The organism is Streptomyces sp. NPDC051677 (assembly GCF_044453465.1).
Taxonomy (GTDB): Bacteria; Actinomycetota; Actinomycetes; order Streptomycetales; family Streptomycetaceae; genus Streptomyces.
The window spans coordinates 1-40,413 of sequence record NZ_JBITCT010000068.1; the positions used below are offsets into that span (position 1 = coordinate 1).

Sequence of the window (40,413 nt, forward strand, 5' to 3'; positions counted from 1 at the left end):
CGGTGCTGGCGCCGCTGGCCTGGGTGGAGGCCAGGGCGTGGGGCTGGACGGCGCCGTTGCCGTTGTAGTCGTAGGTGTAGCCGGTGGTGGTGTCGCTGCCGCCGGTGGTGGAGTGCTCGACCTGGTGCTGGCGTTGTCCGAGGGCGTCGAAGTCCCAGCTGGTCCAGTAGGCGGTACCGCCGGCGAGCAGGTCGCCGACCTGGGCGTGGGAACTCGCGGTGGGGACGGCGCCGCAGTCGTCGGTGGCGGTCCATGCCTGGGTGAGCCGGTCGAGTTCGTCGTACTGGTAGCACTGGGTCTCGGGGGCCGTTGTGGCGCCCAGGCGGGTGGTGACCTGCTTGGTGGTGTTGCCTGCGAGGTCGTGGGTGTAGTTCTGGTCGTCGATCTTCGTCGGTGTGGTGGAGCGAGTCACCAACTGGTCGGTGAGTGCTCCGGTGTGCGGGTCGAAGGTGTTGGTGAGGTAGGCCAGGTTCGTGCTCATGCCCAGGGTCTCCTGGAGCACCTGGCCGAAGGCGTTGTAGGTGGTGTCCTGGGCGTAGCTGTAGGAGGGGGTGGACAGACCGGCGGGTACGTCCAGGGCTGTGGCGTAGGTGTGAGTGGTGATCTCGTTGGGCAGGCCGCCGCCGAGGGGGTAGTTGTCCGTGAAAAGGAGGCCCGTGTTGGCGCTGTAGGTATGGCGGAAGGTGTAGGTCTTGCCCAGCGTGCCGTGGACGGCCGGGATGGTGATGGACTGGCCGAGCGATTCACCGAAGGCGTTGAAGCCGAGTTGCTGAGTGGTGTACGTGTTCCCGGCGTTGTACGAGGTAGCGGTGGTGGTCTGGCCGATCGGGTTGGTGACGCCCGAGACCGCGTTGTCGTTGTCGAAGGTCCAGGCGGCCATCTGGTTGCCGCTGGCACCCGGGGCTTGCGCAGCGAGCGTTGAGGCGTACTTGCCGGTCTGGCGGTTGAGTACGTCATAGGTGGCGGAGACGTTCTTGCCGCGGGAGTCGGTGGTCTGGGTGAGGTTGCCGACCGCGTCGTAGACCATGCTGGTGGTGCCGGCGTCCGGGTCGGTCTTGGACGTCGCGCGGCCGAGCAGGTCGTAGACGGTGGTCCAGGTGCTGCCCTTGGACGTGACCGTGTTCTGCTTGCCGTGCCCGTCGTAGCCGTAGGTGATCGCGTTGAACGTGCCGCCGGTGACGGAGAACAGACCGGTGAAAGTGTTGACGGGGGTAGTCAGCGTCGGGCGGGCGCTGTAGGAATCGACCTCGCTTGTACGGCCCAAGGGGTCGGTGCGGGTGGTCTTGACCGTGCCGCCGGTCGGCGGGATGACTGTGGTGGCGTCCCCGCTGTAGACGGTGATGGTCTCCTGCTTGAGCACCGAGTACTGCTCGGAGTCGTCTATGAGCACGCGGCCCAGGCCGTCGAGGGTGTAGAGGTCCTGGTTGGGGATCTTGGAGTCCTGCACCGAGGCCGGCACCAGGCTGGGGAGACTGTCGGGGTCCCAGTAGGGGTTGTTCTTCTTCGACACCCAGCCGTGCGAGTCATAGAACGACTCGGTGATCAACCGGCCGCCCTGAGGCGTGAGTGTCTGGCTCTGCCTCGGTCGGCCCAGCGAGTCGATGAGGGAGTAGGAGGGGACGTAGCCCTGGGCGTTGTTCAACGTCTGGGTGGTAGTGCCGGACTGGCTGGTCTGGGAGACCGTGTAGGCGTAGCTGGCGTCGGCGGCGGCGGTAGTGGGCCGGCTGTGCTGCCACACCTCGGTGGTGCGCCCCAGCGCGTCGTAGTGGACGGTGTCGACCAGCCCGTTGGCGTCGGTCGTGGTCAGGGTGAGCCCGCGGGTCGGGTCCATGATGGTGCTGGCGGTCTGGTTCTTGGCGTTGGTGACGGTCGTGCCGGTGGTCAAACCGATGCTGTCCACGGTGTAACCCATGGTGGCCTTGTTGCCGTTGGCGTCGTAACCGTCCTTGGGACGCCCGTAGTCGTCGTACGTGGCGCGGGTCTGGGTCTGCCAGGCGAACGCGCCGCCGCTGTAACCCGAGGCCTGCCGGGTCATGGTGACCTCGCCCTTGGTGGGCGCGGCGGCCTGCGGGAAGGCGGTGGCGAAAGTCGTGTCGTCGTAGAACGTCCGGGTCGCGGAGACCACCTGGTCCGGGCGAGAGACGCTGGTGGGCGCGGTGAGGGTGTTGAAGGCGTTTGGCACGGTGGCCGGAGTGTTCTGGCTGAACCCGGCGCAGGCGACCGAGTCGGTCTCCTGCGAAGCCGCCAGCCCGACGACGTTGGCGCTCGTGTTGGCCTTGGCGTAGGTGATGGCGGTGCACTGGTCGTACGCGGCAGCGGTCGGCACCGTGTGGGTGTAGCTGTAGGTCAGCAGCCCGAAGTTGTCGTCCGCGGGGGTGGCATCGTAGGTGTTGTCGGTCTGCGTGACGCGCCACGTGGTGTTGCCCCCGTCGGTGAGGGCCTGGCGGGACCAGGTCTCGGCGACCTTGGTGGTGCGGGCGGTCAGGGCCGGCAGGCCGGTGCGGGCGCGGGTTGCTGTGGGGGCGGAGATCCAGTACGAGGTCACGGTGGAGTGGTCCACGCTGCCGCCGACCCCGGTGTAGGCGGTGGTCTCCAGTGCATTGCCCGCCAGCTGGTCGCTGTCGGCGTGCACGCCGCCCTGGGAGTCGGTCACGTTCACCGAGCGGCGGCTGGACGAGGACAGCCAGTCGTCGTCCATGCCGCGGTAGTAGGAAGTGACCGTCTTGGTTTGGGGGCCCGTGGAGGGATCGCCGGTGCGGGCTTCCACGCTGGCGTAGCCGCGGAACTGGCCCCAGGTGCGGTACTTGGCCTTGACGACCTCGTTGTCGTCGTGGTGCCAGGCGGCGCCGCCGGTGTAGAGGTAGTTCGTCCGTTTGTCCACCGCGCCGCCGGTGCTGTCGATCTCGAGGACCTGGGTGACCGCGTACTTCTGGAACCAGTCAGTGACCGGGTTCAGGTAGTCCTTGGGTGTCCAGGACACCGGGTAGCAGGACTTGGTGTTGGTCTTGGGGTCCGCCGAGGACACGTAGGTGGCGGTGCAGGCGTCCGGCAGGTCGTAGCTGACGGAGGTCAGCCCGCCCATCTCGTTGGTGATGCCGGAGATGCGGTAGCGGTACAGGCCCGGGAAGTTGGATGTGTCGACCCGGTTCTTCAGGTCCACTCCCGTGAACTTCACATCTGGCAGCGTGATCGGGGAGGCGGAACCGCCGGCGGTGGTGTCGTCTCCTTCGCGGGTGATGGACGAAAGCCACAGGGTGGGAGAGGTGCCGTCCCCGGTCGCCGGCTCGCTCTGGTGCAGGGTGTAGGTGTCGATCGCCTGGTACTTGGCGGCCGCCACGCTGTACTGCTGCGCCTTGATCGAGGCCAGGCGGACGGTGGAGAAGAACGACGGCGACTGCGCCGTGCAAGTCGCCCCCGAGGCGCACACCAGGTCGTAGGGCACGTCCGGGTACTGGCCGGCGGCGGTGCTCGCCGACAGCGGGTCGCACGAAGCCAGGGTGCAGCGCGAGGCTGTGGTGTAGACGACCTGGTCGGGGACAGTGCCGTACGCGCCGCCGTCGCGGAAGCCATAGTCGGTCCGGGTCGGGTGCGAATCGCGGACGTAGGAGACGTTGCGGGCACCGTTTTCCTCGCCGTAGTAGTTGGTGTCCTGCGCGTAGTAGTACGCCATGGCGTTGGCGTGCACGTCCACGACGTAGTCCAGATGCCACTTGTACGCCATGGTGCACACCGAGGCGCTGAACCCGGACGAGTCGTAGCAGGGGTCGCCGGAGTGCGCGGAGTACACCGGGACGCTGTCCACCGACTTGGTCGTGGCCTTGCCGGAGGCCCAGCCGGGCAGCTGATTGCGGCCGAACTGGTACTGGGTGCCGTCCCGTTCGGTGACGATCCAGTAGTCGGTGTTGTAGGTGCCCGACCCGTTGTTCGAGTTGGTGACGTGTTTGACGGTCGCGCCGTTGTCGTCGGCCGGCTTCCATGTCCCGTCGCTGTCGTTCTTCACCAACGAGGTGGACGCGCCGTAAAGCGACAGGGTCAGGATCGGCCCGTCGTAGCACCTGTCCCCGCTGGACACCGGCGAGGCGCTGCCTTCCGGATCATCCGAACAGGAGGTGAAACTCTGCTCGATGTAGGAATCGGGTGTGGCCCAGCCGTCGCCCGCCCACGAAGCCTGAGCCTGGGTGGATGAGGTCTGCCCGTCCACCGAGCCCGAGTCGTAAGACAGGCCCACCGGCGGCTTCAGCGACCCCGACGAGGCGGCCGGCGCGATGGGGTAGCTGTAGGTGAAGGAGCCGGACGAGCTGCCGCCCGTCCACGAACCGGACGGAGCCAAAGCGGTCGCATCGTACTGCCGGCCGCTCCGCCCTCCGTGGTGCTGCTGCTGGTGGTCGCGGCCAGCACCATCGTCTCGGCGCCGCCGGTGGTCGCGACAATGGGCGGTGTCGTCGTTCCTCGGCCTCACCTACAAGGCCACCCGCGAGACGGCCGCGGACGTCGCGGCTCTGAAGAAGAAGGTCGACGCGCTCGCGGTCGGCGGCGTCGACCTGGACGCCCTCGCCGACAAGGTCGCCGACAAGTTGGCCGCGCGCCTCGCCGAATGACCGCCATCGACTACGACCTCGAGTTCCTGGAGGACGGCCGCACCATCGAGCTGATCTCCATCGGGATGGTGTGCGACGACGGCCGCGAGTACTACGCCGTCAACTCCGATGCCGACTGGGACCGCGTCCGAAAGCACCCCTGGCTCATGCAGAACGTGTGGCCCCACCTTCCGCTGCGCGGACACAAGAGCGGACTCGTCACCGTAGGCGGCGGCACCGAGGTGAGGCTGACGGAGCCCGGAGTCATCGACACCAGCAACACCCAGGTCAAACCGCGCTGGGTCATCGCCAACGAAGTCCGCGACTTCCTCCAGGCCACGCCAGATGCCGAGTTGTGGGCGAACTACGGGGCCTACGACCACGTCGGTCTCGCTCAGCTCTGGGGGCCGATGGTGCGCCTTCCCGAGGGCGTCCCGATGTTCACCAACGACATCCAGCAGGAAGTCCGGCGGCAGGGCGTCGACACCGTCGTGAAGACCGCCGGCACCTACGCCAGAGACCTCGCCGAGCGCACCGTCGCCACCTTCGTCGTCGCCGCGTCCGACGTCGGCATCGCGGCCGGCCCCGCCGACATGTTCCACGCCTCCTTCTGGCAGACCATGGGCGTCGCCGGGATCACGGCGGCCGGCACGCTGCTGAAGGGCATGCTGGCCCGCGCGTTCGGCACGAAGAACAGCGCGTCCCTCGCCAAGGGCGTGTGATGCCGCGCCGGGCGGCCCGGCGGCTCGCCGAGCGGCTGGGCCGCCGCGGCGCGATCCTCACCCTCAAGGGCGTCATCGCCACCCTGTACGGCTACGGCCAACTCGTCGAGCCACCGCGCGACCGACGCGGCCTGTGCCTGCTGCTGAAGCTGATGCCGCTCGACGCCTGGGCCGGACTGTGGATTACGGCCGGCCTCACCGCGCTGGTGTGCGCGTGGCTCCCGCCCCGTAAGGACTGGCCCGGGTTCCTCGCCGTCTGGGCGATCACCGCCCCCTGGTCCATGGCCTACCTGGTGGCGTGGTGGCCGCTCGGCGAATACCCCCGCGGGTGGGTCGCGGCCCTGATCTTCGGCGCGTTCGGAGCCGTGTGCCTGGTGGCGATCGGCTGGGACGAGCCCCCGCGAAGAACGGAGACTGCCCGTGGGGCCTGAGATGCTGACCGCGCTGTCCGCGCTCGCCGTCGCCACGGTGACGGCCGGGGGCGCCGTCGCCACCGCCATCGTCGGCCGGCGGCAGCCGCGCGGGCAGCGGCGCCGCGACGACTTCACCACCGTCACGGCCCGGCTCGACAAGGACATCGAACGCCTTGAGAAACGCGTCGCCGAGCAGGAAGAGGCGTCCGGGCGGGACCGGGCGCGTATCGGCGCGCAGGACTTCGCGCTGCGCTACCTCGCCAGCTGGTGCCGGACCCTGGTCGGCTACATGCGCCAGCAGCAGTTGGAGCCGCCACCGCCACCCCAGCCCGTACCGGACGAGGTCCGGCCGTTCCTGCACGACCTCAACACCTGACAGCGGCCCCGCTCTCCTTCGGGAGGGCGGGGCCGCTTTCGTGCGTCCAGGGTCAGTGCAGCGCCTCAATCGCCTTGAGGATCAGGGCGCGCGCCTCCGGCCCGTACACCGCGAGCTCGGTCATCCGCGCGAACGCCCTCAGGTACAGGTCCAGTTCGCCCGGGGCCGTGACCGTCACCTTCGCGGCAAGCAGCTCCACATGGATGCGAGCGTCGTCGAAGACCGTGAACTGCTCAAGCGGCCACATCACCTGATCCCGGGCCGACGCCGCAGGAATGATGCCCAGCGACATGGACGGCAGCCCCATGCAGGCGATGAGATGCCCGAGCTGGCCGGCCATCACCTCCCCGTCCCCAACCCGGTGGTGCAGGACGTCCTCCTCGACGAGCGTCGCGAACCGGTGATCCCCCTCCTGGATGACCCGCGCGCGGCGCATACGAACCTCGACGGCCTCGCTCACATCGTCGGGGGTGCCACGGAAACCCGCGATCGTGCTCATGAGCGCGCCCGCATAGCCGGGCGTCTGCAGGTAGCCGGGGATCACGTGGGAGGCGTACACCCGGAACAGGCGCGTGCGGTCGTACAGCTTGGCGGACGTCTCAGCCAGCTGCTTCATGCCCGTGCGCTGGAGCCGCTTCCACTGGACGTACATGGAGTCGGCCTGCCGGTTGGCGGCGATGAGGTCGTCGGCCTGCCCGTCGCAGCCGCAGGCTGCACACCAGGTGCGGATGTCCGCGTCGGACGGTGCGGTGACCGCGTTCTCGATCCGCGAGGACTTGGCCACCGACCAGCCGCAGCGTCCGGCGAGCTGCTTGCCGGTGATGCCTGCGTCCAGGCGCAGCTCCCGCAGACGGGCCGCGAGAGCTGCGCGCGCTTCCTGCACGCTGGACGTGGGGAACGTGGACATGGTCGGTTACTTGACCTCGTACTGGTCGTGGGGGACGGCTCGTTCCCAGACACGCTCGAACGCTGCCGCGTGCTGCTCGACCGTGGCGGGATCGTCGCAGAGTTCCTTGCTGTTCCACTCGCCGTCACCAGAGAAGTGGTGGACGCGCATCAACCGCCCGTCGAAGATCCACAGGTCGGTGCCCGGCAGCAGCAAGTCCCAGGCTTGATGGCGGGGAAGCCAGCGCACCTGTTCGCCGGCCTCGACGTTGGCGCGGGTCTGATAGTGCTCCCAGGCGATGTAGTCGGTGACCGGCTCGGACACGATCCGGGCCCGGCGCACGACGACGCTGCGCGCGACAGCGTCCGCGATGGTCTGGTGGAACGGACGCCACCAGGAGGCCCGGTCATCCCAGTCGACGCGCTCGCCGTCCGCCCAGGCCTCGAACCTGGGATTGGTGAAGTAGGCGTCCCGCATCTCCAGATGGACAGCCGACTTGGTCGTATCGGCGAGGAGTTCAGCGAACTCCGGGATCGAGCTCATCGCATGCCTTCCTGATGATCGGAACCATCCGAGCCGGGATCCTGATGACGGTTTCGCCGGGCGGGATCGGCGCCCTGGCCGGAGACAGACGGTCACACGTCCCGGTCGTCTCCTCGTCTGCCTGGTAGCTCTGGATCAGCAGGTCTGCCGTGTCGGTGTCCACCCATACGGTGGGGCACCCGTCTTCGTCTGTCTCGGGGTCGATCCCGACGAAGTGAATGTTCATGGTGGCCAGCCTCCCGCGCTAGTCGGTTGCAGCGATTTACACACTGTCGTGGTCCATGGGCCAGGTGGTCAAGAGCGCGTGTCGGCCATGGCCAGGGCGATGCAACTGCCGTGTAATTCGGTGCAACTTCGTAGCCGAGCAGGCGCGGCGGTTCCTAGCGTCGGGAGTCACGAGAAATCCCGGCGACCGTGCGACCGGTCCCGGGGTTGGCCGACTGGTTGGAGTCGACGCAGTGAAGGCTACGCAGACCGAGAAGCGCCCCGCCATCCCCCCCAAAGCCGGTATCGCGTGGTGCGCCTGGCACGAGGCCTACAGCAACACCGCCCGCCCGGTACGGGATACGAGCGGCGCCCGGCTGTTCGCCTGCTACTCCTGCCGCGAGGCATACGACCTCACGCCCGTCACCGACCAGCCATGAGCCTGCACCCCGACTTCGTCCGCCCGCTCGAAATGCTGCCCGTGCCCAAGGCGGCCGGCCTGCCCGTCGAGCGGGTCGAGGGGAAGCGCTGCGTGTGGTGCGGCGGCCCGACCTCGGTGGAGCTGGGCCCGCGCCTCAGCGTCATCGGCGGAACTCTCAAGCGGTGGGAGCCGTCCGCCTGCCGGCCCTGCGCCCGGCGCGAGGCCGGCCGGGTCTACGACATCCACATCCGGGCGTGCGCCCGCTGCTCGCACTACGACTACTGCCCCGACGCCCGCGCCCTGTACACGCTCGCCCTGCACCGGCAGAAGACCGGCTGAACTCCCGCCGCCCTGCATCCCAGGGATAGGCGGGCCCGTGCCCCGACCGGGGCATACGTCCACTACAGGAGGAAGACGTGACCATCGTGTTAGAGCATCCCGTGGGCACCACCGACCCCATCACTCTGGTCGGCCCGCAGGTGGCCGACCGGTTGATCCGCCGTATCACCACCGACCACCCGGAGATCGGCGCCTCGACAGCGCGTCGCATCGTCGGCCAGGCTGCCGCGTTCATCGCGGCATCCGGCCAGCAGCCCGGCAGTGAACTCGCTCCGAGTGAGCTGGTCGACTACGGCTGGCACGCGTTCATCCTGCACACCGTCGACTACGCCGACTTCTGCCGGCGAGTCGTCGGCCGGTTCGTCCACCACGTCCCGACCGACGAAGACGAGCAGATCCCGGGCGGCGCGGCATCCGCGCGCGAACGGAGCGTGGCCGCGATCGTGGCGGCCGGATACACGGTCGACGCCGAACTCTGGCAATCGACCGCCGACTGCAACCAGTGCCACGCCGGATGCCACGACAGCCCCAGGACCGGCTGACAATCGGCGTCCCCTGTAAGACACTCCAGCCGTCCGGCGTCATAGCCGGGCGGCTGGCCCTTTGAGCGGAGCAGGCAGTGACCGACACGACAATCGCCTGGGACACGTACTCACGGCAACGGCCCGAGCGCCGGCCGACGAACGCCCGCGGCGAGACGACCTGGTTCAACTGGACCCAGTACGCCGACCACGGCCCTGGAGCCGAGCTCCTCGGCCTGCCCGGCGGCGGTCGAGTCCTGGATCTTGGATGCGGGAAGGGCGGCAATGCCGCACACCTCGCGGCCCTGGGCATGGACGCCGTCGGCGTGGACGTCTCACCCGTACAGCTGAGCGCCGCCGAGGAACGATGGGGCGACACTCCGGGCCTTGAGCTGCGCCATGTGGACGCGCTCGCATATCTGCGGGAGGGCGGCGCGTACTTCGACGCCGTGTACTCGGTGTACGGCGTGGTGTGGTTCACCGACCCGGCCGCCGTGCTGCCGCTGGTGCGGGCCCGACTGCGCCCCGGTGGCACGCTCACCTTCTCGCAGCGCCCTCCCGTCGAGGGCTGCTACGGCTGCCAGGCGTCCTACATCCCGCGCGGCGAGGATGCGGACCCGCTCGTCGTGAAGCGCTGGGACTACGAGCCGGACGTATGGGATCGGCTGCTCCGGGGGCACGGCTTCGTCAACGTGCGCGCCCGGGTCCTGGCGGCGCCGCCCGGCCCCCGCACCGTGGGCACGCTCATCGTCCAGGCGCGCGTCTGACCGCGTTCCTTGCGGCCCCGGTCGGCGTACCCCGTCGCCGGCCGGGGCCGCGTCTGCTATCTATCCGCAACCCAGAGGCTGGCACCTTCGGCTACGTCGTCGACGCAAGTCCACTCGTCCATGCGGATCGGCCTCTCGACAACGAACCAGCACTCCGGGCGTCCGTTCCACTGATTAACCGTGCTTGGCGCCATCAGGGAGAAGTGCTCCTCCGGCGGCAGGTAGCGGCCAGCCCAGGGCAGCCAGGGGTGGGCATCGGAGTCCGGCACATCGACGGCGATGCGAACGACTCGGTCACGAAGCCTCCACGGAAGCGCCCCGCGATCCGGATCATTCGTCAGATGCACCGTGCACGGCGAACTGCCTCTGTGCCAGCGCGGCTGTATTTCGCCAGACGCAAGCACACCGGGCCAGTCGGCGGCTTCAGTGAAGTGATAGAGCAGCACTCCGTAACGGTCCCACGACACGCGCCACTCGGGCGGCTTCAGGGCGGGTTCAGGTTCTTTGCCGCCGGACGACGTCCTCGGCCACGCGCCGGTGGTTCCTGCTGTTTCTCAGGCCGCCTCAACTCGGCAGGGTCGAGCGGGACGTCGTCGAAGATCTCAATGTTCCAGGTCTCCTGCAGCCGGCCCTCGCGGGTGTCGGGGTCTGGGACCGTACGCATGATGTTGCTGAGGCGAACTCCGAGTCCCAGATGTGTCGCGGAACCGACAAAGTCGAGGATCTCCTTGAGTTCACCGATGCCGTGCATGCTCTTGATCAACCGAGGGTTTACCACGTACCCGTCGACGTCTTCTGGCATCTGCCCTCCCTGGCGAGCGGTGTCATCGAGCGTCCCAGAACGCAGCCTTCGCGGACAGACGCCAGAGGCATGATCGTCTTCACTCGGCCGAGCATCGGCCGAGCTAACGATCACCAGAGACGACGAAAGCCCCTCCGGCTGGAGGGGCTCGATGCTCCGCCACAGGTGAGAACGTTCCTGCACCAGAGCGCGAAGGTGGGGCGGGTGGGACTCGAACCCACGGCCGACGGATTATGAGTCCTTTGAGGATCTTGGCGGCCCTTGCTCGTCCACGCTCATTCATGACGTTTTTGCAGGTCAAAGGGGGCAGGTCGTGTCGACACCCCTTCGCCTTTGTCAGTCTGTTCCTGTCCTTGTGTCCCGACTGCGTCCCGACACCGCCCTGATTGGGCGACGCCACCGGCCTGGCGGGCACGTAGCGCCAGCTCGGCGAGGTGACTCGAACCCTGCCGCAGCGGATTTCCTTTCCAACGCGCAGCGACTCAAGGGCAGGTGGATCGCCCCCCAAGTACGCGGGGCCGACATTTCCTCCGTCGCCTCAACGGTGACACCGTACGGACTATGCCTTCGTTCGGGCCGCAGATGACGCCCGGGGAGCTATCCCCGCGGGCGCGGGGCCGACTCTGTCACCGTTCCGGTCGTGAGCGGCACGCCCGAGCTATCCCCGCGCGCATGGGCCAACGTCCGGTAGCCCGACGCCTCCGTGATCACGTGGGAGCTATCCCTGCGGGCGCAGAGCCAACCTGAACTTCGTGGAGTCGTGGATTACGCCGAGGGAGCTATCCCCGTGTACGCGGGGCCGACCCTTCAGCGGGCTCATGAATTTGCTGACCTCGGAGCTATCCCCGATTGCGCGGGGCCAACTCGGCACGGAAGGTCATCAGGCCCTTCTCGTAGGAGCTATCCCCGCGTGCGTGGGGCCGACTCGGACCAGGCGATGGCCTCAGGGAAGATTTCGGAGCCATCCCCACATGCGCGGGGCCGATTACGAGACCGTACCGGTCTTGCGCTGGATGACGGGGCTATACCCGCGAGCGCGGGGCCGACATCGCCAAGCCGCTGACGCCTCTCTACATCCAGGAGTTATTCCCGCGTAAGCGGAGCCGACGCCGTGCGGATGGAAGGCCACTCTTACCCATTGGAGCTCCTCGCGTGCGCGGAGCCGAGATCATATAACCGCTGCTCGGCATCGTCGTGCCGGAGCTATCCCCGCGTGCGCGAGGTCGATGACGGGAGCATCCGCGAGCACAACTTGATGACGGAGCCATCCACGCGTGCGCGGGGCTGACTTCAACGACGCCGCGAATATGTCGCACGGCGTGGAGCTATCCCCGCGAGCACGGGGCCGGTAGTGCCCGCGCCATCGGATCGGTGTGCACGTAGGAGCTATCCCTGCATGCGCGGGGCCGACGTGGTGATCCATATCGAGGCGCTGTTCTTCCCGGGGCTATCCCCGCATGTATGGGGCCGACGGCGCGTACCCATCAAGGGTGATGGCGAAGTAGGAACTATCCCCGCGTATGCGGGGCCGACGACGTCCGCGTTGTAGACGAACCCGCCGAACCGCGGGCCATCCCCACGTACGCGGGGCCGACCCATTGTTGCGGAACAAGTAGCCCTGAGTGATGGAGCTATCCCCGCACCCGCGGGGCCGACATCAGGCCCAAGCAGTCCCACGACGGGTTGCCGGAGCTATCCCCGTACACGAGGGGCCGACGACACCGACATCGTCGCCGACGCCCTGAAGGAGGAGCTATTCCCGCATGCGCGGAGCCGACCACCCTGTGGCGAGCTCGGCGGCCTGGGTGCCAGGCATATCCCCGCGTACGCGAAGCCGGCAGCGAACTGCTCGGCATCCCCATGAGGTCTCGGGACTATCCCCGCGTGCGCGAGGCCGACGGCAGCCCGACCGGCGACACGTTTACGCTGACGGAGCTATCCCCGCGAGCGCGGGGCCGACCTCACGGCTTACAGCGAGATCCCGAACGAGCTGGAGCTATCCCGCGTGCGCGCGGGGGCCGACATCAAGCCGGTCAACGTGCCATTCGGTGCCCGCGAGCTACCCCCGCGTGCGCGGGGTCGGCTCCTGAAAGCTATTCGAGGCCCTGTCGCCGCTCGAGCTATCCCCGCGTTCACGGGGCCGACAAGAGCGCGCGGCAGCCGTCGTTGTGCGGCGGCAGGCTATTCCCCTTGCGTGGGGCCGACAGCTTGCACTCCAAGCCGTACGTCAGCCGGCCGGACCTATCCCCGCGTGCGCCGAGCTGACATTGTCCTCCGTTGCCTCAACGATGACACCGTACGGTCTATTTCCACGTGCGGGGGCGGCGACTGGGCACTCCCCGCACGGGATCGAGCCCGAGTGGGCGCTGTCCCCGCGGACGCGGGGCCAACTTCTACTGGTGGCAGAACAACCTGCCGTTCCAGGAGCTATCCCCGCGTACGCGAGGCCGATCCGGTCGGGCACACGACCGACGACGGCGTGACGGAGCTATCCCGCGTGCGCGGGGCCGACAACCCGGGCCTGGAGTACGTCCAGGAGACCATCGAGCTATCCCCGCGTGCGCAGGGCCAACTCGTTGAAGGTGTCCAGAAGATCGTCCGCCTTGGAGCTATCCCCGCATGCGCGGGGCTGACTCTTTGCGCGCCCAGTGGCCTGGGTTGTCCGGGGAGCTATCCCCGCGTGCGCGGGGCCGACGTGTCCGCCATATCTGGGGTGTCGATTTCCTGGGAGCAATTCCCGCATGCGCGCGGACGACCTGCTGTGTCCATCGGAGACGAGGTGGACGTGCGTGCTATCCCCGATTGCGCGGGGCCAACAGCAGGGCGGCGAACGGGTTCACCGTGCCGTAGGAGCTATCCCCGCATACGCGGGGCCAACTGGATCACCGTCGACTTCGGGTACACCAACCCCGAGCTATCCCCGGGTACGCGGGGCCAACTCCCGCGTGCGGAGCACCGGGGCCGCGTGCTCGGAGCTATCCCCGGGCGCACGGGGCCAACTTGGCGCTGGGCATGGTGTGGATCAGGTAGACGGAGCTATCCCCGCGTGCGCGGGGCCGGCTACGAGACCGTACCGGCCTTGCGCTGCATAGCGGGGCTATCCCCGCCTGCGTGGGGCCGATTGGGTCGGCGAACGCGGTCCGGACCCCGGTCCGGGAGCTATCCTCGCGTCGCGACACATACGCAGGGCCGACCCGGCCACACCGTCGCCTCGCACGCAAGGAGCCATCCCCACGTGCGCGGCCGACCAAACAGCCGACGTCATGCCGGCGCAGCTGACGGAGTTATCCCCGCATGGACGGGGCCAACGGCCTGGCGTACATGCAGCCGGGGATCGGAACGGAGCTATCCCCGCGTGCACGGGGCCGACCAGCCAGACGCCCAACAGTTGTTCAGGGCGTAGGAGCTATCCCCGCGTGCACAGGGCCGACACATTCGAGCGCCTGCGCGCGGCGGCCCTGCCGGAGCTATCCCGGCGTGCGCGGGGCCAACGCTCCCGGCTGGCTCATGACCCACACGCCCGGGGAGCCATCCCCGCGTACTCGGGGCCGACCGCCACGGATAGGTGGGGTGCGCAGAGACGATGGAGCTATCCCTGCATGCGCGGGGCCAACAGTCACAGGAAGAGGGTCTTCCGGAAAGGGGTGGAGCTATCCCCGCGTGCGCGGAGCCGACATGAGCTTGCGGTCGTCGCCGATCAGGACCTGGGAGCTATCCCCGCGTGCATGGGGCCGATGTCCCCGCGGCCGCCGCGATCGACAGGATCAGGGAGCTATCCCCGCCTGCACGGGGCCGACACGACCCAGAAAAGGTTCCACGAGGTGCCGTCGGAGCTATCCCCGCGTGCGCGGGGCCGACAAGACCTGCGTCGTCTCGATGAAGACGACGTCGGAGCTATCCCCGCGTGCGCGGGGCCGACTCTTCCTGAGCTGTCTCGTTCATGGCGATCATGTGCGATCTCATGCACTTGCGTCGAGCCGCGGTGTGCCTGCCTGAACTTCGGATTGTTCCTGGGTGGGCCTGGTCAGGATAAGGCCGCAGGAGTAGGCGCGGGCGCGGCCGAGGCCGGTGGTGATGGTCTTGATGAATGTGGCCGGGTCAGTGACGGTGAGGGTGCCGCGAATTTCGGCGCGGCTGATCTTCAGTCCCTTGTGGTGGTCGGTGCTGACCGGCGGCAGCATCCGGATGGCGAGGGTGGTTGGCTCTGCGTCGGCGCCTATGCGGGGGATGCCGCTTTGCGCAGTAGCAGGTGTGCCAACGGGTTGGAGGCGGTCCTCGAACCACGTGCGCACGTGTGCGGGTAGGACGTGCGGGAGCCGCTTGATGACAGGTTTGCCCTTCTGCTTGAGGTCCGCCCGCGTCTTGGTCGGGGAGACCACGGTGCGGAACGTGAATCGGTCCCCGATGTTGATGGTCTCGTCGACAGTACGGAGGTCGATCGGGGCGCAGAGGGCCGCGCGTGGGATGGCGGTCCAGTCGGGGCGTACGCGTGACTGAACGATGATCAGCAGGGTTTGTGTCGCCAAGTTGGCGGACCAGGTGGACAAAACGCCGACTTGGGCGCGAGGGGCGTCGGCGCCGTCCGGCACCCAGCCTTTGAAGCCGCCCATCACGATGCGGTGCATGTGGTGGGCGTCCATGAGGGCGGGAGCGGCATAGGTGTGGTTGAGGTCGAGTTGGATGATGCTTTGGCAAGTGATCAGTCGGGAGGTGCTCACGGGATGATGTCCCATCCGATGTTCGGCTCGGGGCTGATGCGGGTGCGGGTCTCCCACCGTGCCGTGTGGGCGCGGTGTTCGGGGTGGTAAGTGACGGGCTGGTCTGTTCTCTGTGCGGCGCCGGGGGTGCCGGGGGCGGCTTCGATCCAGGCCCATGGCTGCGGACTGGTGGCGTTGGGCAGGAGCGCGGTCGTAGTGAGGATCGTCTCGGCGGTTCCTGGATGGACTCCTCCGGAGATGGTGCCGCTCGGGGGGCAGGATTTGCGGCCGAGCCAGAGGAGGCGTTTGGGGTGCTCCACGGCATGGCTGATGCGGTGCAGGAGGTCTTGGTCCGGGTGTTCGACAGCGGCGACGAATGCGGCGTCCGCCAGGTACCAGCGGGTCGTCATCATTGCGTCGCGTGTGGTGTTGCCTGCCAGGAGAGCTCCGGTCTTCGGGTCCGGGGCGATTTCTTTCGGGGCGCCGTACCACTTGGTGACGGAGCGGGCGGCAAGGTGTCCGAACACGGGACCAGTGCTGGATTCGAGAGCGGCAGCGGCCTTTTCGGCCCGACGGTGGTCGGTGATCAAGTCGCGGGGGCGTAGCGGGTAAGTACCGCTCCCGACAATGTGGAAGTCTCGGACAGCGGTACCGGGGCGGTCGGCCCGTACGGCGAAGCGCAGGTCGGTGAGCGCGCCGAGGTCGTCTGCTCGGTCCAGGCCGAGAGCGGCCGCGATGAGTCCGGTCACCCCGGACTTCGTCGGCCGGTTGAGGGTGTCGCGACGATCGAACCGGGCCAGGGCTCCCCACGACTGGAGGGGACCGGCCAGGCGGAGCAGAAGCACGGAGGTCACCGGCTGGTCAGCTCCTCGATGCTGTTCGCTTCTGCTCCGGGAAGGGTGCCGGCGGCCGTACGGGAGTCGATGAGTTCCTGTACGTCGAGGTCGTAGGTGAGTACCTGGGCGGGTGAGATGTCTGTGCGCTTCCGCAGAACTAGGGCGTGCTGGTTGAGGAGGCGGTCGGCGGCTGCGAGGGATGCCACGCCATCGGTCTCTTCGGCGATCGGTTTTTCGAAAATCCCGGCGTAGTTGAAGGGCCGGGCCCCGGTGAAGGCCATGACGATTTTGGGCAGGATGCCGGTCGCAGCCGTGGTGTTCTTCTTGGCCTGGGGGATGGCGTTGGTGAACGCCTCGACGAATTCGAGTTCGGCGGCTTCGGCGGCGGCCTGTACCTGGTCGGGCTTCATGCCGGAGGCGAGCAGGTTGGTCCGCAGCTTGTAGCGGTCGAGGACCCCGTGGCGGTAAAAGGTGCCGGAGATGAGCGACTGGTAGCCGGTCATTCCTGCGCCGGAGTCGTCGGCGGCGTCGATGTAGTCCAGGGCGTGGGCCTTGCGATGGAGCTTGGCGTCGTCGGCGGCGGCGTAGAAGTCGTCGATGTGTTCGGCGGCATGGACGGTGAAAGCGTGCGCGGTCTGGATGGCGCCGTCCACGTTGGGCGAGTCGGCGATCTCGGCGAGGAACCGGCCATAGAGGGCGATGTCGATGGCGTCGCGGGGAGCGAGCGCCGACAGGATCGCTTCGCGGATCTTGCGGGGTACGGGCGGGAGCTGCTCCTCGCTGTTGGGCTGGTTGTCGTCGGCAGCCGTGGCGGGAGCGTCAGTGCCGTTCTTCTTCGCCTTTCTGGCGGCTGCGGCCGCGGCTTTCTTCGCAGCCTCGGCGTTGGCACCCGCTTCCTTGGCCCTGAGGTAGTCGCTGGTCCAAGTGGTCACTTCGGCGCGGTGTTCGTGGGCCCAGTCGGCGATGACTTGTCCGGCGTCCTCGGGCGCAAACAGCAGCACCTGGGTCAGGTCGCGAGTGGTGGGCTTGGCACCGAACTTCAGGCCTACGCCCTCGAGTAGGGCCTTAGCGGTGGCCAGCGCATCGGCCCAGTCCCATCCGAATTGGTCGGTGAGCGCCTTGGCGGTGAGTTTGGCCCATTCGCGCGTGCGGATGCCCATGGTGTATCCGGCGAGTGGTCCTTGGCCGGCGTTGGCGCGCTCGCGGCTGTGGGTGCGTTCGGCACGTCGCCGTGCCTGTGCGGTGATCATCGTACGGGGGTCGCCGCCGAAGACGAACTGCTTGGGCATACCGTTCTCGTCGCGTACGGGAAGTGCTGCGGTGAATGTCTCCAGCAGGTGCAGGGAGAGGTACTGATCACCTGTGAGAAGCTCTGCGGCCGGGGTGGTGAGGGCGGTCACGTGGTTGTCCTCTTCGTGTAGGTGGGGGTGTAGAAGGAGGCACCCCAGCTATCGGCGACGGACCTGTCTCGGCTCTTCAACCGGTCTCGGCTGTTCCAACGAGCCAGGTCCTCGGGGAGCTGGGCCCAGGACGGCGGGGAGGTGTCGCAGGCGCGGGCCCGTTCGATGGCGTGCTGCAGGTGCCGCCAGGGGATCTCGCGGGATGCGGTGATCCGGTCCAGCAGCCGCTTGGCCCCGGGGTCGGCGGGGCCGCGGCCGACACCGCTGCCGATCTTCCGCATGGCTGTACCCATGTCGCCGTATCCGTAATGCGGGCGGAGTGCTCCGGCGTGGTAGCGGGCGAAGAGGAACGCGGTGAATAGATACATCTGCTGTTGTTCATCGGACGGGGCGAACGCCGCGGCGAGGTGGTGGGCCTCGGTGCGGCGGGGCGGGTTTGGTCTGCGCAGGGCTGCGAGAGCACAGAGATTGTGCTTGCGGACCAGGCCGCACAGCCAATCCGAGAGCTGGCTGCCGGGTGGCTTTGTGTCGGCGGCCGGGAGAAAATCAGGCATCTGCGGGTTCCTTCAGCTGGACAGGCGCTTTGCTGTGGCCGAGAAGGGCGCGAAGCCGGGCGCGCGCGGTGACGCGGGCCTGCAGTCCGGTACCTCCTGGGGGCAGGCTGGTCAGGCGCCCATCGAGGGACGTGATGGCCAGGGCACGGGTATCGCGGCCGAAGGTGGCCAGGGCCTCGGTAGCGGCGCCGGTGTCGGCCACCTGGTCCAGCAGGTGGTGGAACAGGTCGCCAGCCCCGGCCCACATCTCAGGTTCACCGTTGAAGCGGGCGAGTTGGGCAGCCTTGTCGTCCGGCTTGGGATTGGGATAGGCGATCTCGCGTGTGGCCTCAGCCACCAGATAGAGGGAGCGCGCGGTGTACTCGCAGATCGACGAGCCCTGCTCGGCGGCGTGACTCAGCTGGGTCTCCCGGCCGGGCACGTACGGGAACTCGTCAGACAACCATGTAGTGAGCTTTCCCTGGGTGGCGAGCAGGCCGATGGCCCACAGGTGGACCCGACGGCCGTGCAGCATCGCGACCCGGCCGTAGAGATCGATGCCCTTGTCGCGCTCGGCGACGGCCGCGTACAGAGCATGAGACTCGCGCCATAGCTCCCTCGTGGGAGACGGCTTGAGCAGGGTCCTCTTCCCGCCCGGGGTTTCGAAAGTGACGGCATCCTGCAAGTACATGGCGGGCAACTCGGCAAGGGTTTCACCGGCGCCGATGAGGACCCGGTCGACGCCGACGCTGCCGTCGGGAAGGACGGTCGGGCGCAGTACGATCGAGCGGCCGAGCACGGTGTGGAGATCGGCAGGGCCCTGCGGGGTGCGGGCTTGCTGTGGCCCCGGGCGTGTGAAGTCTCGTCGCCGGGACCTTTCCTGATTCCACGTCAGATTAAGCGGCCCGGGCTCATGCGCCCACGGAGCGGTGTTGACGCGCAGCAGATCACCGAGGGTGGCACCTGGCCAGGCCGGGCGGGCGACGACCTTCAGGCGGGTGGCAAGCCGGTTGGTCCCGAGGTTGGTGAAGGTCCCCGGCAGTCCCATGTCCTTGGCCTTGATCCTGCCGCGCATCCCGATCCCGTACGCGTGCTGGGTGAGCATCGCACGCCACGCGGCATCCGCCGGTACGGGTTCCGGATGGTGGAGATGGTGGAGGTTGAAGAACTGGTTGTAGTCCCCGACCCGTTCCAGGAAGAGCTGTGCGGGCCCGACACCGTAGTCGTCGAGGTGAGGGCGGAGGGCGGGGTTCTGACCGAGGGGCCGCTCGGGGTCGAAGAGGTCCCAGCATCCGGAGTGACTTGCGATCCAGTCGGCCACTCTGTTCAGCGGTGTGCGGTCTGTAACCCACGACAGCCACTCGTCGGAGGTCTCGGGATGCTGATCCGCCGCGTGGATCAGGCCGATCAGCCAGTCGATCAGCGCGGCTGTTTCACCCGGGGTGTCACCGCAGACAGCGGTCAGTTCATCGGCCCGGCGGAACACATCGACCAGGTTCACCTTGACTCGCTGCAGGTCAGGTCCGGTTGTCAGTACCGGGATGCATGCTTGGGCTCGCGGTTCCCACCGCATCGTGCTTCCACCTCCTTCCAGGTGGAGTTGGCTTCAAAAAGAACGTGCTCTGTTGGCAGCACCGTTGCGGATGGGGACAGTAGCACCATCTGGAGGGGAATATGACGACTAGTCATAATTGGTCAACGCGACGACACTTCTTCATCTGGGCCAAGACGGACCGGTACAGAATCAGTCGTCGCGGGGGCGGCCCGGCGTGGAATCCTCTGCTCGCTCACGCTCTCGACACAGCCGCCTGCGTCGCTCAGCTGTGGGACCGGTATCTCCCCCTCACGGCCTGGGCCCGGCTCGCCGACGCATTCGGCGGCGGCCGTGAGGACACGGCCCGCCGAGTGGTGATGTTCCTCGCCGCCCTGCACGACCTCGGGAAGGGCTCCGGGTGCTTCCTTCATATGCTCGGCGCCAGCCGCTGGGACGGCCCCTATCTGCGGCAGGCCCGTACTGAATGGGAGCGTCAGGCCCGCGCCGCCGGTCTTCCCCTCGGCAAGGATCTCGACGCCCAACCCGGCGCGCGACACGAACACATCACCGCCGTACATCTGCCACGGCTCCTCGGCTGCATCTGCGAGGACTGCGGCGGTACCGGCTCGCCATCAGCCGGACTCCACACCACCGCTGCCCTCCTCGGCGGCCACCACGGAGACATCCCCAGCCCCGACACCATCGGCCGCGCGGCCATGGCTGCCGACATCACAGACTGGCTACCGATCTACTCAGAACTCATCCAGGACACGGCCAACCTGATCGGAGTCGATCTCACCACCCTCCCCCAGTTGGTGATGCCCGAACGCCCCAGCGCACTGGTGCTGTTCGCCGGACTGGTGATCCTCGCCGACTGGATCGCCTCCGACGAATCCCACTTCACCTACCGCACCCTCACCACCAGCCCGCCCCAGTGGTGGCACGCCTCCGGCATGCAGGCCCGCGCCGCGGTCACGCGACTACGGCTGGACGCCTGGCAGCCCGAGCCCACCGCCGACTGGACCGACCTGTTCCCCGACACCACACCGCGCCCCTTCCAGTCCGCCGCCATGGCCGCCCTGCCCGCCACCGGTCCCGCGCTCGTCATCGTCGAATCCGACACCGGATCGGGAAAGACCCGCCTCGCCCTGTGGTGCGCCCACCACCTCGCCGTCACCTGCGGATACCAGGGCCTGTACATGGCCATGCCAACCCGGGCCGCCGCCAACCAAACGGCCCGCGAGATCGCCGCCTTCATGGACCGGTCCCTCGGCGAGCAGAACACGGCCAACCTCGCCGTCGTCCACAGCACGGCGGAAGCCACCGACTTCGTCCACCAGCTCCTCGACGCCGGCCGCACCCGGACGCAGGCTGGACTCGACGGGCTCGAAGACTTCATCTCCACTCCCTCGCCCGACGACCCCCTACAGCGCCGGGCCGTCCTCAGCCCCTGGTACCTGCGCCGCTGCCTGGGCCTGATCGCCCCCTTCGCCATCGGCACCGTCGACCAAGTGGCCCTCGCCGCCCAGCCCAGCCATCACTGGATGCTGCGCATGTTCGGCCTCGCCGCCAAGACACTCATCATCGACGAGGCCCACGCATACGAGCTCTTCCAGCAAGGACTCCTCGAAGCCGCCATCGCATGGCTCGCCGACGCCGGCGCCTCCGTCGTCGTCCTCTCCGCAACCCTGCCCACCGCCGTACGCACCGCCCTCATCCAGGCGTGGTGCGACGGCCACCGGGCCCCCGTGACGCACACGGACCAGACCGGCCCCATCACCGTCGTAGACCAACACGGCACCATCACCCGCACCGGCCAAACCAACAACGCCAGCCGAAGCAGCCAAAGCGACCGGACCGCCCCTACGGAGCTGCATACATTCATCGATTTCCAGCCCGATCCCGGCAGCGCCGCCCTCGCCGCACAACTGATGGACGAGGTTACAAAGGGCGGAGTCAGCCTCGTCATCCGCAACCGCGTGACCACAGCCGTCGACTTGTACAGAGCCGCCACTCACAGCGCCCAGAGGCACGGATGGTCACCGAGAGAGATCATGCTCCTGCACGGCCAGAACCTGCCCCGCTACCGACTCCCCGGTGAAGACCTTCTGATCAAGCGCCTCGGCCTGGGCAAAGACCGCACTCACCGCAACCCCGAGCGGCCACACCGTCTTCTGGTCATCGCCACGCAAGTTGCAGAGCAGTCCCTCGACATCGACTTCGACCGGATCTACACCGACCTCGCGCCGATCGACGTCCTGATCCAGCGTCGCGGCCGCGTCCACCGGCACCAAGTCAACGACTCCTCACGGCCCGAAGTGTTCCGCAAGCCCCTCATGACCATTCTCACCCAGCCTGGCGCCGACGAACTGCCCATGTTCGAACCTCCGAACCTGGGCGAAGCACGGTCTCAGGGCAACCCTGACGGCCACGTGTATCCCCCCTACCTCTTGGCCGCCACCTGGTACACCCTCATCCGACGCGCCCGCGAAGACGGCACCGTGCATGTCATCACGCCTGCAGACACCACCTCATTGATCGAAGACGTCTACGGTCCAAAACCCACCGTCGTCGGGGCACTCGGCGAGCTTCTCGACCGCACGTCACGCCGCCTGCAAAGCGACCACGGCAACGAGGAGGGCCAGTCCCGCAGCCGTGCGTTCCGTCCCTTCACCCGCCGCGGCAGGTCAATTCCCGCGACCGACCTCGCATCCGGCAAGAGCCACGGCTCCGGCGACAGCAACGGCATCGCCGGCATCCGCGCCATCTCCCGCCTCAGTGAGCCTGCGATCGACGCCATCCTCCTGTACAAGCAGCCAGACGGCATCCTCAGTTACGACCCATCCGGGCAGCGACGCGCTGACCTCGCCCGCTATGGCGCCCACTCCCCGGCCCGCCACCGACAGCAGAAAGACCTCCTCCTCAACACCGCGTCCCTGCCGGCACGCTGGTTCACCGGATTGAATGCCCTCCCTCTGCCCGAAACCTGGCCGATCGTCCCCCGCGCGGCCCTGCGAAACCGCTACGTCGGCCTGTTGAACCCCAGCACCGGGACTTGCATCAGTGGCCCCACCGGTATCACTTGTGACCCCGTCACCGGCTTGACCAGGTGGACTGGGCAACAAATTCAGCCAGCCGACCACAACAGCTAAGGTGCTGCCTAGCCCCATTCGGGCATAGGTCAAGAGCGCGTCCATTCTGACCTTTGGCCCCCGCGCAGGCGGGGATAACTCCGGCAACCCCAGCTGGGACTGCACCGGGTTCATGCCAGCCCCGCGTGCGCGGGGATAGCCCCCAGCTCTGACCGCACATCCGGAAGACGGTTGCGTCGGCCCCGCGCTGCCGGGGATGGCTCCACCCAGCCCTTCCGGAAGCACTCGACGCGGTGGTCGACCCCACACATATGGGGATAGCTCCCGGTCCCGGGTCGACAGGATACCGAAGGGCTCGTCGGCCCGCACGCGGGGATTGCTCCGCCGCCCCCTCATCAGCATCCTCCTCGAGTCGGCCCTGCGATAGCTCGGGCGTGCCGCTCACGACCGGGACGGTGACAGAGTCGGCCCCGCGCATGCGGGAACAGCTCCACGGGCTTGATCGCTATGATCCACAGCCACATGTCGGCTCCGTGCACGCGGGGATAGCTCCTTCTCGACGTACAGGTTGCTGTCGTAGAAGAAGTTGCCCTGCCCATGCGGGGATAGCTCCCATTCCCAGCGAACACGATCAAGGTCTACGAGTCGGCCCCCGCGCAGGCTGGGCTTGCCCCGCCCCCGCGCCGTAGAACAAACACCTCGCACGGAACGGGGTGAACGTCCACAGCCGTCTCCGCGCACTCTGAGTGACCCTTCGTGCCGTTTCCCGTACAGGCCGTTTCTCGCTGCTCCACGGTTGGCAGCTACACCGTGACCCCAGGGGCGCCCAGCACCCTGATCATCGTCCGTCACTCGGCCACCCAGCTACAGGCAGTCCGTAGTCTGAGCATCCCAACGGGGTACGTCGGCAACCCTCGGCTTAGATGCCCCGCCGAAGCCGCGAGGCCCTTGGGGCAACTCCCTGGTGTGATCTGGGGCCGTTTTCAGTACGGGCCGTTTCTCCCTCACGCCGACCAGCCGCGTCAGCAAGGGCACGATCCAGGCGAGCCTTGCCCCCACTACACCGCGCCTCCCCCTGCTACGCCCCTGAGCAGAATGGATGGGCCAGTGCCGGAGCGACCCCTTCCGGTTTCCTCGCGTCCAACCAGCGTCCCAAATTAAGTGCCCCACCAGCCTCAGGAGCCATATACGGCAAGGTTCAACCGCTACGAACTGGAACATCCGTGCAGGTCAGGGGGCATTCGCGCTATCGACACCGGGAACGAGGCCGAACTCGCGCGCAGCGGATTCAGTCCGTTCAGGTAAAGTTGACGATCCGACAGGACAAAATGAACGTTTCCGCAGGTCAAAGCCCTGCACAAGTGGGGCGGGTGGGACTCGAACCCACGGCCGACGGATTATGAGTCCATTGGGGACCTTGGCGGCCCTTGTCGATCAACGCTCATCTTTGACGTTTTCCCTGGTCAGCCCAGGTGAGCCATGTCGACGCCCCGCCGTCGTTGTCGGTCTGTTCCTATCCTTGCGTCCCGAACGCGTCCCGAACGAGCCCGGGATAGGCGAGGCAAAGGAGCTGCGGACTTGATCCCGCCAGCTCAAGACGGCGCTTCGAGCCCGCCCGCAGCGGATTCCTCTTCCAACGCCCAGGTGGCATCACCGTCGAATAGCTTGAGGTCACGGGTGCATTGGCGGGGACCGTTACACAGCGGTTCCTGAACAGCCGAAGCCATGGAGGTCCTCTGCTCAACCAACCAGCCCGCAGGCATCGGGAGCCGTCCACGAATTCGTGCAGCAGCGAGGGCAGTCCAGAGACCGCGATACACCCGGCCCATCGGTGCACTCCCGCGTCGGCGGGGACCACGCCCCATCGGGTTTCGACGTTGGCGTGGAGGGCGGTTCGCCCCCGCGTCGGCGGGGACCACTGCTGCCGCTTTTCGAACAGGTAGTCGAATGCCGGTTCACCCCCACGTCGGCGGGGACCACTTCCCCGCCAGCCACCCGAACCAGATGCGGAGCGGTTCACCCCCGCGTCGGCGGGGACCACCGGGCCCCGAGCATCGCGCGGATCTCGTCGACCGGTTCACCCCCGCGTCCGCGGGGACCACTTCGGGCAGCCCGTGTGCAGGCCGGACAGAAGCGGTTCACCCCCGCGTCGGCGGGGAGCACGCGAGGACGGTGGAGATGTACGCGGCCGGCTGCGGTTCACCCCCGCGTCGGCGGGGACCACGTCCTGCCCACCGGCGCAGGCAAGACCGTCGTCGGGTCACCCCCGCATCGGCGGGGACCACTCGGGCTCCCACCCGTCGTGCTCCCGCGACAGCGGTTCACCCCCGCGTCGGCGGGGACCACTCCTCCGCGGCGGCCAACTGCTGTGCGGTCCAGGCGCGGACGGCTGGTTCACCCCCGCGTCGGCGGGGACCACCGGGCCCCGAGCATCGCGCGGATCTCGTCGACCGGTTCACCCCCGCGTCCGCGGGGACCACTTCGGGCAGCCCGTGTGCAGGCCGGACAGAAGCGGTGCACCCCCGCGTCGGCGGGGACCACCAGAGGTACGGCCGGTGGGCGTTGTCCGTTGTCGGTTCACCCCCGCGTCGGCGGGAACCACGTACGACATGACCTTGCAGGCCGCGCCGTGGACGGTTCACCCCCGCGTCGGCGGGGACCACGCCACGAACCCGGCGGTCGGGGCTGGTTCGAACGGTTCACCCCCGCGTCGGCGGGGACCACAGTGACGCAAGCCACCAGTCGCACCGTCAATTCGGTTCACCCCCGCGTCGGCGGGGACCACGTTCGGGCCGCGCTTCTTGATGTCCGCCTTGGCGGTTCACCCCCGCGTCGGCGGGGACCACCGGTTGGCGTCGGCGACGTCCTGGACGGTGTTCGGTTCACCCCCGCGTCGGCGGGGACCACTAGTCGCTCGAAGGCACTGCCGTACCGACTGACGGTTCACCCCCGCGTCGGCGGGGACCACACCGACCAGCCCGGCCTGAGCGGAGTGCACGTCGGTTCACCCCCGCGTCGGCGGGGACCACCGGGGCGGTGCGCGGATCGCCGCAGATACGGCCGGTTCACCCCCGCGTCGGCGGGGACCACTGGGTGGTGTGCGCCTGGTCGGCCTCGGCGTCCGGTTCACCCCCGCGTCGGCGGGGACCACGCCCGGGTGGCGTACTGCCGTCCGTCGATGGTCGGTTCACCCCCGCGTCGGCGGGGACCACACCCGCGACCTCGCCACCCCCGGCCAGACCACAGGTTCACCCCCGCGTCAACGGGGACCACACCTGCAGCCGGTAGCCCACCGCAGGATTCGACGGTTCACCCCCGCGTCGGCGGGGACCACGTCTGCGGCTGCTCGTCGCCACGCTCCACGACCGGTTCACCCCCGCGTCGGCGGGGACCACCGCCGGTCCAACCGGCGGGGCGTTTTTCGGTCCGGTTCACCCCCGCATCGGCGGGGACCACGCCTGCTCGGTGGTGACTGCCACGCGCGGCTCCGGTTCACCCCCGCGTCGGCGGGGACCACACCTCGCCGTCGGCGACACCGCCCGCCAGTGGCGGTTCACCCCCGCGTCGGCGGGGACCACGGCGGCCTTATCCGTCTTCTGCACTGGATTCCCGGTTCACCCCCGCGTCGGCGGGGACCACCCAAGGGAGCCACGTCCCGCGCCATCCGGGCACGGTTCACCCCCGCGTCGGCGGGGACCACATCATCACCGATCTGACCCCGGTCCTGGGGGACGGTTCACCCCCGCGTCGGCGGGGACCACGAAGGCGGCGCAGTGGCCGAGGAGCTGGGCGGCGGTTCACCCCCGCGTCGGCGGGGACCACGACTCGCCGAAGTTCCGCTGACGGTCGAGAACCGGTTCACCCCCGCGTCGGCGGGGACCACAGCTCTGGGTCGAGGCTGGCCACCCGGTCGGGCGGTTCACCCCCGCGTCGGCGGGGACCACACTGGCAGCGGACGGAGGTCCGCACCATGCTGCGGTTCACCCCCGCGTCGGCGGGGACCACGTCGGCGCGTCGATGACGGCGTCGAGGTTCGTCGGTTCACCCCCGCGTCGGCGGGGACCACCGGTAGTCGGTGCCCTGCTGCTGCTTCTTCTGCGGTTCACCCCCGCGTCGGCGGGGACCACGATGACGCGTGGATCGGCGATCAGCGCCGCGCCGGTTCACCCCCGCGTCGGCGGGGACCACGTCTCGCCGGAACCCGTGGTGAGCGTGCGCGCCGGTTCACCCCCGCGTCGGCGGGGACCACAACAACGCCGCGAACGTCGGCGACCTCGCCTACGGTTCACCCCCGCGTCGGCGGGGACCACGCACGGACGATCTCGCCCGACTCGACCAGCGACGGTTCACCCCCGCGTCGGCGGGGACCACGCCATCGCCCGCACCTGCCGCCTCCTCGCCACCGGTTCACCCCCGCGTCGGCGGGGACCACTCGATCTCCGTCGTGAGGTCGGCACCCTCGTTCGGTTCACCCCCGCGTCGGCGGGGACCACTCGATCTCCGTCGTGAGGTCGGCACCCTCGTTCGGTTCACCCCCGCGTCGGCGGGGACCACACTCAGGCGCATGTACATGTTTGCTGGTAGGTCGGTTCACCCCCGCGTCGGCGGGGACCACGTGGCCGGCCGGTGCGTGGCGGTGCGTGGCTTCGGTTCACCCCCGCGTCGGCGGGGACCAGGTGTCTTCTCCGAAACGTTTCTCGTACATGCGGGTGGCGACGTCGAGTCGTCGTTGGGGATCGGACCAGGCGTTGACCTGCTGTTCGAGCCAGTGGGTGGTGAGGGAGTCGGGCAGGATGCCGGCGTAGGCGCGTACGGCTCCGGCTCCGGTGCACACGACGCTGGTGCCGTGGCGAGCGAGGGTGGCCAGGGCACGGGTGGTGATGGAGACGCCGGGGCCGAGGAGGAGGCAGGTGAGGGCGGCGGTGGGGATGTAGACGGTGTCGGTGCGGTGGGCGTCGGTTTTGATCTGGGCGCAGACGCCGGTGTCGTCCTGGACGATGCGGACCATGTCGAGGTACAGGAAGGACAGGGAGTCGGCGATGCGCGGGAGCATGGCGAGGGTGGGGACGGCCAGGCGTCTTCGGGCCTGGCCGCCGGTGTCGGTCGCGTTCATGCGGCGGGGGCGAGGCTGAGGAGGCCGGCTCCGTAGGACTTGGCGCGTCCGATGCCAGAGAGGATGGCGTGGGTGAGGGCGTCGGGGTCGGTGACAGCGGCGGTGCCGTCATAGCGCACCAGGTGGTGGTGCGTGGGCTGGTGGCCTTGGGTCTGGTGGCGTGTGGGGGTGAGGGGAGTGGGGAGCAGGGTTTGCAGGGCGAGTCCGGCTTCGGCTGCGCGGCGGATCCACCACTGGTCGGCGTCCGCGCCGGTGAGGGGGATGCGCTGGCCGCGTTGGCCTTTGCGGTCGAGAGGCAGGCGTTGGGTTTTGATCGGGTTGACGGTGATGCGGTAGCGGACGGCGAGGTTCTTTTTGAGGGCCTGGAACAGGGGGGTGAGGTCCTTGAGGTCGCTGTGGCCGTAGCCGTCGGGCAGGCGGGTGAGGTCGAGGGTGGCGGCCTGGACGAGGAGGGTGCTGGTGGTGTCGGTCTCGTCGAGGCGGTAGAGCAGGGCGGCGCTCTGGCGGGGTGATGTGCCGAGGTCGTCGGGGACGAGCCGCATCAGGGTGCGGTGCATGTCGGCGGCGTCGCGCAGGTCGCGTTGGACCGCTCGGTGCTGGGGGTTGAGGCGGATGCGGGCGAGGGCCGCGCTTGCGTTCATGCGGCCTCCTTCGTGGCGTAGTCGATGAGGCGGTGGTGGAGGGTGTGGGGGCTGGTGGCGAGGCGCGCGGGGAGGTGTTCGACGGTGCGGTGCAGGCGGCGCCGGTCGTGGCGGCGGCCGCGGGGGTCGAAGCTGCGGGGCACGTCCTGGACGGTGACGACATCGGCCTCGTCCTGTGCCGACAGGGGCGGCCCTTCCCGGAGGAAGGCGACCGGGACTGTGCCGTCGTGGGGCGTCGGCCGTGCCGGGTCCGGGCTGAGCGGGACGTGGTGGAGCAGTTCCGTGGTTGGGTCTGCTGCCCGGGTGCGCAGGAGGAACGGTTCGTCGGGGACGCAGGAACGGCGGCCCAAGTAGGGTGCCCAGTACGGCTCGTGCAGGGCGCGGGCGATGCGGTCGGTGGTGGTGTCGGGGCCGGTGACGGCAACGACGAAGACGGCGTCGGCCAGGTAGTGGCGGTGGGTGATGACGGCGGCACCTTTGTTGCTGCCGCCGCTGGTAGCCGCGGTCTCGTCCTTGGGCCTGCCTCCGCCGGCGGTGTGGTAGTCGACGAGCCGGGTACCGGGCCGGTCGACGCGGACGGTGAACTCCAGGTCTTCGTAGCGTTCCAGAGCCGCAGTGTCGTGGCGGTGGACGCCTTCGGCAGCGGCGAACATGCCGATCATGGCGGAGCGCGTGGGGAAGGGGGCGGTGTCCCGGTCCAGGAGGAACGCCGAGCGTTCGCCCCAGGACTGCAGGGGTCCGGCCAGCCGCAGGACCAGCCCGCTCACGCCTGTCCCCCGGCGGGCAGGGCCGCGTCGAGGGCTGCGTCGATCAGACCGTAGAACGACTCGTGCGCCTCCCCGAGCGCGGACAGGTCCGCGGTGGGGTCGTCGACGGCGGCGTGGCCGTGGAAAGGCCGGTGCCGATTGCCGGTCAGACGGTTGAGGCTACCGGCGTAGGCGGCCAGCGCCGTGCGGGAGGCGCGCGCGAAGCCGCCTTGACCGTCGTTGTCCTTGACCGGGGTCTCAAAGGCGGCGGCCAGGGACAGGGGACGCTGCGTGCGCACGGCGAGGTAGGCGAGATCGGGCACGGTGTGGGGGGCGGTGCTGTTCTTCTTCGCTTGCGGCAAGGAGAGCAGGAAGTGCTCGGCGAAGGAGCCGAGGACCGTGCGGGCGACCTTGTGGTCGCCGCCGAGGTTGTCGAGCAGGTCGCCGACGTTGACGGTGGCGTAGCGGTAGAAGACGCCGGCGCTGAACTCGCTGGTGTCGAGGTGGCCGCTGCCGGTGTCGGCTGCGCCGAGCCAGTCGTCCACGGCGGTGAAGTAGTCTCGCTGCGGCTCGGCGGCGTGCGTGGTGAACGCGTGGGCTACTTGGGCTGCGCCGTCGACGTTGGCGCCGGGCAGTTCGGCGAGCATCCGCCCGAGGAGGCTGATGGAGGCGGTGCGCCGCTTGAGGATCTCCTCGACGCGGTCGGCCGGCAGCAGCGCCGGCGGCTTCTTCTTGCCCAGGTTCTGCTCCAGGGCGTCCCGGTGCTCGACGCAGACCTCGACGAGTTCCTCCAGTCCGCTCTCCGGCAGGAACAACAGGACCGAGGTGTGCCCCCCCTTCTCCGTTCCGATCCCCTTCTTCCCGGCGCTGACGGCGACCTGCGCACCGGCGAACTCTGCCAGCTCGTCCGGCCACCCCTGTGCCTGCAGCGCCTGACGCACCTTGATGGGAACCTGCCGGGTGCGGGCGGCCTTCTCCCCCAGGTCCCCCTCGACGCCGTGGCGGATGACGCGTTTCCAGGACTGGCTGGAGACGCGGACACGGGAGGCGTTGCCGTAGCGGACGGTCTTGGGCGAGCCGAGGTCGTCGCGGTTGAGGTTGGCTGCCGGTACCGACTGGACGGCGCTCAGGTCCAGGAACAGGGACATCAGATGTTCTCCTCGTTCAGGTCAAAGGTCGCTGTAGTGGTGTCGTCCTCGCCGACGGCGTCGACGTCCTCGGGGCCGAGGGTGCGGAAGTAGCTCTCCAGCCAGCGGGTGGCGATCCGGTCACGGTCGCGGTCCCATCGGGCGAGGTCCTCGAGCAGGACCGCCCAGTCGACGGCGATGCCGCCGCCCAGCAGGTGCCGGGTCAGCGCGGGCAGGCGCAGGTGCAGGGCGTCGCTGCTTTGCCGGGCGAACAGGTGCAGGTCGCCCTCGGCGGAATCGGGTTTGATGACCTGGGCGTTGACCGCGGCGGCAAGGCTGGTGCCGAGGTTCGCCCGCGCGAACCACGACGGTGCGGTCTCAACGCCCTCGGCCCGTTCCGCCTCCGCAAGGCGCGCCGTCCGAGGCCGGGCCGCGATCAGGGCGGCCACCGCGTAGTGGGCGCGCCGGGAGTCGCCGTGCATCCGCTCGGGCAGGCGGCGCACGAGGTGACGGTGGAGGTAGTTGCAGCGGTCCACCGGCCGCCCCAGGCCGGTGCGCAGGTCCGCCTGGGCCCGTTTGTTCTCGCACAGCGACAGGACGTAGGCGACGAAACCGTCGGACCACCGTGGCTTCTTGGCCAGCGGCGCGGAGGCCGCTGAGAGGGGTGCAGTGCTCATATGGGAACTCCTCGAAGCGGAGACGGAGCGGCTGTGGTCAGGCAGCGGCGCGCAGCAGGGCGCGTACGGCCGCTCGGGCACGGTTGCGGGCGCGGGCCACGCGGATGTCGGCCCGGTTCGCGGGGCCGATGGCGTCGTCGAGCGCCGCGAGCGCCGTCTGGACGAGCGGCGGCAGCGGAGGGCTGTCGCAGCGTTGCGGAGCGGCCATCTGCCAGAACTCCCGCTCGGCCGCGGGCCAGTAGCGGCGCAGCGCGGCCTCGGCCCAGGGGCCGGGCCTTCGCTGGTCGAGTCTGACCTTGGGCGCGGCAGCGGCACCGATGTCGGTGGCGAGTCTCCAGGCCAGACGCGCGGCGTAGTCGAGGCGTGCGCCAACCTCTTCGGCCGCCTGATGGCAGCGGGCCAGATGGCGGGCCATGCGCGGATCGGCCTCCTCCTGCCACTGCAGGACGGGCGGAGTGGTGGCCTCGAACCAGGTCGTGTCGGTCTGCTTGCCGTCCTGGTGGAAGCCGTACGCCCGGACAGACAGACGAGAACGCAGCTGCGGCGGAAGGCTGTTGAGGCTGTGCGGCCTCAGCGTGGGACGGCCGGCGTCCTTCAGCAGCAGCGCGTCCACGTCCCGCCACACCGCCCGCCCGCCGTCCGCTTCCCGTAGACGTAGCTGCCCCTCCCTGTCCCGGTCGAGGATGACGTACGGGTCACGCGCGCTGTGCCGAGGCTCGTGGGTGGACCACGTGAGGTAGGCGTCGGTGACCGCGGTGCGGTCCTCCGAGGGCACCAGCAGGACCGCCTGGCGGAATCGGCCGGTCAACAGCCGTCCTGGCCAGGTTAGTTCCGTTGAAGGGGCGAGGGGGTCGGGAAGGTCTTTCGCCTCCCACGGACACTCGTCCGCCGCCTCTGTGTCGAGGCCGCCGTCCGGCACGGGGACGGCCAGGACCAGGCTGGTGAACAGATCCGGGGCCCAGGCGTGATACGAGACCGACTTGCGCAGCGGTCCCGCGTCCGTACTGCCGGTGCGTACCTCGGTGATACGGCGCGGGGTGCACTGCCCGGCCGGCCCGTAGTAGAGCTGCGCGATGAGGTGCCAGGCCGCCTCCGCCGCCGGCACGCTTACCGGGTCACTGTCCGTGAAGTGCCCGAACAACACAGCCCCGTTGACGCCGGTAGGCCGCCCGAAGACCAGCTTGTTCACCCCCGACGCGTTCGGCCCGCCCTGCGCGTCCACGCACTCCGCGATCAGCCGCGGATCCTGCAGGAACGGCCGCACCGGATCGAACAAGTCGAAGGACCCGGCCGGCACCCTCGTGTGCAGATAGTCATCCACGGCCACGGGATCGAAGCGTCCCGCCGCCAGAACCCGGTTGCGCAGGTCGATCCACTCGACGACCTCCTCCGCCGCGTCCTCGTCGTCCAGGCGCACACCCTCTGCGTCGCGGGCGATGCGCGCGGCCATCGCCGCGAGCAGGCGCACCAGCCCAGACGCCGCTGGCGGCACCGGCAACTCCACGTCGGTGATCTCGTGGGCACGCAGGAACAACTCCCGCAGCCCCACCCGCACGGACGCGCCATCGGCCGAGCGAACCGGAATCCACGGTTCATTCCGTAAATCGAAGCTTCCTGCCATTCTCACCGTCCCCCTTCATCGTGCTCGCCCACCTCAGATACCTGCGTAGCTCAACGCCCCAAACGTGGGACCCGAGGCCATGGCCACAGTGAAGCAGTCGGCACTGACAGCGGCGCCTACACACTGATCATCCGGAATACCTCTCTGCCCAACCGTCACAGCGACATAGAAGGGTCACCTAGTTGGAAGATAGAAGCAGTCGGCCAGGCTTGTAGGCCCCCTTGCGATCACGTGTCCCTTCCAGGCATCGTCGAAGGCGTCGCACGGTCCTCGTCACCACACCCAGGAGACAGCCTTGTCACGGACCAAGTCGCAACCCCCGTTATCGCCTGGCCCCCGCAACTGGACACTCCCGCTGCTCGTCCTGCTGATCGTTGTGATCCTGGTTCTTCGGCCGAGCCCCGCCATTGCCACAGCATGTGGCGTGATCCTGGCAACGCTCGCCGAGGCTTACAGTCGACTACGGCGGGGATCCGCAGCCGCCTAGCACAAGTCGGCTGCTGCGGTCTCTCCTCGCCGACGCGGGGGTGTTTCGATAGAGGCGTCCGCCAGACTTGCCTGTTCGACGGTGTCCCCGCCGACGCGGGGGTGACCAGTTCGATGAGTCGGACTCTTTGGCTCATCGAACCAGACCCAACTCTGGATCCAGGTAGAGGCTCTTGCCCCCCACGGTCACAGGCCGCGCCCGTCCGTCGGCCATCGGCTGGCGCAGCATCACCAGATCGCCGAGCAGAGGGTGCTCACTCCACTGGTCCGGAACCCCGTGGTGGTCCCGCTCCCCTTTGAACCAGTCGGCGTTGACGGGGATGGTGCGTGCCATGACGGCGCGCACGTCGGCAGGCGCGAGAGTGCCGCCGTCGGCTCCCGGCAGGGGGCGGGAGCCGTCCTCGTCCAGGGTGACGGCGCCGTCGGCGTGGACGTAGACGCACAACAGGCGTACGGCGTCGGCGCCGAGCCGTGTCGCCGCCTCCCACTCATCCTCCGCGCCCGTCAGGTGATGCAGGTCGTGGAGACCGGACACGCTGCCTGCCCGGGGGATGACGAGCACCTCCCCGACGCTGCGTTCGGCAAGCTCCTTGCCTCGGTAGGCGGTGTAGGCGGCGGACTTGGCCGGGTCGTCCCATACGAAGCGATCCGCCCGGTCGCCGTGCACCTCCTCGACCAGAGCCTGCACCCCCTCCGGGATTTCAAGGGGCTGCCCGCCCTGTCGGGCCAAGACGTCGGAGGTGGCGGACAGCAGAAACGGCGCGTAGACCTCCCCCCACTGCGCCGGAACCGCCCGGTCGCCAGCCAACGGATCCAGCACCACCAGCCGGGCGCCCGTCGCCCACGCCGGCCGCGGTCGGCCCTGCGGCCGACCGTGCTGCGCCCACCACGTCTCGTGCCTGAAGCACCGGCCCGCCCGCTGCAGGAGCAGCGCCAGCGGGGCCAGATCGCTGATGACGACGTCCGCGTCCAGATCGAGTGACTGCTCGACGACCTGGGTGGCCACGACGATTCGCCGCTGCGGGCGCGGCCCCGAGCGCCCCAGCCCGTCCGCGACGATCGTGCTGCGTCGCTCGCGATCCTCGGCGGGGAACCGCGCGTGCAGCAGCTGCACCTCATCGCCGCCGCCCGCCTCCCGGCGCTCTCGCAGCAGCCCGCGCAGGTGCGTGTACGTTCCCTGGGCCTCGGCGACGGTGTTGCACACCACCAGGGCGCAGCCGCCCTCGTCCGCGAACACCGGCTGAAGCAGCCGCTCGATCACCGCGAGCCGATCGCGCTCGCCGCCGCCCGCGCCGTGCACCACCGTCTCCACCTGCACCGCGAGTTTCATGCTCCGAGCCCCGGCCTGCTCCTCCTGCCGCGCTGGGGAGATCTCCGCGGTCGTCGCGTCTGCCGCGCCCACGTACAGCCAGCCCGGATACGGCGCGGCAAAGGTCCGCCCCTTGAGCTGCGACCTGGTGTGCCCCGCGCCCCTGAGATACTCCTTGATCAGCCGGTCGCTCACCGAGGCCGGCAAGGTCGCCGACAGCAGCACCACGGGAACCCCGTACCGGCCCAGCCAGTTCAGAAGCCGGCCCAGCAGCACCTGCATGTACGGGTCGTAGGCATGCGCCTCGTCCAGGATGAACGTCTTCCCGGACAACGCCAGCAGCCGCAGCGCGTTGTGCCGCACCGGCAGAACCGCCATCAGCGCCTGATCCACCGTCCCGACCGCGAACTGGGCGAGCAGCGGCCGTTTCGCACCCCGCAGCCAACGCACCGGCCGCATATCCGCCTCCCTGCGCTCCGCCCCGCCCGCACCGTCCTCCTCCCCCTCGCACGTCGCCACCCGCAACTCGTCCACGCTGACCGCGTCCTCGGCGTAGGCGCTGTTCAGCCAGGCCATGCTGTGCGTGAGCGTCAGCCCGGCCCCGTCGCCCGCCTGCCGGGCCACCACCCCGGCCACCCGCGCGTACATCTGGTCGCTGGTCGCCATCGTCGGCAGCAGAAAGGCGAACCCGCGCGTGCCGAACCGCTCCGACAGCACCCGCTCGCCCTCCAGCGCGGTCTCGCTCTTGCCGTCCCCCGGAGCCGCCGTCACCAGCAGAATCCCGCCGCTGCGCCCACCCGAGTCCGCTGGCCCCATCCCCGCGACAGCGACGGGGAGTTCCTCGGCCACCGACCGCTGCAACGGATTCGGTTCCCCGTCGATCCCATACGCCTCGGCGAAGCCCTTGCGCACCAATTCCACCGGCAGTAGGCCCGCCTCGCGCACCAGTTCCTCGGCAACCGTGCACGACTCCTCGAAATGCACGGCCAACGAGACGTCCAGTCGACGCTGCCGACGGCGCAGATACCCCTCCTGGCTCACCAGCCAGTCCGCCAGAATCACCACACCGGTCACCAGCACCGCCGCCGCTGCCTCCACCGACTCCGGCGGCGCCGGCGCGCCCAGCGCGCCGAACACGACACGGGCGTGGGACTCCCGCTGCCTCTCCCACGTCGGCCCACCCAGCAAGTCCATGTTGGCCGGGTGGAAGTCCACCGCCTCACGGAACCGCCCATGGTGTCCACCGATGATCTCCGCCACCCGGCGCATCGCCCCGTTGACAGACCCACCGTCCTCCTGGAACCCCAGAACGGCCAGAACCGACGCAGCGGCGTGCATCCCCGCCACCTCGTGCGGCATCCGCTCCACCCCGATACGTCCAAGGTCCCGCCGCAGAGCCTGACTCAAACCCTCACGGGCACGAACATCGCACATCTGAAAGCCCGACAGCTTCCCCAGATCATGCAGACCAGCACACAGCGCCGTCACCGCGCGAGCCCGCCCGAGATCCCTCGCGAAGCCCAGCCCCTTGGCAATGCAGCGCCTCTGCGACTCGGAAAGGTACCGATCCCACAAGTACAACGTCATCGCAGCCGCATCCAGAAGATGCCGCACCAGCGGATACGGCGGAAGCAACGGATCAAGCCCCCTCGACTTCCCCCACGCCGACTCATCCACTCCCTCAAACGGCGCTGCCATGACGGTAGGCTCCTCCCCTGAATCAACCGCACCCACGACCCGTTGAACCCAACCACAGGCCACTGACATCCTCCGGGCAGAGATCGCTTCAGCCCCACTTCGAGGCCGAGGAAGGACGTCCTAGTGCAGGAAACTTCCGCAAAGCAACGGCAAAGCGACCGTTGAAGGCCAGGTCAGGAAGTGTGGTCCCCGCCGACGCGGGGGTGTTCCGGTCCGCCAGCTGATCCCCGCCTACCAGCAGTAGGTGGTCCCCGCCGACGCGGGGGTGTTCCGATTTCCCAGGCCACGACGGATGTGTCCGTGTTGTGGTCCCCGCCGACGCGGGGGTGTTCCGCTCCCCTTCGCCGTCCCCACCGATCCGATCCAGTGGTCCCCGCCGACGCGGGGGTGTTCCGGCGCCCACCAGGTTGTTGGAGGAGTCGTAGATGTGGTCCCCGCCGACGCGGGGGTGTTCCGATCCCCTACCCCTGGCTCTGCCTCGGCCCCGAGTGGTCCCCGCCGACGCGGGGGTGTTCCGTCCTCGGCGACGACTACCAGTAGGCGGACGTGGTGGTCCCCGCCGACGCGGGGGTGTTCCGCACCATTGCGGAGCGCACAACCCGGCCGAGGCGTGGTCCCCGCCGACGCGGGGGTGTTCCGTCGTGGGTTCGCGGTTCACTCACACGGCGACTGTGGTCCCCGCCGACGCGGGGGTGTTCCGACGTGCGGCCCGGTCGGCCTGGTGATTGTCGAGTGGTCCCCGCCGACGCGGGGGTGTTCCGACGTGCGGCCCGGTCGGCCTGGTGATTGTCGAGTGGTCCCCGCCGACGCGGGGGTGTTCCGACGCTGTCGCCAGACCGTGACCCGAATGGGCGGTGGCCCCCGCCGACGCGGGGGTCCGTCCGTGTCGGGCCGTCATCCGGAGGAGCCTCCGTGGTCCCGACTGACGTGGAGATGTTCCTGTGCAGGGTCCCCGGCGCGCTCGCCTGCGGCGCGGGACACGCCCAGCAGGGATGCAAGCGTGGCGACTGGCGTTGCCATGTAGCGGGTCTGGGCTCTGAACCAGGTCGGGCGGAGGACTTCCCTCTCCGCTTTCGGAAGACGGTGTAGTGGCGTTGGCGGGTGATGGCTCCGTGTCGTTGCTCATGGCGCTCCGGAGGGAGCGCGGCGTGAGCCGCGCTCCCTGGTCGAGTCGTACGTGATCAGGTGGAGCCGGCCTTCGGACGACGCTTGGAAGCGCGGCTGCGCGGGCGCCGTTTCGTGGTGGGGCTCGTCTCTTCTGCGGGCTGATCGTCCACTTCTCCGCTGTTCTCCTCGGCGGGCTTCGGATCCGGGATGGAGTCGGGCCCGGGCTGGGCGCGTGGCGGCTGCGCGGAGGCGGACTCTTCGGCGGGTGCCGGATCTCCCTCCTGGACCTCGCCGGCGGCGGGGTCTTCAGGCTGCTGGTCACCGTCGGCCGATGATGTTGGATCGTGCTCGATCAGCAGGTCATCGTCGACGGAGCCAGAGGCAGTGTCGGTCGCGGGCTCGGCGTCTTCACCGACGTCGGACGGCGGCGTGTGGGCTTCCGGGCCGCAGTCGCGCAGCGAGGTGCCCGTGGCCGGCGGGGCTTCATCCATCACTTGCGAGAGTGCGCTGTCGAACAGGTCTATCCATGGCCGGTGGCCGACGTAGCGGGGTTTGTAGTCGAAGGCGGGGAGGAGGTCGTCTTCGAGGGTGCGCAGGATGATGAGTTCCGGATCTTCGTCGGCTTCGGTGACGAGAGTGGTCGCCTTGTTGTAGCGGTGCCCTTCGGCCAGGCGTGCAGCGAGTTGCGCTTCACGGAGGGCATGGTCGGCCAGGGCAGCGCCGTCGGGAAGCGGAGGTGCGGCGCTGCCGGTGATCCAGAGCTGGACGGTGGTTCCGCCGAAGATGGGGCGGAAGCTGATGCCTCGTCCGTCGCTGTAGATGAGGTGGGCTGCGCCGTCGGCGGGCGCTGCGGTGTCGATCACCCAGTCGCCGCCGAGGCTTTGGGCGAGGTTGGCTGCGGCTTCTCGGACTGCGGCGTCGGTAATGAGCATGTGTGGTTCTCCAAGAGGTCTGCGGGTGAAGCGACGGGCCCGCCCCCTGCCGGGGCGGGCCCGGTGTGGCTATGCGGGGCGTACTTCGTCGCCGTCGTCGAGAAGCATCGAGAGGGTGGAGCCGCTGTCCCAGTTCACGGAGAGGATGGAGAGGTTGGTGTCGAACCGGTGGACGGTGCCTTCGTCACCGGGCTTGAGTCCGGTGTGTGAGTCGGTGGTGTGTACGAGGGCGATGCGGTCGCCCTTCTTGTAGGTCATCTGCGCTCCAGTCGTGATGTGTTGTGGAAATCGTGGTCGGCCGACTGCTAGGCGTCGTGGTCGCATCCCTCGGTGGGGCAGGCTCCGCAGTCGAAGCAGTGGTCGCATGCACAGGCGCCGCAGCCCGGTTTCTGGCACCGGACGTCGTGGCTCCGGCAGTACGGGAATGTGAACGGTGGCTCTTCCATGACCCCCTCCCCTTATTGGTTCTATTCTATATGCATTAAGGGGAGGGTTCAAGATCGACTAAGTCAGTTTCCCCAGGTCAGGCCGCTATATCGCGTACCAGGGCTTCGACCTTCTGGATGGCCGCGAGGAAGACGGCCTGCGAGTGCAGTCGATCGCGCCGTTCCAGGGACTCCAGTGCCTCCCGGGCGGCCCTGGCGGGCACGTTGCCTTCGTGCAGTGTGTCGCCGCACCCGATTAGTACGTGCGGGCCGAGGTCCCAGAGGATCGCGTTGACGGCGGCGCCCGCCGCCGCGAGGGGGTCGATGTCCGTCAGCGACCATCCGAACTGGTGCGGGTCGATGCCGCGTTCACGCATGACCTGTACGGCGGCGCGGTACACGCCACCAGTCCCGCCCGCGGGCTCGTCGAACTTCATGCCGGGCTCAAGCGGCATGTCGTCGAGGAGCATCCTGGCCATCAGGTAGGCGACGTCCGGCGGCGTGTGTATCTCCGCGAGTGCATCATGAGCGCCTTCGGAGCGCATGACAGCAAGCAGGGTTCCGATCACGTCGGTGGTGGAGCGGAGATCGGGATCATCGCTTGCGGTCAGGTGCAGGAGCCCGTTGGTGATCGCGGCCTCGACGACAGCTCGTACGGCGGCGGCTGCCGAACATCGGGCTTCTCGTCGTCGACCCACTTGTGCAGGGGCGTGGCCCGGTCGATGAGGTCGGGCCGCATGATCCACATGCGGGCCCAGCACTCACGGAAGGCGGCCAGCAGCTCAGTGTCGTCGAGGCTGCGCCACCAGTCGGCGGCGAGGTATGCGTCCGGGCCGCGCAGGGGCCACAGAGCGAGCGTGGCGACCGTACCGACGGGGATTTCGATGCTGCTCCCGCCGTGCGCGTGATGCCAGGCGTGGCTGACGGCTTCCGCGATCTCGAAGGCGTGCGTGTGCGGGTTGCTCTGTGACGGGCGGTAGTGACCCAACTTGCGCTTGACGACCGCGAGTGAAGGGCGAGGCGCGGCGGCGGGGATGGTCACGGGCGCAGGGGCCGGCGGCATGTCGGTGAGGAATCTGCGGGGCGGCGCCGTGGGGGCGGCTGGGGCGGGCTGCGCCTCGGGCTCACCGGCCTCGGCGAACAGGTCGAGTTGGCTCATGCGGTCTCCTAAATCGATCGAGACGGCCCGTGGCGGCCCGCGGGCCGCCACGGGGTGAACGTCAGCGCGCCGCGCGCTGCATGCGCCGGAGCGTGGCGGCGGCCTCTTCTGTGCGCCCCCTCGCCGAGTGCGCGGCGTGCCGCAGCAGCTCGGTCAGCTCCTCGGTGGTGACCTGGGCGAGCAGGTCGGTGAGGCTGAGGTGCCGTTGGTCAGCGAGGCGGTAGGGGTATCCAAGCGACAGGGTGAGCACAACGCCGGAGACGAGCTGGTCCGTGCATTCACCGCAGAGGCCGAGCTGATGACCGATGCGGTGGATGGCATCGGCGTCGGCGAGGAGCGCCGTCTTCGGTATGGCCTCGTGGGCGAGCCTGGCTGCTTCCTGCTCCCGCTGCACGTACGCCTCCCAGTTCAGGCGGGCGTCGGCCTCTCGGCCTTCGACCCTGAGGGCGGCGCTCGCGAGGGTGGCTTCGAAGCGGGGAGTCGACAGGGAGAGCGCGACGTACTGATCAGGCGTGAGTCCGGTGTAGGCCACGGCGGGGTCGTGGGACTCACTGGCGAAGTGGTTAAGAGTAACCAGGAGCGCGGCGTCGACCGTGATGGGGCGGAGGCTCAAGGAGCAATGCTCAGGACTTGTGGATCAGCTCCTCTGGAGGACGCGCGAGGGGCGTACCTTCCCGAGTGAGTGATCGTCAAGTCACCGAGTAGGCCC

At 68.8% G+C, this 40,413-nt stretch carries 31 protein-coding genes, 1 tRNA gene and 2 CRISPR repeat arrays; of the genes, 9 read left to right on the forward strand and 23 right to left on the reverse strand.

Annotated elements, in window-relative coordinates; all coding sequences use genetic code 11:
- On the reverse strand, positions 1-4,330 hold a 4,330-nt coding region (locus ACIBAF_RS43935; protein ID WP_399471518.1), incomplete at its 3' end, for an RHS repeat domain-containing protein.
- A gap of 106 nt (positions 4,331-4,436) precedes the next feature.
- Here ACIBAF_RS43935 and ACIBAF_RS43940 point away from each other — a divergent pair.
- The 4 genes from ACIBAF_RS43940 to ACIBAF_RS43955 are packed head-to-tail and all read left to right on the forward strand — an operon-like array spanning position 4,437 to position 6,088.
- Positions 4,437-4,598, forward strand: a complete 162-nt coding sequence (locus ACIBAF_RS43940; protein WP_399471520.1) for a hypothetical protein — start codon at positions 4,437-4,439, stop codon at positions 4,596-4,598.
- Entirely contained in the window at positions 4,595-5,299 is a 705-nt protein-coding gene (locus ACIBAF_RS43945) for a hypothetical protein (RefSeq protein WP_399471522.1), read from the forward strand. The genes ACIBAF_RS43940 and ACIBAF_RS43945 overlap by 4 nt, the downstream gene beginning before the upstream one ends.
- Positions 5,299-5,730, forward strand: coding sequence for a hypothetical protein (locus ACIBAF_RS43950; RefSeq protein ID WP_399471523.1), 432 nt, complete (start codon positions 5,299-5,301; stop codon positions 5,728-5,730). Before ACIBAF_RS43945 ends, ACIBAF_RS43950 begins: the two co-directional genes overlap by 1 nt.
- The gene (locus tag ACIBAF_RS43955) at positions 5,720-6,088 is read left to right on the forward strand and encodes a hypothetical protein (protein WP_399471525.1); all 369 of its coding nucleotides are present in this window, start codon (positions 5,720-5,722) and stop codon (positions 6,086-6,088) included. The genes ACIBAF_RS43950 and ACIBAF_RS43955 overlap by 11 nt, the downstream gene beginning before the upstream one ends.
- A 52-nt stretch (positions 6,089-6,140) precedes the next feature.
- Here ACIBAF_RS43955 and ACIBAF_RS43960 read toward each other — a convergent pair whose 3' ends face one another.
- From ACIBAF_RS43960 to ACIBAF_RS43970, 3 genes are read right to left on the reverse strand one after another with little or no spacing between them, the layout of a single operon-like run.
- On the reverse strand, positions 6,141-6,995 hold the full coding sequence (locus tag ACIBAF_RS43960) for a helix-turn-helix domain-containing protein (protein ID WP_399471526.1): 855 nt from the start codon (positions 6,993-6,995) through the stop codon (positions 6,141-6,143).
- A 6-nt stretch (positions 6,996-7,001) separates the two neighbouring features.
- Entirely contained in the window at positions 7,002-7,517 is a 516-nt protein-coding gene (locus ACIBAF_RS43965; RefSeq protein WP_399471528.1) for a DUF6879 family protein, read from the reverse strand.
- Complete coding sequence (locus ACIBAF_RS43970; protein ID WP_399471530.1) at positions 7,492-7,743, reverse strand: hypothetical protein; 252 nt, start codon at positions 7,741-7,743, stop codon at positions 7,492-7,494. The genes ACIBAF_RS43965 and ACIBAF_RS43970 overlap by 26 nt, the downstream gene beginning before the upstream one ends.
- Positions 7,744-7,975: 232 nt before the next feature.
- On the opposite strand from ACIBAF_RS43970, the gene ACIBAF_RS43975 reads away from it, so the two are divergent.
- The 4 genes from ACIBAF_RS43975 (at position 7,976) to ACIBAF_RS43990 (ending at position 9,769) form a co-directional block, all read left to right on the forward strand.
- A complete protein-coding gene (locus ACIBAF_RS43975) occupies positions 7,976-8,161 on the forward strand; it encodes a hypothetical protein (protein WP_399471532.1) in 186 nt (61 codons plus the stop codon).
- Entirely contained in the window at positions 8,158-8,481 is a 324-nt protein-coding gene (locus ACIBAF_RS43980; protein WP_399471534.1) for a hypothetical protein, read from the forward strand. The genes ACIBAF_RS43975 and ACIBAF_RS43980 overlap by 4 nt, the downstream gene beginning before the upstream one ends.
- Before the next feature lie 77 nt (positions 8,482-8,558).
- Complete coding sequence (locus ACIBAF_RS43985; RefSeq protein ID WP_399471535.1) at positions 8,559-9,023, forward strand: glycine-rich domain-containing protein; 465 nt, start codon at positions 8,559-8,561, stop codon at positions 9,021-9,023.
- A 77-nt stretch (positions 9,024-9,100) separates the two neighbouring features.
- Positions 9,101-9,769 (forward strand): class I SAM-dependent methyltransferase, encoded by a 669-nt coding sequence (locus tag ACIBAF_RS43990; RefSeq protein WP_399471537.1) that lies wholly within the window; start codon positions 9,101-9,103, stop codon positions 9,767-9,769.
- 56 nt (positions 9,770-9,825) lie between these two features.
- Here the strand turns inward: ACIBAF_RS43990 and ACIBAF_RS43995 are convergent, their stop codons facing one another.
- From ACIBAF_RS43995 to ACIBAF_RS44025, 7 genes are all read right to left on the reverse strand, one after another.
- Positions 9,826-10,215, reverse strand: coding sequence for a hypothetical protein (locus ACIBAF_RS43995; protein WP_399471539.1), 390 nt, complete (start codon positions 10,213-10,215; stop codon positions 9,826-9,828).
- A gap of 38 nt (positions 10,216-10,253) precedes the next feature.
- A complete protein-coding gene (locus ACIBAF_RS44000; protein ID WP_399471541.1) occupies positions 10,254-10,571 on the reverse strand; it encodes a hypothetical protein in 318 nt (105 codons plus the stop codon).
- Positions 10,572-14,530: 3,959 nt separating this feature from the next.
- Positions 14,531-15,289, reverse strand: coding sequence for a type I-E CRISPR-associated protein Cas6/Cse3/CasE (gene cas6e / locus ACIBAF_RS44005; RefSeq protein ID WP_399471543.1), 759 nt, complete (start codon positions 15,287-15,289; stop codon positions 14,531-14,533).
- Positions 15,286-16,122, reverse strand: a complete 837-nt coding sequence (gene cas5e, locus ACIBAF_RS44010) for a type I-E CRISPR-associated protein Cas5/CasD (protein WP_399471545.1) — start codon at positions 16,120-16,122, stop codon at positions 15,286-15,288. The genes cas6e (ACIBAF_RS44005) and cas5e (ACIBAF_RS44010) overlap by 4 nt, the downstream gene beginning before the upstream one ends.
- Positions 16,119-17,504: a type I-E CRISPR-associated protein Cas7/Cse4/CasC gene (locus ACIBAF_RS44015; RefSeq protein ID WP_399471547.1), complete on the reverse strand. Its 1,386-nt coding sequence runs from the start codon at positions 17,502-17,504 to the stop codon at positions 16,119-16,121. Before ACIBAF_RS44015 ends, cas5e (ACIBAF_RS44010) begins: the two co-directional genes overlap by 4 nt.
- On the reverse strand, positions 17,501-18,058 hold the full coding sequence (gene casB, locus ACIBAF_RS44020) for a type I-E CRISPR-associated protein Cse2/CasB (RefSeq protein ID WP_399471549.1): 558 nt from the start codon (positions 18,056-18,058) through the stop codon (positions 17,501-17,503). The genes ACIBAF_RS44015 and casB (ACIBAF_RS44020) overlap by 4 nt, the downstream gene beginning before the upstream one ends.
- Positions 18,051-19,610: a type I-E CRISPR-associated protein Cse1/CasA gene (locus tag ACIBAF_RS44025; RefSeq protein ID WP_399471551.1), complete on the reverse strand. Its 1,560-nt coding sequence runs from the start codon at positions 19,608-19,610 to the stop codon at positions 18,051-18,053. Before ACIBAF_RS44025 ends, casB (ACIBAF_RS44020) begins: the two co-directional genes overlap by 8 nt.
- Positions 19,611-19,711: 101 nt before the next feature.
- On the opposite strand from ACIBAF_RS44025, the gene cas3 (ACIBAF_RS44030) reads away from it, so the two are divergent.
- Positions 19,712-22,723 carry a CRISPR-associated helicase Cas3' gene (cas3, locus tag ACIBAF_RS44030; protein ID WP_399471553.1) on the forward strand — a complete coding sequence of 1,004 codons (3,012 nt, stop codon included), beginning with the start codon at positions 19,712-19,714 and terminating at the stop codon, positions 22,721-22,723.
- A gap of 1,302 nt (positions 22,724-24,025) precedes the next feature.
- On the opposite strand, the gene ACIBAF_RS44035 is transcribed toward cas3 (ACIBAF_RS44030), so the two are convergent.
- From ACIBAF_RS44035 to ACIBAF_RS44090, 12 genes are all read right to left on the reverse strand, one after another.
- A tRNA-Met gene (locus tag ACIBAF_RS44035) sits at positions 24,026-24,091 on the reverse strand.
- 401 nt (positions 24,092-24,492) lie between these two features.
- Positions 24,493-27,339: direct repeats of the CRISPR family, unit length 29 nt; unit sequence CGGTTCACCCCCGCGTCGGCGGGGACCAC.
- Between the two features lie 433 nt (positions 27,340-27,772).
- Positions 27,773-28,417, reverse strand: coding sequence for a type I-E CRISPR-associated protein Cas6/Cse3/CasE (cas6e, locus tag ACIBAF_RS44040; protein ID WP_399471555.1), 645 nt, complete (start codon positions 28,415-28,417; stop codon positions 27,773-27,775).
- Positions 28,414-29,184, reverse strand: a complete 771-nt coding sequence (gene cas5e, locus ACIBAF_RS44045) for a type I-E CRISPR-associated protein Cas5/CasD (RefSeq protein ID WP_399471557.1) — start codon at positions 29,182-29,184, stop codon at positions 28,414-28,416. Before cas5e (ACIBAF_RS44045) ends, cas6e (ACIBAF_RS44040) begins: the two co-directional genes overlap by 4 nt.
- Positions 29,181-30,311, reverse strand: a complete 1,131-nt coding sequence (gene cas7e / locus ACIBAF_RS44050) for a type I-E CRISPR-associated protein Cas7/Cse4/CasC (RefSeq protein ID WP_399471559.1) — start codon at positions 30,309-30,311, stop codon at positions 29,181-29,183. Before cas7e ends, cas5e (ACIBAF_RS44045) begins: the two co-directional genes overlap by 4 nt.
- Positions 30,311-30,967: a type I-E CRISPR-associated protein Cse2/CasB gene (gene casB / locus ACIBAF_RS44055; protein WP_399471561.1), complete on the reverse strand. Its 657-nt coding sequence runs from the start codon at positions 30,965-30,967 to the stop codon at positions 30,311-30,313. Before casB (ACIBAF_RS44055) ends, cas7e begins: the two co-directional genes overlap by 1 nt.
- 37 nt (positions 30,968-31,004) lie before the next feature.
- The gene (gene casA / locus ACIBAF_RS44060; RefSeq protein WP_399471563.1) at positions 31,005-32,588 is read right to left on the reverse strand and encodes a type I-E CRISPR-associated protein Cse1/CasA; all 1,584 of its coding nucleotides are present in this window, start codon (positions 32,586-32,588) and stop codon (positions 31,005-31,007) included.
- Positions 32,589-33,207: 619 nt separating this feature from the next.
- Positions 33,208-36,081 (reverse strand): CRISPR-associated helicase Cas3', encoded by a 2,874-nt coding sequence (cas3, locus tag ACIBAF_RS44065; protein WP_399471574.1) that lies wholly within the window; start codon positions 36,079-36,081, stop codon positions 33,208-33,210.
- Between the two features lie 182 nt (positions 36,082-36,263).
- Positions 36,264-36,964: a CRISPR direct-repeat array (repeat unit 29 nt; unit sequence GTGGTCCCCGCCGACGCGGGGGTGTTCCG).
- Between the two features lie 298 nt (positions 36,965-37,262).
- A complete protein-coding gene (locus ACIBAF_RS44070) occupies positions 37,263-38,120 on the reverse strand; it encodes a hypothetical protein (protein WP_399471565.1) in 858 nt (285 codons plus the stop codon).
- 69 nt (positions 38,121-38,189) lie between these two features.
- A complete protein-coding gene (locus ACIBAF_RS44075; protein ID WP_399471567.1) occupies positions 38,190-38,378 on the reverse strand; it encodes a DUF4314 domain-containing protein in 189 nt (62 codons plus the stop codon).
- A gap of 265 nt (positions 38,379-38,643) precedes the next feature.
- A complete protein-coding gene (locus ACIBAF_RS44080) occupies positions 38,644-39,090 on the reverse strand; it encodes a hypothetical protein (RefSeq protein WP_399471569.1) in 447 nt (148 codons plus the stop codon).
- Positions 39,091-39,152: 62 nt separating this feature from the next.
- Positions 39,153-39,704: a hypothetical protein gene (locus tag ACIBAF_RS44085; RefSeq protein ID WP_399471570.1), complete on the reverse strand. Its 552-nt coding sequence runs from the start codon at positions 39,702-39,704 to the stop codon at positions 39,153-39,155.
- 61 nt (positions 39,705-39,765) lie between these two features.
- Positions 39,766-40,317: a hypothetical protein gene (locus ACIBAF_RS44090; protein WP_399471571.1), complete on the reverse strand. Its 552-nt coding sequence runs from the start codon at positions 40,315-40,317 to the stop codon at positions 39,766-39,768.
- Positions 40,318-40,413: the final 96 nt, after the last annotated feature.

Excerpts from the sequence above, each read along its gene's own strand:
- ACIBAF_RS43945 (WP_399471522.1), top strand. The coding sequence starts at position 4,595 with ATGACCGCCATCGACTACGACCTCGAGTTCCTGGAGGACGGCCGCACC.
- ACIBAF_RS43950 (WP_399471523.1), top strand. The coding sequence starts at position 5,299 with ATGCCGCGCCGGGCGGCCCGGCGGCTCGCCGAGCGGCTGGGCCGCCGC.
- ACIBAF_RS43960 (WP_399471526.1), bottom strand. The coding sequence starts at position 6,995 with ATGTCCACGTTCCCCACGTCCAGCGTGCAGGAAGCGCGCGCAGCTCTC.
- ACIBAF_RS43965 (WP_399471528.1), bottom strand. The coding sequence starts at position 7,517 with ATGAGCTCGATCCCGGAGTTCGCTGAACTCCTCGCCGATACGACCAAG.
- ACIBAF_RS43970 (WP_399471530.1), bottom strand. The coding sequence starts at position 7,743 with ATGAACATTCACTTCGTCGGGATCGACCCCGAGACAGACGAAGACGGG.
- ACIBAF_RS43980 (WP_399471534.1), top strand. The coding sequence starts at position 8,158 with ATGAGCCTGCACCCCGACTTCGTCCGCCCGCTCGAAATGCTGCCCGTG.
- ACIBAF_RS44000 (WP_399471541.1), bottom strand. The coding sequence starts at position 10,571 with ATGCCAGAAGACGTCGACGGGTACGTGGTAAACCCTCGGTTGATCAAG.
- casB (WP_399471549.1), bottom strand. The coding sequence starts at position 18,058 with ATGCCTGATTTTCTCCCGGCCGCCGACACAAAGCCACCCGGCAGCCAG.
- ACIBAF_RS44025 (WP_399471551.1), bottom strand. The coding sequence starts at position 19,610 with ATGCGGTGGGAACCGCGAGCCCAAGCATGCATCCCGGTACTGACAACC.
- cas3 (WP_399471553.1), top strand. The coding sequence starts at position 19,712 with ATGACGACTAGTCATAATTGGTCAACGCGACGACACTTCTTCATCTGG.
- cas6e (WP_399471555.1), bottom strand. The coding sequence starts at position 28,417 with ATGAACGCAAGCGCGGCCCTCGCCCGCATCCGCCTCAACCCCCAGCAC.
- cas7e (WP_399471559.1), bottom strand. The coding sequence starts at position 30,311 with ATGTCCCTGTTCCTGGACCTGAGCGCCGTCCAGTCGGTACCGGCAGCC.
- casB (WP_399471561.1), bottom strand. The coding sequence starts at position 30,967 with ATGAGCACTGCACCCCTCTCAGCGGCCTCCGCGCCGCTGGCCAAGAAG.
- casA (WP_399471563.1), bottom strand. The coding sequence starts at position 32,588 with ATGGCAGGAAGCTTCGATTTACGGAATGAACCGTGGATTCCGGTTCGC.
- cas3 (WP_399471574.1), bottom strand. The coding sequence starts at position 36,081 with ATGGCAGCGCCGTTTGAGGGAGTGGATGAGTCGGCGTGGGGGAAGTCG.
- ACIBAF_RS44070 (WP_399471565.1), bottom strand. The coding sequence starts at position 38,120 with ATGCTCATTACCGACGCCGCAGTCCGAGAAGCCGCAGCCAACCTCGCC.
- ACIBAF_RS44075 (WP_399471567.1), bottom strand. The coding sequence starts at position 38,378 with ATGACCTACAAGAAGGGCGACCGCATCGCCCTCGTACACACCACCGAC.
- ACIBAF_RS44080 (WP_399471569.1), bottom strand. The coding sequence starts at position 39,090 with ATGCGCTCCGAAGGCGCTCATGATGCACTCGCGGAGATACACACGCCG.
- ACIBAF_RS44085 (WP_399471570.1), bottom strand. The coding sequence starts at position 39,704 with ATGAGCCAACTCGACCTGTTCGCCGAGGCCGGTGAGCCCGAGGCGCAG.